Here is a 57671-nt window from a genome sequence, read left to right on the forward strand (position 1 = left end):
GATATACGTCTTGCAACTGGTAAAGAAGTTGCTGAGAGGATAAAGGTATAACAGAGGATGTTGCAAAAAGGAATAGAGCATTGCCTCCGATACCAGATGTAGTGACTTGGCCACCGCCTGGAACGAAATCTGGTATCGGCGGCAATGCGGATTCGACTTTTGCAACACCCTCTTTTTTATTCTCCTGATGCAGGATTGAAATAAAAATTGAAATCATCTGTTCATAAAATGAAATAAAAACATGATTGTAGAAAAATTCAATAAAATCCTATCTTTTATGTCAATAGATATTCAAATTGGTGAAATGTATAATGAATTTATAAAAAAGATGGAAAAAGAAAGGAAAAAATATGAAGAGCGTCACATCACGTTTGGTGGAACAGGTCCCGATTCCAAAAATGTTTAAAGTCAGGCAGCTTTTTTCAGCTGAAAGAATTGAAGCGGGTGATATACCCGCAATTATACGGAACGAACTGGAACAGGAAACGTATTCCTCACAGATACGTCCGGGAATGAAGATCGCCATTACGGTTGGAAGCCGGCAGATTGCCAATCTTGTGATCGTCACAAAAACCATTGTAGACTTCGTAAAAGAAAAAGGGGCCAGTCCTTTTATCGTGGCAGCCATGGGAAGTCACGGAGGAGCTACAGCAGAAGGGCAGAGGGAGATACTGGCAAATTACGGCATTACGGAAGAGTCCATGGAATGTCCCGTGAAATGCGATATGGACGTAGTGAAAATCGGCGTCAACGACGAGGGAATGGATGTGCTGATCGGAAGGAATTCCGCAGAAGCAGACGGAATCATCGTCAACTGCCGTATAAAGCCGCACACCTGTTTCAGGGGGCCCTATGAGAGCGGAATCATGAAAATGATGACGATCGGCCTGGGTAAGCAGGCGGGAGCAGATGTGTGCCATGAGGCCGGATTCGGTCAGATGGCGAAATACGTTCCCATGTTTGGCAGAGCCATCCTGAAACACGCGAATATCCTGTTTGCAGTGGCCGTCCTGGAGAACTCCTATGACGAGACATCTAAAATTGCGGTCATTAACCACGATGAAATCGAAGAAAAAGAACCGGCCCTTCTGGAAGAAGCCAGAAGCCTTATGCCGGGAATCCTTGTTCCGGAGTGCGATGTGCTGATCTGCGACGTCATCGGAAAAAATTTCAGCGGAAGCGGTATGGACCCCAATATAACAGGAACCTTTGTGACGCCGTATGCATCCGGCGGCCTGAAGTCCCAACGGGTGGCCATCCTGGATATGAGCAGGGAAAGCCATCACAGCGGCTGCGGCATGGGCATGGCACATGCGACGACGAGGCGGTTCTACAACAAACTGAATTTTGATCTTACATACCCGAATCTGATCACGTCCACGGTGGTGGAAAACGCCAGAATTCCGATGGTGATGGAGAATGACAAAGAGGCCATACAGGTCTGCATCCGAACGTGTACGGGAGTAGACAAAGATCGGATCAGGATTGTCCGTATTGCCAACAGCCTGAAAATCGAACACATTATGCTGTCTGAAGTCTATTATAAAGAAGCTGAAAAAAATCCGGGGCTTGTAATCGAATCGGAACCGGAAGAACTGGAGTTTGATGAGGCTGGAAACCTGATTGGACTGGGAGAGATCAGCTGATTGAGAGGAGGAGAAGAGAATGGGAATGGCTTTTGCACTTCCAAGAGTACAGATCGTTTATTCCACCAGTCATCTGCTGGTACCGAAGATTATGGCGGTTGTCCTCACCGCGCTGCTGGTGCTGATTCTTTTGACGGAAGGGATTGCAAGAAAGAAAAAGGGGGAAAAGCTGAGTCTCAAAGGGAAACACTTTTTTGCCGAGGGATATGACAGTAAAAAGTTCTGGGGAACGGTGGTATTGTCGGTCGTATATCTGATTCTGCTGGATCTGATCCGTTTCGTACCGGCCAGCTTGATCTGCATTTTCCTGTATGGAGTGATTTTTGAAGGAAAAAAGGAAAAGAAATCCATGGTGGTTTCCGGGGTGCTGTCGGTATGTTTCACCGTATTCGTGTGGTTCATCTTCGGATATGTGTTCAACATTACACTGCCGTAGGAAGAAAGGAGGCATAAAAAATGATTGAAATAGGTATATTCCAGATTCTGATCTGCGGATTCGGCGTTGTTATGGGAATTATTTTCGGAGCCCTTCCCGGTATGACATCCACGATGGCCGTAGCGATTTTTCTTCCGCTTACATATGCCTACGATATGGGAACTGCACTGTATCTGCTTCTGGGCCTGTATGTAGGAGGGATTTCCGGAGGATTGATCCCGGCGATTCTGATTAATATCCCGGGCACTCCGTCCTCGATCACGACGTGTTTTGACGGATATCCCATGGCAAAGCGAGGAGAAGGAGAAAAGGCGCTGAAAATCGGCATTGTATCGTCCCTGTTCGGCGGTATTTTCAGCCTGATCGTGCTCTGGCTGTTTACGCCGGTGCTGGCCTCCATTGCCATCAAGTTTTCCGCGGTAGAAAAGTTTCTGCTGATCGTATTTGCGCTCACGGTTATTGCGGCGCTTTCCAAGGGAAATATGCTCCGCGGCATCTTTGCAGGCTGTCTTGGCGTCATGTTCGCCCTTGTGGGCGTGTTTACGGACAACAACATGGTCCGCATGGTTCCCGGTCCTCTTACCGTCACACTGAGAAATGGTTTTTCACTGCTTCCTGTCATCATCGGATTGTTCGCAGTTTCCCAGATACTGGAAGAGGCAGAAACAGGCATGAAAAAGGCAAAGTATGATGTGAGCGGCGAGACGGGAGGAAAATTCTCCTTGTCGGTATTTAAAGGACAGACCATTAACCTGATCCGGTCCGCCGGAATCGGCACGTTTATGGGAATCCTTCCTGGCGTCGGAGGAAGTGCGGCTTCCATCCTGGCATATTCTCAGGCGAAGAACTTTTCGAAGCAGCCGGAGAAATTCGGGACAGGTTCTGAGGAAGGGCTGATATCCAGCGAATCGTCCAATAACGGACTGACCGGCGGCGCCTGATTCCGCTGCTTTCCCTGGGAATTCCAGGTGATTCCACAACGGCTGTACTGATCGGAGCGTTCATGCTTCAGGGAATTGCGGTAGGGCCTCTTTTTATAAAGCAGAACACGTCTACATGGAATACGGTGCTGGTCGCCCTTTTGATTGCCAATGTCATCATGTTTCTGGTGATGTTCTTCGCGATCAAGTATATTTCCAAAATTATATATATCCCCAAGACCAGGCTGTATCCGGTCATCATCCTGATGTGTGTCGTCGGCGCATACGCTGCGAAAAACGGAATTATGTTTGACATCTGGGCCATGTTCATCTTCGGTGCCCTTGGCTATGTTTTCAACAAGATTAATATTCCTAACGCTCCGTTTCTGATCGGATTTATCCTGGGCGGAGACTTTGAAAAATATTTTATCGATTCTTTAAAGGGAGCGGACGGAATTTGATGATTTTCTTTACGAGAGGGCCGCTTGCATGGGCGCTGTGGGCAATGATTATCGCTTCTGTCGCATATGCTCTGGCAGATAACCATAAAAGCAAAAAACAAAAATAAAAGGAGAAGGAAATTTATGAAAAAGACAATGAAACGAATGATGGCACTCGCATTAGCCGGTCTGATGGCATTTTCCATGGCAGGCTGTGGAAAAAAGGAAGAGAATTCCATTAAGGGAGAACGGGTCCGGTTCATTCTGGGCGCAGGTTCTACCAGCGGCGATACATATCTGGCGGCAAACGTGGCTGTCAATTATCTGAACAATAAGCTGGATTTAAAGGGAAAGATCGATCCCATCGGACAGGCCAATGCTCTGCAGGAGATCACCACGGCGAAATTTGCGGACAACAATACCATGATGATTTTCCATGACAATACATGGCTGAGCGTTGTGCTCGGCGTATACGGAGACGAATACTCCCTGGACAATATGATCGTAGGACCAAGAATTGCAGAAAGCAAAGGTTCCTGTTTCGTTGTGAGTAAAAAAGCGCCTTACTCCAACCTGGTTGAACTGGCAGACTGGATGAAAGATAACCCCAATGAAATCGTGAAGGTGGCATGTGAATCAGGCGGCTCTTCCCACCTGGCATTTATCGGTGTGTATAACTGGATGAAGGAAGATTACGGCGACGACGTAGCCAGCCGCCTGAAAGTATTCGTTGCAGGCTCTACGGAGACCAAATACCAGGCTCTCTGGGACGGCAACTGCCAGATGATTTTCGTGGACCTCTCAACGGCAGAACAGTATACGAAAGACGGCGTTGAGGATCAGATCGCAGTTAAGGTAGCGGGCCTTCTGACCGGCGAGCGAATCGAAGGGAAAGAGTACCCTACGTTTGCAGAGCAGGGTGTGAAGATGGGAGACGAGCCCTTTGACTTTACGAAGGAGTACTGTATCTTCTTTACAAAGGATACGCCGCAGGAAATTGTAGATGAGATCAGCAGCGCCATGATCGAAATCGGCAAAGATGAAAACTATGTGAAGGAACTGAACGATCAGGGCTATGAAGTTCATGTGATTTCCGCAGAAGAGAACAAGAAGCATATGTATGAGAAGAGGGACATATTTGCAGCAGTATTGAAGGATGCCCCGTCGCTTGACACATTGACGGCACAGTAAACAGACATGCGCAGCTGCTGCGGGCAGTAAAAGAAAGGCTTCGCAGCAGTTTTACGTAACCGTTCAGCTGCCGCCTGAACGGTTACTGACTGAAAGGAGATTTTCATGAATGAGTTATACAAAAACAGCGTGAAAAAAAGACTGAAAAATAAGGGAAAGGTATCGGCGGCATGGCTTCATCTGGCCAGCAATGTATCGGCAGAAATTATGGCTAACGCCGGTTTTGACGTGGTGATGATCGATGTGGAGCATTCTCCGGCCGATTATCAGACCGTACTCAGCATGTGTCAGGCAGTGAAAGGCACGGGGTGTCTTCCCTTTGCAAGAGCCCCGTGGAACGATCTGATTGCCTTAAAGAGAATCTGTGACTGCGGAGTAATGGGGATTTCCATACCTTATGTGAATACCAGAGAAGAGGCGGAAGAAGCGGTGGCGCGCTGTAAATATCCGGTGAGGGGAATCCGTGGAATCGCGGGAAGCCCGAGAGCGGCCGGTTATGGAATGAACCGTGGGCAGTATCTGCAGCGGGCCAATGACGAGAACCTGGTTATGGTGGCAATTGAAACGACAGAGGGGATTGATAACCTCCCGGCGATCATGGAAGTAGAGGATCTGGACGGCATTTTCATCGGTCCCATGGATTTGTCCACTTCCATGGGCATGATGGGACAGATCGGAAGTGACGCGGTTCAGGCACAGATTAAGAGGATCGAGGAGATCGTAATCCCGTCGGAGAAGTTTCTGGCTACGGTAGCCAATGATGTGGAACATGCAAAAATGCTGTATGACAAGGGATACAACATGCTCGTCATGATGTCGGATGCAGTAGACCTGGCGAAAATGGCGGGGCGTACAGTCGAGCGCTTTCAATCATACCTGGAACAGAAAAAAAGTTAAAGTGAGGGAAGAAATATGGGAGAAAGACGCAGATATGTAAAAATAAAAGACGAAGATAATGTTGTTGTGGTGGTGGACGACGTTCCGAAAGGGACAGAACTCATGGATGGCCTTGTGACGAACCAGGATATCCCCCAGGCCCATAAAGTCGCTCTGGAGGATATCCCAAAAGGAGGGGCTGTCGTAAGATACGGCGTGATTCTGGGATATGCAGTTGATCAGATTAAAAAGGGTGACTGGATTAATGAATACATGCTGGAACTTCCAGTGTCGCCGGACCTGGATAAAATGGTATTTGCCAGGAACATCGTAACTGATCTTCCAAAGGCGCCGGTTAAGACATTTATGGGATACAGAAATCCCAGAGGCGGATATGCCGGAACCAGGAATATACTGGGAATCAGCACGACTGTGCAGTGCGTAACTGGAGTGTTGAACGTAGCAGTTGAAAAGATGAAAAAAGAACTGCTTCCGAAATACCCAAACGTCGATGACATCGTTGCCGTCAATCACGCATATGGCTGTGGCGTGGCGATACATGCTCCCGAGGCAAAAGTGCCGATTCGCGCCTTGAGAAATATGGCATGGCACCCGAATTTCGGAGGCGAACTGATGGTGGTCAGCCTTGGATGCGAAAAATTTACGGTCGATCAACTGCTGGATGAAGCGTACATAAATCCGGAAAATGTAATCGTGCTGCAGGATATGGAAGGGTTTGACAATATGATCTCCGCTTTAATGGAGATGGCAGATCAGAAGCTGGCAAAGCTGAATGGGAGAAGGAGGGAAGAACTCCCTCTGTCTCAGCTGATGATAGGCATGCAGTGCGGCGGAAGCGATGCTTTCTCCGGCGTCTCGGCCAATCCGGCAGCCGGATATGCGGCCGATATGCTGGTACAGGCTGGTGCTACCGTATTATTTTCTGAAGTTACGGAAGTCAGAGACGGGGTGCACCTGTTGGCAGAACGGTGTATGAACGAACAAGTAGGAAAACGTCTGGCGGAAGAAATGCGCTGGTATGATAATTATCTGAATAGAGGAGAGGTGGACAGGAGTGCCAATCCTTCTCCAGGCAATAAAAAGGGCGGACTCGCCAACATTGTGGAGAAAGCGATGGGTTCCATCGCCAAATCCGGCTCCTCGCCGGTCGTAGAAGTACTGTCTCCGGCAGAAAGGCCGACGAAACATGGCCTGATCTATGCGGCAACACCAGCCAGCGATATCGTCTGCGGGCCGTGTCAGTTGGCTTCCGGTATCGGGGTCCAGGTGTTTATGACAGGAAGAGGAACGCCCTACGGGCTGGCAGCCGCTCCTGTGATAAAAGTATGTTCCAGAAATGAAATGAAACAGAAGTGGCCGGATCTGATCGATGTCAATGCAGGACCGGCAGCTACGGGAGAGGCTTCCATCGAAGAAATCGGAATGGAATTATTCCAGGAGATCATCGACATAGCCGGTGGAAAAAAACAGAGCTTTGCAGAAAAGTACAGACTGTACAACGACTTCTGCGTATTCAATCCAGCTCCTATTACCTGATTTTGCGGGCAGACGGGCAATGCCCGGTTTATATTTTTTCCCTATCTTAAAGCAAAACTGCTGTACCGGCATACGGGTGCAGCAGTTTTGCTTTTTCCATAAAGGGAAGCGTCCGCCAGATATGGAAGCTTCTGCAGCAAAACGCTGAAAAATGCCTTGTAACTTCCCTGCGCTTTTGTTAAACTATAACAAAAGAGATTATGGCCGTGCGCAAGGTGAAGGGAACGCCATGCAGAAACACGACTGATGGATAGAAAGAGGTGTAAAAGGATGCAGACAGGTAAAGCGGTCAAATTAGTACGCACATTTTTCGAGGCCTACCTGGTTCGGCGGGACGTGATTGACACGCTCGCTTGTCTGGCTGAGGACGTGCAGTGGGTAGGCACGGGAAAGTCGGAGCTCACTTATGGACGGGACCGGACGGCAGAGGCGCTGCTCGCAGAGTTTGCAGTGACGCCGGAGCCATTCCGGATCGAGTATGAATATATCCAGGAAAATGAAGTTACGGATACGTCTGCTGCGGTACTGCTGACTGCATCGGTCTGCCCGGCTGCCAAGGAGGCCGGCGGAGTCTGGATCAGGGTATCTGCTATTTGCGTCGAGGACATGGACGGTACCTGTAGAATTGCCTCGATCCACGCTTCTACGCCTGACATCCGGCAGGATGAGGGCGAGTTTTTTCCTGCCAGCCTCTTGACCGTTCCGAACTGGAACGAAATGTTGGGATAAAATCTCTGGATATCATGGGGCAGAATATTCCGGGAGGTATGATGGGGGGATATCTGGAGCCGGGATTTCCTCTCTATTACGTCAATGATTACATGCTGGCTTACCTGGGCTACACTTATGAAGAATTTGTAGACGCTATAGGAGGTCTGGTTATAAACTGTATGCACCCGGACGACATCACGCGGGTGGATGCCAAGGTTGCCGAGGCATTCCGGGTCGGCAGGCCCTATGAGATTCAATATCGCATGAGGAAAAAGGACGGCAGCTATATCTGGGTCAATGACGTGGGAAAGAAGGGCCTGTCTGAGGACGGACGGGAGATCTGTATCAGCGTGATCCGCGATATATCGGCAGAGTGGGAAGCGCGGGAACGGCTGGAAAAGCAGGCCGCCCGTTACGATCATTTGTTCCACTCTGTTCTGACCGGGATTGTCCAGTATTATATATCAGGCAGCGGAGTGAAGTTTAAGGACGCAAACCACGAAGCCATACGGATTTTTGGCTATACACCGGAAGAGTTTTGGGCAAAAGAGAACTGGGACCTTCCCAGCCTGATTGCAGAAGAAGACCGGCCGCGTATTATGGCAGAGATTGCACGGCTTCAGAAGCGGGGGACATCAATCCCTTTGAATACAGGCTGATTCAGAAGGACGGCAGGCTCTGCTGGATTATTGGAAGGGCCGAGGTCATTCTGGATCTGGATGGTGAACTGGTAATCCAGAGCGTGTTCATGGACATTAATGATCGGAAAATGGTGGAGCAGCGCAGCGAGCTTCTGGCCGAACAGGTAGAGGCAAGTAATGAGATTCTCCATGTGGCCCTTGAACATACGACGGCCTGCGAGTTCTACTACTATCCTCAGACGGGAATCTGTACGATACCGGAACGTACCTGCACCATATACAAATGCCAAAACTGTTACACGGATATGCCGGGAAGTTTTGCAGCAGAGCAGGTGGATGAAGAATTTCATGCTTCATTTTATGACGCGTATGAGCGGATTCACCGGGGGGAACACACCGCTGCATGTGAATTTAGGGGAAAGGACGGAACCTTCTGGTGCCGGGAGACGCTGTCCGTCATCCGCAGCAGCGAAGGCGGAGCGCCTCAGCTCGTGATCGGCATTGTGGAAGATATTACGCGTCAGAAAGAGATGGAATTGGCGCTGGAGGAAGCCAGGTCGCGGGACAGACTAACCGGACTTTACAACAAGGAAACGGGCATCCGGATGGTTCAGGACTACCTGGACAGCCGCCCGTCAGGCGAGAACGGCGTAATGATGCTGCTGGATATGGATGATTTTGAACGAATTAACCAAAAAGAGGGCAACGTGTTTGCAGATACCATTCTTCAGGAAGTGGCTGACGTGCTTCTGGCGGAAACAGGACCGGATCAGATTCAAATACGGTTGGGCGGAGACGAATTTATGCTGTTTATCAAGAACTGTGATAAATCTCGTGCTTCGGTCATCGGGCCGAGGATTGCCAGGCTTGTGCAGGATATTCTGGCGGACACGAAATGGGGCGTTCAGGTTTCTGCCAGTATTGGCATGTGCAGCACAGAGGTGACATGGGACTACAATTCGCTTTACCGCTGCGCTGAGAGCACGCTCAAGTATGTCAAGGAAAACGGAAAGGGACAGGCGGCATGTTATCTGAATACATCCAATGCGGTAGGAACGTTTCTGACCCAGCTCTATACCGATGAATATCTGGTCAATGAGATTGAGCCGGAGAATACCCGCGCAGGCGGAGACCTGATTTCATTTGCCCTGGACCTGCTGGGCAAGGCAAAAAATTTGGATGACGCAGTCAACCTTCTGCTTGCCCGCATCGGAAGAACATGCGGCTTTGACCGGGTTTCCATCATTGAAGCTAACAGGGCCTATCTGACGTACCGCTTTTCATATCAGTGGGCGCGCAGGCGCGCAGATATTCAATTGGGGCAGGAATTTTACGTTTCAAATGAAGATTTTGAGCTTTGCTCAGATATGTATGATGAAGACGGGCTGGCGGATCACAACCTGAGAGAGGGGATTTCCGATATTGCCTCCTGCCTTCATGCCGGTATCTGGGACTACGGCGAGTACGTCGGCTCCATGAGCTTTGAGGTGGACCGGGAGGGATTTGAGTGGACGCAGGAATACCGCAAGCTGCTCAAGGAACTGGTGAAGATCGTTCCTTCCTTCATTATGAAGTCCAAAGCAGACGCGGTAAGCCAGGCCAAGACAGACTTCCTTTCCAGGATGTCCCATGAGATCAGGACACCGATGAATGCCATCAGCGGTATGACGACGATTGCCAAAAGTGTGGTAAACGATCCGGTAAAAACCCTGGACTGTCTGGAAAAGATCGAATTGTCGAATGTGTATCTGCTGATCTTGTTAACGATATTCTGGATATGTCCCGCATCGAGAGCGGAAAGCTGGAATTGAATTACGGTGCGCTGGACCTCACACAGCTGTTAGCCAGTCTGGAATCCCTCTTCCATGCCCAGGCACTGGAAAAAGGACTTACCATGCGGGTGGAGGACGGCCGTATCAGGAACCGGATCCTGCATGCGGACAGCCTTCGGCTGAACCAGGTGCTTGTAAATATTATAGGAAACGCGGTTAAATTTACGGATCAGGGAGGAATTACAGTGCGGGTGGAGGAACTGGAGACGGAGCCTCGGGCGGTGCTTCATTTTTCTGTTGCCGACTCCGGAATCGGTATCGACCAGGCGGCCATGTCCCGCATCTTCAATCCGTTTGAACAGGCAGAAGCGAGCACGGCATCCAGCCGGGGCGGTACAGGACTAGGACTGTCGATTTCCTACCGCCTGGTTCAGATGATGGGAGGCGTTCTGGGAGTCCGCAGCGAGGCGGGGAAAGGCTCAGAGTTCTTTTTTACACTGACCTTTGACTACACTTCAGAAGAAATTCCTGAAACAGACCATACGAAAGAGCAGGTACTGCACGCGGACTTTTACGGGCGGCATATCCTGCTGGCGGAGGACAATGAACTCAACCGGGAAATCGCTCAGACGCTTCTGGGAATGCATGGTTTTACGGTGGAATGTGCTGCTGACGGGCAGAAGGCCCTCGAATGCTTCTGCAGCGGAGAGCCAGGCCGGTTTGATGCCGTTTTGATGGATATTAGAATGCCGGTCATGGACGGCCTGGAAGCTGCCAGGCGTATACGTACATCTGGACGGCCGGATGCGCGTACTGTACCGATTATTGCACTTTCTGCCAATGCTTTTGACGAAGATTCCAAAAAATCTCTGGAAAGTGGTATGAACGGGCACATTTCCAAGCCGATCGAAGTGGATAAACTGCTGGAGGTTCTGGAGAAATGTATCGGCTGCGGGGGCGGAGTCTCTTAGACAGCCGGCCGATCCATTCGTTCCCCATATGAGGCTAAATGAAAAACATCAGAATCGGAACGGTGATTAAAGAAAGTATGGTGGTCATAACTACGCAGCGTGAGGCGTAGTCCGCATTGACTCCATACTTTACGGAGAGCAGCACACTGGTGCTTCCGGCCGGCATTCCGGTCAGAATCAGGGATACGCCGGCAAGGAGAGGCGACATGTGCAGAAGCTTTAATACCGCCAGAGCTACGAGCGGAAGGGCAAGAAGACGGACAAAAGAAAGGTAGAAGATGCTCCCTTCAAATAGTGATGGGATAGACACGCCTACCAGCATCGTGCCTATGACGAACATGGAAAGAGGCGTCGTGGTGTTTCCCATTTGGGAAACTGCCGTATCCACGAATGCTGGCAGAGGAATTCCTATGATACGCCGTGCCAGTCCAAGAAACACGGTGATAATGCATGGATTCAGCAGAATGTTCTTCACGTTGGTCTTGAAGTCTGATTTTGTAAAGATGCTGATACCGGCTGTCCACATGGCAATTCTGTTTGGTATGATAAAAATGGAGGCATAGAGCAGTCCGTCCGTACCGTATACGGCGGAAACCATAGGCATACCCAGAAAACCGGAATTGTTTACAAGAGTGGTATACTGCAGAATGCTCTTTTTTTCCCGCGGATAGCGGTTGTACAGTACTTTCCCGCACAGAAAGGAGAGGACGGCAATGACGAGCGCCACAAAGAATACGACGGCTGTTTCCCTTAAAATATCAGGAGTAAGGGGCTTGTTGAATGAATTGAAGATCATACAGGGGAGGGTGACTTTCAGAATCAGGTCCGTCATCTTCTGCTTTGCATGTTCATCGATTATTGACTTTTTGGCACAATAAAATCCGACACAGAGATAGATCAGCAGAATCACCTGCGCGTTCAGCATTTTTAAAAAACTTTCCATGGTAAATCCTTTCTTTCCGCTCTGCGGATATGGTATAGTTACCATTATACGTCTGCCCGGGGCAGATAGCTACTTAAAAAAACTGAAAGGAACGTTTAGTTTTACTTATAGTACAATGGGAAAAATACATTTTAAATCACTGCCGGAGAGAACGGCAGATGTAATCAGTGATATGCTTTACCAAAAAAACTACCGGATTGGAGCAAAGCTTCCCAATGAGATCGAACTGGCCGCGATGCTGGAAGTCAGCCGCAATACGGTAAGACAGGCCATAAAGATACTGGCGGACAGGAATATTCTGGAGGTACAGCGGGGAGCCGGTACCTTTGTTTCTTCAAAGCTGGGTATGAGCGACGATCCACTTGGCCTGTCCATGGTATGCGATAAGAACAAACTGGTTCGTGATCTTCTGGACGTCCGGCTCCTGATCGAGCCGAGAATGGCTTCCCTGGCGGCGGAAAACGGAACGGCGGATGAGATCCGCCGCCTGAGAGAAAACTGTGAGCGGCTGGAAGAGGCATGCAGCAGGGGAGAGAATTATTATGAGATCGATATGGAGTTCCACACCGCCATCGCAGGCTGCAGCAGGAATCTCGTTGTACACAGCCTTTTTCCTGCGATCTGCCAGACGATTATCCTTCAGGAAAATGTGACGCTGGACAGGCTGAAGGAACAGACGGTCAGAGCCCACAAGAGGATTTATGAAGCTGTGGCAGGGCGAAAGGGAAGCGAAGCATACGATGCCATGACAGCTCATCTCATACAGAATAAGGAACGGATACTGAGACAGCAGGAACTGGAGCAAGAGACAAATCAGACAAATTTGTCTGAAAAGTGCAGAAAAAGGCAGAAGTAATTCCTTCTGTGAACATGATATTGAAAGACAGAAAAAGCCATGGTAATAATAGACCATGACTTTTTTATTTTATGGGAAAAAACTTCTATGATATTCTTTTTACATAACAGAGGAGGATGACGATGGAGGCAGACAAAGTGTTTGACGTAGCAGTGATCGGAGCTGGCGTAATCGGATGTGCGGCGGCAAGAGAGATGTCCCGGTACCAGGTGAAGACAGCAGTGTTCGAAAAAGAACTGGATGTGGCATGCGGTAATTCCAGCAGAAATACAGGTATGCTGCATGCAGGCTTTACGTATCAGCCGGGCAGCCTGAAAGCGGAATGTGCCGTCGAAGGAAACCAGGAATTTGACCAGGTAGCCAGAGAGCTGGAAATTCCATTTAAAAGGACGGGAAAAGTGGTGGTCGGTTTTGACAGCCACGATATGGAGAACATTTTAAAATATAAGGCCGTAGGAGAGAAAAACGGCGTAAAAGGTTTGAGGATCATCGGCAAAGAGGAATTAAACAGGCTGGATTCCAGCGCAGGAGGGGAGTTTGCCATGTATGTGCCGGATTCAGGGATTCTGGACCCGATGCAGTATACGATCGCACTGGCTGAAAATGCATGTCAGAATGGAGCAGAATTCTATTTTGGGCGGAACGTAGTATCGATTGTCAGAGAAGGAGACATATATAGGATCCACACGTCGAAAGGATGTTATGCGGCCAGATGGGTGATCAACTGTGCAGGCATGTACGCACCGGAGATTTCAGAGATGCTGGGGTATCCAAACTATCCGACGAAAGGGTTTAAGGGAGAATATTTCGTACTGGACAAAAAGGCGGGAAAATATCTGAATATCCCTGTTTATCCGGCGCCAAATGACAAGGGTGGATTTTCTACACATGCCACTCCCACTGTGGATGGAAATGTACTGGTAGGGCCGGATTCCTATGTGACGGAGGATCGCGAGGACTATCGTGTGACAAAGGAGCACCTGGACGGCCTGATCCGTGACGGACAGAAGATGTTCAGCCAGATGAAACGAGATTATTTTATACGGAATTTTGCAGGCATCCGATGGAAACGATACGACCCTGAGACAGGAGAAATTCTGGATTTCATGCTGGAATCGGATGAAGAACATCCGAATACGGTAAATCTGGTGGGAATTGAGTCTCCCGGAGTTACCTGCGCACTACCGCTGGCGAGACGGGCGGTAAGAATCATTGCGGAAAAAGAAAAGCTGGCCGAAAATCCGGGGTTTAATCCGAGGAGAAAGGGAATTCGGAAATTTTCAGAAATGAGGGCAGAGGAAAAGAAAGCGGCCGTTGCGAATGATCCGAATTACGGAGAGGTGATCTGCCGCTGCGAGAATGTGACGAAAGCAGAGATTCTGCAGGCCATCCACAATCCTCTGGGAGTACATACGGTGACCGGAATCAAGAACAGAACGAGGGCGACGATGGGACGCTGCCAGGGCGGGTACTGCGAGACGAGAATCACGAAAATGATTGAGGAAGAGCTTGGGATTGCCTGCGAGGAAGTGCGATATTCAAAGGAAAACAGCTGGATGTTTACGGGGAAAGTGAGGGAGGAAGTATGAGGCAGGCAGATGCAGTAATCATTGGGGGAGGACCTGCCGGTCTGGCGGCGGCGGCCCAACTTTGGAAAAAGGGAATCAGGGATGTGCTGATTCTGGAAAGGGAACATCAGTTGGGAGGAATTCTACGGCAGTGCATTCACGATGGATTCGGGCTGACCAGATTCGGTGAGACATTAAGCGGGCCGGAATACGCACAGAGGTTTATCGACGAAGTGGAATCCTGTCCGATTCCCTATATTACAGATACGACCGTTATAGACATCACGGAAGATAAAAAAGTGACGGCCGTATCCAGGGATGGAATTATGGAAATTCAGGCCAAAGCGGTGATTCTGACCATGGGCTGCCGTGAGAGAACGCGGGGAGCGATTAGTATACCAGGCCAGAGGCCGGCCGGTGTATATACGGCAGGTGTGGCGCAGAGTTACGTGAATCTGCAGAATAAAATGGTGGGAAAAGAAGCGGTCATTCTGGGATCGGGCGATATCGGAATGATCATGGCCAGACGCATGACTCTGGAAGGCGCCCATGTACAGGCGGTATTTGAAGTACAGCCATATGCCAGCGGCCTGCCGAGGAACATCGAACAGTGTCTGAATGATTACGGCATTCCTTTGTATCTGAGCCATACGGTGACAGAGATCAGGGGAAATGAGAGGCTGGAAGCCGTAGTCGTATCCCAGGTGGATGAGCGCATGCAGCCGGTTCCAGGAACAGAAAAGGAGTATCCCTGTGACACCCTGATCCTTTCCGTAGGGCTGATCCCGGAAAACGAACTTTCTTTGGCGGCCGGAGTCATTCTCGATGAAAGGAGCAAAGGGGCTGTCGTAGATGAAAATTACCAGACGAGCGTTCCGGGAATTTTTGCGGCGGGAAATGTGCTGCAGGTCCATGATCTGGTCGATTTCGTGTCCATGGAAGCAGAGAGCCTGGCTGAGGCCGCAGCGCGCTGGATTAAAGAAGGAGAACTGCCGGAGTGCCCTCTGGAAGTGATGACGGACGAAAATGTCACTCATACGATTCCACAGAGGATCAGCGGGCAGGAAGACTTCAAGCTTTCCATGAGGGTAAGAAAGCCGGTGAAAGACTGCGTGATACGGCTTTCGCAGAGTGGAAAGACGATTTTGGAAAAGAAGATGAAGCGGGCCATTCCGGCAGAAATGATACAGATCACGGTAAAGGCAGAAATGCTGAATCAGAAAGACAGGCTGGAGGTGAGCATTTTATGGTAAGGCAGTTTATATGCATTATGTGCCTATGGGATGTGAAGTTACGGCAGAGGTCATGGAAGGAAAAGAAATTATCACGACAGGCCATACATGCCCCAGAGGCAGGGAATACGTCATTCAGGAAATGACCAACCCGCTGAGAAATATTGCCAGCTCCGTGCTGGTAAAAGGAGGAGAGCTGCCCCTTGCCAGCGTCAGGCTGGACAGACCGGTTCCAAGGGACAGGATATTCGACGTCATGGCAGAGATCAGGAAACAGAAGCTGACAGCTCCCGTGAAGGCCGGTCAAGTAGTAATCGAAAACGTACTGGGCCTTGGCAGCAACGTAATCACCACAAAAAGAGTCGCCGTCGTTGGCGGAGAACAGAGCAGAAGATACAAATAAAGAAGATAAAATAATTGACAATTCCCCTTTTCTGGCATAAGATTTTCTTTTGAAGAAAAGGGGAATTTTACTATGGATAAGATAAAGAGATTTGTGAAGAAAGAGACGGTTCTGAGTATCTCCTTTGTGCTGGCGCTGATCTCTGCTTTTTTCATTCCTCCTGACGGGACGTATATCTCTTACATAGACTTTCGCGTTCTTGCGCTGCTGTTTTCTCTGATGACCATAATGGCAGGGCTTAACAGAGCCGGAGTATTTTATGACATGGGAACGCGTATGCTCTCCAGAACGGAAAACACGCGCCAGCTGACGGCTGTGCTCGTGGCCCTCTGCTTTGTTTCCAGCATGTTCGTGACAAACGATGTAGCCCTGATTACCTTCGTACCGTTTGCGGTCATGGTGCTGGAAATGGCAGGAGAGAGAAAGCATATGATCTTTGTCGTAGTACTTCAGACGGTAGCCGCTAATTTGGGAAGTATGATGACTCCTGTTGGAAATCCACAGAACCTGTATCTGTACAGTGTTTCCAAGATGGCGTTCGGCGATTTTATACAGACCGTATTTCCTTATACGGCATTGTCCTTTTTGCTGCTGTCCATCTGCATACTGGCGATGAAAAAAGAGAAGATTGCAGTTTCTCTGGATAGTGAAACTGCAAAGAGAGAAGGGAAGAAAGGAGATGGAACAGAAGGGCGCCCGGTCATAAAATATGCTCTTTTATTCCTGGTTTGTCTCGGGACGGTACTTCATCTGGTGCCGTATCAGGCGGCATTTCTTCTGACGCTCGTTACCGTTGCAGTCACGGAAAAAGATGTGCTGAGGCGTGTAGATTACAGCCTGCTTCTGACGTTTGTTTTCTTTTTTGTGTTCATTGGGAACATGGGAAGAATTCCGGCAGTAGCCGGATCGCTGGAACAGCTTCTGGCAGAGAGGGAGCTGGAGGCTTCCATTTTGGCCAGCCAGGTTATAAGCAATGTGCCGGCGGCTATTCTTTTGTCAGGATTTACGGACAATTATAGAGAACTGCTTCTGGGAGTGAATATCGGCGGACTTGGAACGCTGATCGCCTCTCTGGCGAGCCTGATCTCCTACCGGTATTACGTTCATGCAGAAGGGAGCAGCAAACCCAAATATATGGCTGTTTTTACAGCGGTCAACGCAGGATTCCTGGCGGTTCTGACCGTTTTTGCAAAGATCATCGGTTAGGTTGTAAGAGATGACTGTGACTAAGAAGATCAATGGTTCCTGAGAGTATCGGAAACATTTCGGCAGCAGCCGGAGAAATGGAGTGTTATGGAACAGAATGAAAAAATGATTTACGTCGCGGGAATCGGTCCGGGGGCGTATGAAAAAATGACGATCGAAACTGCAATGCTTCTGGAGCGCTGCGATGTAATCATCGGATATACGGTCTATGTGGATCTGGTTCGCAGCCATTTTCCGGGAAAGGAGATGCTGACTACGCCTATGAAACAGGAAACGGTCCGCTGCCGCATGGCATTTGAAGAGGCCAAGAAGGGAAAGACGGTCGTTATGATATGTAGCGGAGACGCAGGCGTTTACGGCATGGCCGGGCTCATGATGGAAATAGGACAGGAATATCCGGATATACAGGTGGAGACTGTGGCTGGAGTTACGGCGGCAACGGCAGGGGCGGCCGTTCTGGGCGCTCCTTTAATCCACGACTTTGCCGTTATCAGCCTGAGCGACCTGCTCACACCGTGGGAAACGATTGAGAAGAGGATATTAGGAGCTGCTATGGCTGACTTTGTAATCTGTATCTACAATCCATCCAGCAGAAAGAGAAAAGATTATCTGAAAAAAGCGTGTGACCTGCTGCTGTCCTGCAGGGACGGGGAAACGGTGTGCGGAATCGTCTCCAATATCGGCAGAGAGGGAGAGCATGCCGAAGTTCTTACACTGAATGCTTTGAGGAACAGGGAAGTAGATATGTTTACAACCGTTTTTATAGGAAATAAACAGACGACTGTCATAAACGGAAAAATGGTGACACCGCGGGGATACAGGATAGTTCCGGCCGTTTGACCACGGTATATAAAGAACTGCCGAACACAAAAATATGGAAAGAAAGAGGACGGTAATGGAAGAGCAGAAAAACAGTTATTTTCCATTGTTTGTAGATATGTCAGGTAAAACCGTGCTGTTTGTTGGAGGCGGAAGAGTGGTGCAGCGAAGGATTGAGGCGTTTATGTCTGTTGTAAACGTATCTTCGGAAAAACAGGAACGGCAGAGCGGCGGCCTTCAGATTATCGTTGCTGCGCCGGAGGTGACGGAGCAGATTGACAAATATGTGCGGGACGGCTATATTTGGTGGAAGAGGAAGCCTTTTTCTGAGGACGATGTGGATGGAGCAGACTACGTAATTGCAGCAACGAATGATATGGACGTGAATCAAAGGATTTCTGAATTATGCAGGCAGAGAGGGATACCGGTCAATGACGCGGGGAAAAAGGAAAATTGTGACTTCTATTTCCCGGGCATTGCAGTGAAGGGAGATCTCGTGGCCGGAATTACCGCCTCCGGAAATAGCCACAGCCTGACAAAACAGGTGACGGAGGCCGTCAGGGAGCTGTTTTATCGACTGAAATAAACGGCCCTTTTTTGTGCTGGAAAGGGAGTATAAGGGAATCTATGGAGAATGTAAAAAAGGGGATTCTGGTCGTGAGTTTTGGAACGAGCCATGGAGATACCAGGGTGAAAACCATCGAGGCAATTGAAAAAGATATCGAAAACGTTTATACTGATCGTAGTATCTACAGGGCCTGGACCAGCAATATTCTCATAAATAAACTGAAATGCAGAGATGGTTACCATGTGGATACGGTAAAAGAGGCCCTGGAACGAATGAAAAAAGACGGCATTACCCATGTTGTCGTACAGCCGACTCACGTGATCAACGGAATGGAAAACGACAGGATGAAAGATGACGTTCTGCCCTACATGGAGACGTTTGCTTCCGTCGCATTCGGGACGCCTTTGTTGACGGGAAAGCAGGATTGTGCAGATGTACGGAAGGTACTGACAGAGGAATTCAGGGAAATACCGGAGGATACGGCTGTGATTTTTCTGGGGCACGGAACTGCCCATAAGGCAAATGCCGTATATGCAGCTCTGGACCGGCAGCTGAAAGACATGGGCCGTACAAATTTCTACATGAGAACGATTGAGGCAGATACGCCGTTCGAGCCGCTCCAGATGGAGATTTTGGAAAAAGGTTACCGACGTGTGATTCTTGCTCCCTTCATGATCGTGGCGGGAGAGCATGCAAAGCATGATATGGTAGGAAGGAAAGATTCCTGGAAGAGCCGGCTGGAAGAGATCGGATGCAGAGTCGAGTGCGTGTTTAAGGGACTTGGAGAATATGAGGGAATACGGAGGATATTCCTGGATCACATAAAAGAGGCAGAAACTGTCTGTGAAGGATATGAAGTCTGAACAGGGAGGATGGAACGATTAAAGGAGAGCAGCCATATGGTACATTTTGTAGGAGCCGGGCCTGGAGATCCGGATTTGATTACGGTAAAAGGAAAAAAAAGAATTGAGGAAGCCGACGTGATTATTTACGCCGGCTCCCTTGTTAACCGGGAGCTTCTTGGAGTTGCGAAGGAAGGGGCCGAGATTTACAACAGCGCCGTTATGACTCTGGATGAAGTGGTGCAGGTTATGGAGAAGGCAGAACGGGAAGGAAAGACGACCGTCCGTCTTCATACAGGAGATCCGTCCATATACGGAGCCCACAGGGAGCAGATGGACCGTCTTGATTCAGCGGGAATCGCATATGATGTAGTGCCGGGAGTCAGTTCTTTTCTGGCGGCAGCGGCGGCCATGAAGAGGGAATATACGCTGCCTGGGGTGAGCCAGACGGTGATTTTGACAAGAATGGAAGGCAGAACTCCCGTACCTGAAAAAGAGAGACTGGAATCTCTGGCTGCCCATCAGGCCACCATGCTGATTTTTCTGAGCGCGGGTCAGACGGAGGAAGTGGCAAAACGGCTGATATCCGGGGGATATCCGTCCGATACGCCGGCGGCTGTCGTCTATAGGGCATCCTGGGAGGATGAAAAAATAGTGAAAGGAACGCTGGAGACAATTGGAAAACAGGCGGAGCAGGCAGGGATTAGAAAGACGGCCCTGATTGCCGTGGGCGGTTTCCTTGGAAGCGAGTATGAGCTTTCCAGACTTTACGATAAACATTTTTCCCATGAATTCCGTCAGGGGATTCCGGAGTGAGAGGAAAAGAAAAAGCAGGTAAGAGAATGATAATAAGAATCGGGACGAGAAAAAGCCGGCTCGCCATGGTGCAGACGGAATTAGTAAAAAGAGCAATTGAACAGGCCGCCGGAGAGGGGACAGAAATCGAGATCGTTCCTGTTGTGACACAGGGAGATCAGATTCTGAACCGGTCTTTGACAGCCTCGGTGGAAAAGGCGTATTTACGAAGGAACTGGAAGAACAGCTGCTGGCCGGGAAGATCGATATAGCGGTACACAGTGCCAAAGATATGCCGATGGAATTTCCGGAGGGGCTGTCGGTTGGAGCGGTGCTGCAAAGAGAGGACCCGCGGGATGTACTGGTGACGAAGACGGGAGTGAAGGCGGCTGAACTGCCTCCCGGAAGCGTGATCGGGACCAGCAGTTTAAGGCGGGAACTGCAGATTAAGAACATCAATCCACAGGTGCAGATTCAGCTTTTGAGGGGAAATGTGGAAACCCGTCTGGAAAAACTGAAAAATGGTGAATATGATGGAATCCTTCTGGCGGCAGCCGGTTTAAACCGCCTTAAAATCGAAGAGGGCGGAGGATTCTTCTTTGAATATCTGAATACGGAAGACTTTGTCCCGGCAGCAGGCCAGGGAATCCTCGCCGTAGAAGTCAGAACGGGGGAGATGGCCGGCCTGATGGCGGCTATCCATTCTGAGGGTGCGGCGGAAATTCTGGAAGCAGAGAGGACCTTCCTGACGGTTCTCGGCGGCGGCTGCAACGCGCCGTGCGGAGCTTATTGCGAGAAAACGGAGAACGGCCTACGCATGAAGGTTATGTATGCCAGAGATGGGAAAACCCCTGTTTTTGACGATATGGAGATTATCAAGGATGTGGAAGCGGAGAAAGTATCTGCGCAGGATGGCAGGAGTACGGCGGCGGAACTGGCGGAAAGGCTTGCCAGGCGCGTTTGCGTGGGTACGGTTGTGCTGGCCGGAGCCGGACCGGGGGACGGGGAGCTGCTGAGCCTGAAGGCATGGAAGGCGGTAAAGGAGGCCGACGTCATCGTATATGACAATCTGATTTCGCCGTCTATTCTGAATGAGGCGCGTATGGATGCGGAGCTGATCTATGCCGGAAAACGGAGCGGACGCCATTCCATGAAGCAGGAAGAAATCAATGAAATCCTGGTGAAACAGGCGGAACAGGGAAAATACGTCCTGCGCTTAAAGGGTGGTGACCCTTATATCTTCGGCCGGGGGGGAGAAGAGGCGGCGGAGCTTTCCGCCCGGAGAATTCCGTTTGAAATCATTCCCGGAATATCTTCCTCTTACAGTGTGCCGGCATATGCAGGAATACCGGTTACGGACAGAAACGCGGCGTCCTCATTTCATGTGATTACGGGCCATGAAGGAACACATAAGCATTCGGCAGTTCTGGATTATGAGGTGCTGGCAAAAGAAGAAGGAACGCTCATTTTTCTGATGGGACTTCACAGTCTCAAGCGGATTGCATACGGCTCATGGAACACGGAAAGCCGTCCGTCACGCCTGTGGCGGTGATTGAAAGGGGTACGACGTCCGCTCAGAGAGTAGTGACAGGAAGCCTTTATGATATCGCCGTAAAGGTAAAAGAGGCACAGCTTGGCACACCGGCTGTCATCGTAATCGGCGAAGTAGTAAAGCTGAGGAACAGTCTCGCCTGGTTTGAAAGAGGTCCTCTGTTTGGAAAGCAGATTCTTGTTACAGGGACAAGACAGATGGTCAGACAGATGCAGGAAGTTCTTTCGCCCCTGAAGGCAGAGATCGCCGCGGTCAGCCTGATTGAAACAGAGCCGCTGATCACGGAGAAGATTGCGGATTGTCTCTGCAGCCTTGGGCAGTACAGCTGGATTGTATTTACAAGCAGTAACGGAGTTCTGGGATTTTTCCGTGAACTAAAGGAGCTGGAAGTCGATTTGCGGTCACTTCTTCATGTGAAATTTGCGGCGATTGGGAAAGGAACGGAAAAAACCCTGAGAGAAGCGGGATTTGCGTGTGACTTCCTGCCGTCCGTTTATTCCAGTGAGTGCATGGCAGAAGAACTGGTGCCGAAACTCCTTCGAGAAGATAAGGTTTTGTTTGTAAAGGCGGAAGAGAGCTCTAGAGCTATTCCAGAGGCTTTAGAGGCAGCAGGCATCGCCTGGGACGCTGCTTCCATATATAAGACGGTGCCGGATCTGAGGCGGAAGGAAGAGCTGGAACGGCTTGGAAAAGAAATGGATTATGTGATACTGACAAGCGGTTCCGGTGCAAGGGCATTCGCAGCAATGGCCGGAAATACCAGTGACTATAAGGGGAAAATCGTTTCTATTGGTCCGGTGACTACGAGAGAGGCCAAAAAAGCGGGAATTCCTGTGGACATAACGGCTGCAGTCTATACGGCAGAGGGGATCGTCGACAGCATTTTAAGCGATGTAAAAAAGAAATCGTAAACATCAGGGAGGTAACGGTTATGGCAAAATTTATCATGGTACAGGGGACCATGTCCAATTCAGGAAAATCCTTTGTAGCAGCAGGACTTTGCAGAATTTTCCGACAGGACGGCTATAAGGTAGCCCCATTTAAAGCGCAGAATATGGCGCTGAATTCATTCGTGACGGAGGAAGGCCTGGAAATGGGCAGGGCTCAGGTTGTTCAGGCGGAAGCCGCAGGAATACGGCCAACTGTAGCCATGAATCCAATCCTCCTGAAGCCGAACAGCAATATGGGCAGCCAGGTTATCGTCGAAGGCGAGATTCTGGGCAATTATTCGGCTGCGGAATATTATAAACTGAAAAAGGAACTGGTTCCTGTAGTGGAGAAATCCTTGAAAGAACTGTCGGATCAATATGATGTGATCGTGATTGAAGGCGCAGGAAGCCCGGCTGAAATCAATCTGAAAGAATTCGATATTGTAAATATGGGGATGGCGAAAATGGCAGGAGCGCCCGTTATTCTGGTAGGCGATATCGACCGGGGAGGAGTATTCGCGTCTCTGTATGGCACGGTAAAACTTCTGGACGAAGAAGAGCAGGCAATAATTAAGGGAATTGTCATCAATAAGTTCAGGGGAGACGTAGAGCTTCTGAATCCGGGCCTTAAAATGATTGAGGAAAAGGTGGGAATCCCTGTGATCGGGGTAATTCCCATGGAAGAAATAGATATTGAAGAAGAAGACAGCCTGGCAGACCGGCTGAACCGAAAAGGGAAGGGCAGCGGACTTGATATCGCTGTGATCCATCTCCCGCATATATCCAATTTTACGGATTTTGCCGTACTGGAGAGAATGAACGGAGTATCCGTAAGATATGTGGAGACGGAAGACGGCCTGGGAGTTCCCGATGCCATCATTATTCCAGGCACAAAGAATACGATGTCCGATTTAAAATGGCTGAGGGATTCCGGGCTGGCAGAAAAGATTACGGAATTCGCACGTCTGGATATACCGGTCATCGGCATCTGCGGCGGATTCCAGATGCTTGGAAAACGTCTCAGCGACCCTTACGGCGTTGAGGAAAAGGGCACGATGGAAGGTCTGGGGCTTCTGGACGCCAAAACCGTATTTTCCAGGGAAAAGGTGCGTACCCAGGCAAGGGCGCGCATATTGGAACATATTCCCGGATGGCCGAGGATTTCCGGTATGAATGTGGAGGGATATGAGATTCATATGGGGATCACGAGAAATCTGGCGACTGCCGGGACTTTATTGATATGAGACAGGGAGAAGAAAAGAGAGCGGAACGGTTCCATGAACGGGAGGAAAAGGAAAGGCCGGCGGCTGGGCTGTGCAGCAAGGACGGCAGCGTATGGGGAACCTACCTTCACGCTTTTTTGATGCGCCGGGAGTTGCCGAGGAATTTGTGGCATCGATTGAAGAAAAGAAACTGGCTTCCTTCCGCGGCAGCCAGGAGGAATCGGATAAAAAGCCCTCACAGGAAGTGAGAAGAAAACAGGCGGAGAAAGTTTATCACGGCTGGATGGAATACAAAGAAAAGCAGTATGACAAGCTGGCAGATCTGATCCGGAATTCTCTGGATATGGAACAGGTATACAGGATTCTGGACGACGGTCTGGACAAAGTAAACGGACATGTCTGCTAACGCAGACATCAGCAATCATAAAAGACGGCTGCTCCGCGCCATCGTGCCATGCAACCGCCGCCGTCTGGGACTTTATAGTAAATAGAGAGTGAGGAAAACAGGTGCTGCCACAGGAAATCGAAGCAAAGAGTATGGAGATAATTGAACATGAAATGAAAACGAGGGGGATACCGGCCCGGCCTGAGGAAGAGATGGCCGTTGTAAAACGGTGTATTCATACATCGGCAGACTTCGACTACGGGGAAAATCTGATATTTTCTTCAGATGCGGTGAAAAAAGGTACGGAAGCTTTAAAACAGGGAGTGACGATCGTAACGGACACAAATATGGCGGCCGCAGGCATCAATAAGCAGGCAGCAGGAAAGTTGGGAGTAAAGATCATGTGCTTCATGGCGGATGAAGATGTTGCAGAAGAAGCAAAACGGCGGCAGACGACAAGAGCGGCCATATCCATGGAAAAGGCCGCGGCTCTCGGCGAACCTGTTATCATTGCCTGCGGAAATGCGCCGACTGCGCTGATCTGCATCGATGAAATGAGAAAAAGCGGAAGAATGAGGGATGATTTTCTGCGCCTTGTCATAGGAGTACCTGTAGGATTTGTCAACGTGGTTGAGGCAAAGGAACTGATTTTGGAATCAGGCGTCCCAAGCATCGTTGCCAGAGGACGAAAAGGCGGCAGCACCATTGCTGCCGCCATCTGCAACGCACTGTTATATCAGTGCGTAAAGCGGTAAAGATCAGAACTGTCAGATTATTCCAGCCCATCCCGGAATCGGCACATCATTTCCTGGGTGAGGCTCACATCATTGTCAACGCCGGGCACGTCTTTTCTGTCGATCCATTCTGCGATGGCGAGCTCGGCTTCATCCAGCTTAATATGATCCGGTCCGTCCAGCTCACAGTAAAAACCAAAGAGCAGAGTGTCGCTGAAAGACCACGGCTGGCTCTTATAATAGCGGATATTCTTAACCTTCAAACCGACTTCTTCCATAACTTCTCTGTGAATCGTCTCTTCGATGGTTTCCCCAATTTCAGCGAAACCGGCAATCAGGGAGTATCGCTTGATTTCTCTTCCCGCATATTTGGTAAGCAGCAGGCGCTCGCCGTCTGTGATGGCTACAATAACTGCCGGAGAAATTTTGGGATATTCCATCATATGGCAACTGTCGCAGAACATCATGCGTTCTTTGCCGTGATGGCGCAGAGGTTTTCCGCATCTGCCGCAGAAGCGGCGGCTTTCATACCAGGAACTGAGTTGGATGGCGGTGATGGCTGCAAACGCCAGATGGCGGGGAGCAGCGGAACGCAGATATGCGGGTGGTTCTGCAGCATATCCGGATAAAAAGGAGTAATCTCCTTTTGGAGCGAGATAGAAATGATCTTTGTCGACAGAAAAGAGATAAATACAGGAATCATACAGGTTGTGAACGTGTGATTCCGCTTCAAGAAAACGGGGAAATGCCATTTCGCCGTTCTCTTCCCGTACGAGGATATGCCGTCCATGGCAGACTATGAGATAGCTGGTGGGGGATGGAGGGACGGGAGTGTATTCGTTGTGGTAAATGTGCGGTGCGATATCCTGAATCATTATGTACAGCCTCTTTCTTTTCATTTGGATTTTTGCATCTGCTCGTGGACGCCGGTTATGCAGGAATAAACGGCGTCCGGCACAGAAACGAATTTTTACTTAGTCTACCACAATTACTACGCTGCTACAAGGAATATATGGCCGATTTTATCGGTGATGCAATCGTATGACTGTCTGGCCTGCGGCAACAAAAATTGTCGAATGGGTATCCACAGACGGACAATACTTGTCGTTAGTACTTGAATTTTTATAAGAAAATCATTATAATGGTACAATAATACGCTTGGAAAAGGACGGATTCTATGGCAGGAGAGACGAAACCGGCAAAAATCGAACAGGAATTAGAGGCTCCGGCTGACTTTACAAGCCCGGAAGTTCTTTATGAAGATTTGGTCAGAGCTATACGGAAATATCATCCGTCGGATGATATTACAATGATACAGAAAGCATACCATCTCGCAAACGATGCCCATAAGGAGCAGAAGCGAAAATCGGGTGAACCATATATCATTCACCCTCTTTGTGTTGCTATCATACTGGCGGACTTAGAGATGGATAAGGAAACAATCGCGGCTGCAATTCTCCATGATGTTGTGGAAGATACGGTCATGTCTCTGGATGAACTGAAGAGAGACTTCGGAGAAGAGGTCGCTCTACTGGTAGACGGCGTTACAAAGCTGACTCAGATATCCTGGGATATGGACAAGGTCGAGATTCAGGCGGAGAATCTGAGAAAGATGTTCCTGGCCATGGCCAAGGATATCCGTGTAATCCTGATTAAACTGGCTGACCGTCTGCACAATATGCGGACCCTTCAGTACATGACTCCTGCAAAACAGAAGGAAAAGGCCAGAGAGACGATGGATATTTACTCTCCGATCGCTCACCGTCTCGGTATATCCAAAATTAAAGTTGAACTGGACGATTTGTCATTAAAATATCTGGAACCGGAGGCATATTATGAACTGGCGGAGAAGATTTCTCTCAGGAAGGATGCCAGAGAAGCGTTCGTAAAAGATATTGTGATCGAAGTCCGGTCCCATATGGAGGAAGCCGGGATCAGCGCGAAAGTGGACGGCCGGGCGAAACACTTTTTCAGCATATATAAGAAAATGGTGAACCAGAATAAGACTCTGGATCAGATATATGATTTATTTGCAGTCCGGATTATCGTGGACAGCATCAAAGACTGCTATGCGGCTCTGGGAGTGATTCATGAGCTGTATAAGCCGATACCCGGGCGTTTTAAAGACTACATCGCCATGCCGAAGCCAAATATGTATCAGTCTCTTCATACGACGCTGATCGGCAATAACGGCCAGCCGTTTGAGATACAGATTCGTACCTATGAGATGCACAGGACGGCGGAATTCGGCATCGCAGCCCATTGGAAGTACAAGGAAAGCGGAAGCGGACAGACGGCGGCAGAGAGCGAAGAGGCAAAGCTGAGCTGGCTCAGGCAGATTCTGGAATGGCAGAAGGACATGTCCGACAACAAGGAATTTTTGAGCCTGTTAAAGAGCGATCTGGACCTGTTTTCCGACAGCGTTTACTGCTTTACTCCGACAGGGGATGTCAAGAACCTTCCGAGCGGCTCTACGCCGATCGACTTCGCATATGCCATTCACAGTGCGGTCGGGAATAAGATGGTAGGGGCGAAGGTAAATGGTAAGCTGGTGCCCATCGATTATGTGATTCAGAATGGAGACAGAATCGAGATTGTTACATCCCAGAACTCTAAAGGACCGAGCCGTGACTGGCTGGCTCTCGTGAAGAGTACTCAGGCGAAGAACAAGATCAACCAGTGGTTTAAATCAGAATTAAAAGAGGACAATATTCTCAAGGGCAAGGAGATGGTGAACCAGTACTGTAAGGCTCACAGCATCAATCCTTCCGATATTATAAAGCCGGAATACATGGAGAAGGTCATGCGCCGCTATGCGTTCCGCGACTGGGAATCCGTGTTGGCGTCCATTGGCCACGGCGGCCTGAAGGAAGGCCAGGTCATCAATAAGATGCTGGATGAACGCAGCAAAAAGATCAAGAAGGAAGTGACCGATGCCACGATTCTCGATGAGATCGGCGACGGCAACAAGGTTCCAGTTGCCAAGAAGTCAAAGAGCGGCATTGTGGTCAAGGGAATCCACGATCTGGCCGTACGTTTTTCCAGATGCTGCAACCCCGTACCGGGAGATGAGATTGTGGGATTTGTAACGCGGGGACGTGGGGTGTCCATTCACAGGACGGACTGTGTCAACGTCATCAACCTTCCCAACGATGAAAAGAGCAGGCTGATCGATGCAGAATGGCAGCAGGCCGAAAGCGACGTCGGAGCGGAGAAATATTCAACGGAGATTCAGATATACGCCAATAACCGCAGCGGTATTTTCGTGGATATATCCAAGGTATTTACAGAACGCCAGATTGATATTACATCTATGAATGCGAGGACGAACAAACAGGGAAAGGCTACAATTATCATGACGTTTGATATACACGGAATCGAGGAACTGAACAACCTGACCGATAAACTGCGCCAGATTGAGGGAGTACTGGATATCGAGCGGACAGCAGGTTAAAAATAATAAACAGCAGTAGTTTGGCGAAAAACCAATTACAAGTCGGAAGAGGATGTTGCAAAAAGGAATAGAGCATTGCCGCCGATGCCAGATGTAGTGACTTGGCCACTGCCTGGAACGAAATCTGGTAGCGTTGGCAATGCGGATTCGACTTTTGCAACACCCTCTTTCGTAATATATGAATCAGACAGAAACATACATGGAGGAAGAAGTCATGGGCTCTTATACAGAGGGAGATTTGAGGATTAAAAGCAGTGTTCTCGGTGCGGTGGGAACAAACTGCTATTTCGTATATAATGAAACCACCAAAAAAGCAGTGATCATCGATCCGGCAGATAATGCGACCTACATCGTAAACCAGTGCGTGACTCTGGGAATTACGCCGGAAGCCATACTGCTTACCCACGGCCATGCAGACCACATGCTGGCGACGGAAGAGATCAGGAAACAGTATGGAATTCCTGTTATTGCAGGGGAAAAGGAAGAACGGCTTCTGGCAGATCCGACCCTGAACCTCTCCCCTATGATCGGCGGCAGACAGGTTGGGCTGAGAGCCGACAGAACGGTAAGAGACCGGGAGGAACTGGAGCTGATCGGATTCCGTTTTCAGGTAATTGAGACACCTGGTCACACGGAAGGTTCCGTATGCTACCGGATGAAAGAAGAGGGCGTGCTGTTCGCCGGAGATACGCTGTTTGAAGAATCCTTCGGGAGGACGGATTTCCCTACAGGAAGCATATCCAGCCTTGCAGAATCCATCATAAAAAAACTGTTTACACTCCCTGATGACACGATGGTTTATTCCGGCCATGGCCCGGCGACAGGCATCGGCCATGAAAAGGAATACAATCCGATTTATCAGTACGCGAGGTGACGGAAGAGATGATAGGGCTTTTACTCAATGACAGGTCATATGAACAGGATATCCGGGAACTTTTAATGGCATTTTATCCGGGAGAGACATTTGTATATGAAAAGAATGACGAGGCACAGTTTTATATTCACGGCGACCTCGTACAGGGAGACGATATTCTGGCGGAAACAGGGGATGCCACATATGGAGAAGGCATCTATATCCTATCTCTGGAATGTAAGGATACGAAGACATACCGCACCTTTGAAGTGTGTTACGGACAGCGGTTTGAAACGAAGAATAAGATAAAGCGGGGGCTTTATGATATCCTGAGCAAACGGACGGAACGGGAGCTTCCATGGGGAACGCTGACCGGCATACGGCCTACGAAAATCGCCATGACGAAAATGGAAGAAGGATGGAAAAAGGATGATATCGCCCGCTATATGAGGGACACATACCTGGCCAGCAGAGAAAAGATCGACCTGAGCATGGAAATCGCAGAGCGTGAACGAGAACTGCTGTCAGACGTTTCATGCAATGAAGGCTACAGCCTGTATGTCGGGATACCTTTTTGCCCGACCACGTGCCTTTACTGTTCTTTTACATCATTTCCAATAGGAAAATGGGAAGGCAGAACAGGGCTGTACCTGGAGGCGCTGTTTAAAGAGATGGATTATACGGCCGACAAGATGAAAGGACGCGTACTGGATACGGTCTATTTCGGCGGCGGAACGCCAACCTCTCTATCGGCAGAAGATTTGGACAGAATCCTCAATCAGGTAGAGAAGACGTTCGATCTTTCCAAAGTAAAGGAATACACGGTTGAAGCAGGTAGGCCAGACAGTATCACGAGGGAGAAACTGGAAGTCTTGAGGAAACACGGTATTACCAGAATTTCCATCAATCCTCAGACCATGAAGCAGGCGACACTTGATCTGATCGGAAGACATCACACGGTAGACATGGTGAAGGAAAAGTTCCTTCTGGCCAGAGAGCTTGGTTTCGACAACATCAATATGGACTTGATCATCGGCCTGCCGGAAGAAACTCTGGAAGATGTGAAACATACCATGGAAGAGGTGAAGGCCCTTCAGCCGGACAGCGTAACAGTGCATTCACTGGCTATTAAACGGGCGGCCAGGCTCAACATGTTCAAAGAACAGTATCAGGATCTGAAGATCACAAACACTCAGGAGATGATCGACCTTACGGCAGAATACGCCAGGAATATGGGGATGGAACCGTATTACCTTTACAGGCAGAAGAATATGGCCGGCAACTTTGAAAATGTAGGTTACAGCCTTCCGGGAAAGGCGTGCCTTTACAACATATTGATCATGGAAGAAAAGCAGACAATTGCTGCCTGCGGCGCAGGGACCACGACAAAGGTGACTTTCCCGTCGGAAAACAGGCTGGAACGTGTGGAGAATGTCAAAGATGTAGAGCAGTATATCGGAAGAATTGATGAAATGCTGGAGAGAAAAGGAAAGCTTCTGGATAAAATGGAGACGCCGTAGCGCAGAAGGGATAATATGAAGAGAAAGGTATGCCCGATATGTGATAAAGCCATGAAGGTTCCGTTTTACTGCGGAACATGTAAAAGGATTGTGCTTCACCCGTATGAACAGGATGCTACATATTATCTGAATGAACGCCATCCGTCCTCAGAAGCGGACTGCTCCTACCATAACGGAAGGCAGAACGAAGCGGAATCAGGACGCTGGGACGATATCCTGAAAATACCGGAAAAAGATATCCGGGAATATCAGGAACCGGCAGAGCGGCTGATCCAATGGATGAAATACAAAAACAGATGGGTGCTGGTGCTGATCGGAGCGTATCTCATCTTTGTCGTGGTATCCGGAATATCGGTGATCGGCAGCCTGAAGGACCAGTCTGAGCGAAGCTGGCCGGCGGATTATCTCCAGACAGAGGCTGTTTTGGAGATAGAAGAGGAGACGGAAGAATTCTATCATGAGTGGGAGCTCTCCGATGAGGATGTGATCAGCGCAGGGGAGGCCTGCAGTGCGTACGGACACCTTCCGGTAATGATCGATCAGCTGAAGCCTGTGTTTCTTTATTATCTCATGTCAGAGGAATATAGAGTGAGCAGTGATGATCCGTGGAGTTATAATCTGACATATGATAATTTGACATCCTACAATACGTTAATTAACTGCGCGGTCTATGACGATGAGGACCGCCAGATCGGCAGCATTGGCATTCTCTACGACACAGCCACATCACAGCTGCATGAGATTGATATCTCGGCCAAAGACAGGGAAACGCTCATAAACATCATGAAGGATGCAGTTTTTTCTCTGGAAGATACGGGGGTCATCCCTAAAACCATGGAATTCCCTCAGAAGCTGGAGAATGGATTAGATCCGGAGGCGCCGGAAAATGGCGGCAGTATCCCAGCCGAATATGACCTGGATGCGGAAAATGTGACAATTCAGTGCAGGATCGATAACGAACAGGGTATTTGGAACTACCAGGGAACAATCGCTGCAAAGCCAGGGAACGAAATGTAAGACGCCGCAGAATGGACGCAGCGGCCGGTTTCAGGGCGGAAAACATCGCAATTTGAGGAAAAAGGGCTTGCAAAATTGTATAGTCAATGTAAAATAGAAGAGATTAAAGAAAATGGAGAGTGGACCATGGCATTGAAGAAAAAACCAGTGACCGGTATGAAGGATATTCTGCCGGCAGAGATGCAGATTCGTGATTATGTATTGAACCAGATTAAGGATACTTATAGAAGCTTTGGATTTTCGGCGATTGAGACTCCATGCGTGGAACATATTGAGAACCTGACCAGCAAGCAGGGCGGAGATAATGAAAAGCTGATTTTCAAAATCCTTAAAAGAGGCGAAAAGCTGAGGCTCGAAGAGGCGAAAGAAGAAAATGACCTGGTGGACGGAGGACTTCGTTATGATTTAACACTGCCTCTTTCCCGTTATTATGCGAACAACGCCGCCAATCTGCCGTCTCCTTTTAAAGCACTTCAGGTTGGAAGTGTCTGGAGAGCCGACCGGCCCCAGAAGGGACGTTTCAGACAGTTTGTGCAGTGCGACATCGATATTCTGGGAGATGCCACAAGCCTTGCGGAGATCGAACTGATCCTGGCTACTACTACGGCTCTGGGAAAAATCTGTCCGGAAAATAAATTCACAGTCCGCATCAATGACCGTGAAATTTTAAGAGCCATGGCTCTTTACGCAGGCTTTCCGGAAGAGTCTATGGAACAGGTATTTATTATACTGGACAAGATGGACAAGATCGGCAATGAGGGCGTGGAAGCAGAACTCCTGGAAGCCGGATATACGGAAGAATCCGTGAAGAAGTATCTGAAGCTTTTAAGCGGAGCGGGAACGGACGCCGAAAGTGTAAGAGGACTGGAAGAAATCTTAAAAGGCGTAATCGCAGAAGGCAGGGCAGAAGGCCTGGCCTATATTATGGACACGGTAAAAGAAGTGACGACGGCAGATTTCAGCCTTGCATTCGACCCCACTCTAGTACGTGGTATGTCCTATTATACGGGAACGATTTTTGAGGTGGCTATGGAAGGCTTCGGCGGCTCTGTTGCAGGCGGCGGAAGATACGATAAGATGATTGGCAAATTCACCGGAATGGAAACGCCGGCATGCGGTTTTTCCATCGGTTTTGAGAGAATTGTGACTATATTGATGGACAACGGTTTTACCGTACCGTCGGCAGTCGGAAGGAAAGCATATCTGTTCGAGAAGGGCATGGACAGCGGAAGGCTCAGCGAAGTGATCGGAGAGGCCACGAAAGAGCGAGCCGATGGCGTTCAGGTTCTGGTTGCGCAGATGAATAAAAATAAAAAATTCCAGAAAGAGCAGCTGATGAAGGAAGGCTATACGGAATTCAGAGAATTTTACAAAAACGAGCTGAAGAAATAATCATCAGTCTGACGAAGGGAGATAAATTAAATCATGGCAGAATCAATGGCTGGGCTGAAGAGAACCCACAGATGTACAGAATTATCAACAGCAAATGTCGGTGAGAACGTCACCGTCATGGGCTGGGTGCAGAAGAGCAGAAATAAGGGCGGAATTATTTTCGTCGATCTCAGGGACCGTTCCGGGATCCTGCAGATCATTTTCGAAGAAAATGACTGCGGCGCCGAATATTTCGCAAAGGCAGAGAAGCTGAGAAGCGAATTCGTCATTGCCGTAGAGGGAAAAGTTGAAGCCCGTTCCGGCGCGGTGAATGAAAACCTGGCGACAGGAGCGATTGAAATACGCGCAAAATCGTTAAGAGTATTGGCGGAATCTGAGACGCCGCCGTTCCCGATTGAAGAAAACAGCAAGACGAAGGAAGAACTCCGTCTGAAATACCGTTTCCTTGATCTAAGAAGGCCCGATATCCAGAGAAACCTGATGGTGAGAAGCCGGGTAGCGACCCTGACCCGTGCATTTCTGGCCGAAGAAGGATTTTTGGAGATCGAAACGCCGACTCTGATTAAGAGTACGCCGGAAGGCGCGAGAGATTATCTCGTTCCCAGCCGTGTTCATCCAGGTTCCTTTTATGCCCTTCCTCAGTCCCCGCAGTTGTACAAGCAGCTTTTGATGTGTTCCGGATACGACAGGTACTTCCAGCTGGCAAGGTGCTACCGTGACGAGGATCTGCGTGCAGACAGGCAGCCGGAATTTACACAGATCGATATGGAACTTTCCTTTGTGGACGTGGACGACGTACTGGACGTCAACGAAAGGCTTTTAAAGAAGTTATTTAAGGATATCTGTGATTTCGATCTGGAGCTTCCGATTCCCAGGATGACATGGAGAGAGGCTATGGACCGTTACGGTTCCGATAAGCCTGATCTGCGTTTCGGCATGGAGCTGCACAATGTTTCCGACGTGGTAAGCGGCTGTGAGTTCGCTGTATTTAAGGGCGCCCTTGAAAACGGCGGTTCTGTCCGCGGTATTAATGCAGCTGGACAGGGACATATGCCCCGTAAGAAAATAGATGCCCTTGTAGAGTATGCAAAGGGCTTTGGAGCGAAAGGGCTGGCTTATCTTTCCATTCAGGAGGACGGCAGCTTTAAGTCTTCGTTTGCCAAATTTATGAAAGATGAGGAATTAAAGGCTCTCGTCGAGGCCATGGAAGGAAAGCCGGGCGATCTGCTGCTGTTTGCCGCCGATAAGGACAAAGTCGTTTTCGATGTGCTGGGAAACCTCCGTCTGGAACTGGCAAGGCAGCTCGATCTTCTGAAGAAAGATGACTTTAAATTCCTGTGGGTAACAGAATTCCCGCTGCTCGAGTATTCTGAGGAAGAGGGACGTTACGTAGCGATGCATCATCCATTTACGATGCCGATGGAAGAAGACCTTCCTCTCATTGATACGGATCCAGGCGCGGTCCGCGCAAAAGCATATGATATCGTGCTGAACGGCACAGAGATGGGAGGCGGTTCCGTCCGTATCCATCAGGCCGATATTCAGAGCAAGATGTTTGAGGTTCTCGGATTTACGAAGGAACGTGCACAGAGCCAGTTTGGCTTCCTGCTTGAAGCATTTAAGTATGGAGTTCCGCCTCACGCAGGCCTTGCATATGGCATGGACCGTATGGCCATGCTGATGGTTGGTGCAGACAGCATACGTGATGTGATTGCATTCCCTAAAGTAAAGGATGCCTCCTGCCTGATGACAGAAGCCCCTGCTCCGGTAGATGAAAAACAGCTGGAAGAATTAGGAATCTTTGTAAGCGAAGAGACAGAAGACGGAGAAACAGCTGAATAGACAGGATAAAACAGGGCAGAATCACTCAAATAACAGGCGGTATGGCTGAGAGTGATTCTGCCCTTATGAGTATATTTCGATCAGGAAGCTGAAGCGGCCTGCCGCTTTACTTATAGAAAGTTTTGTAACCTATTCCAAAGGAACAGATACCTTGCGATTGAAAAACGGAGGAGTATGTATTATGAAATTAGAGAGACCTGCAGAACGTTTTGATGAAATTTATGGAATCTACGAGGCGGCATTTCCGGATGATGAAAGGAGGACATACGACAGACAGAAGGAAATTTTACAGGAGGGAAAGTGCAGTTTCCGGGTCATTGAAAAGGACGGAAAGATATTGGCATTTCTGGAATACTGGAATTTAAACAGCTGCATATTTATCGAGTATCTGGCTACTGTTCCGGGAATGAGGAACAAGGGGTATGGAAAACGGCTGGTTGAAGAATGTCTGGAAGAAGCGAGAGAATGTGGAAAACCGGTATTTCTGGAGATCGAACCGGTAACAGAATCAGAACCCATGACAGGCAGGCGGTCCAGATTTTATAAAAGGATCGGATTCTGCCAGAATGCTTTTCCGTATCAGCAGCCGCCTTTAAAAGAGGGCGACAGCTTTAAAAATCTGCTTATAATGAGCTATGGCATACAGCTGGAGGAAAAACAGTTCAGGGGGTACAGACAGGAGATCTACAGCAAGGTATACGGTGTAGAGGAATAGCCGCGTGATATGGAACTTACCGAAAAAAGACAGGATGTAATATACAGATGGTAAAGCTGTTTCTTACAGCAGAATTACATACATGTATAGAATAGGAAAGAGGAGGAAGGAATATGTATTACAAATATGATCCGGCAAACGGCATCCACGTTCCGGAGCCGTTTAAAAGGACAATGACACCACTTTTTATGGGGGATGACGACAAGATTAAGGAAACAAATTTCTCTGTTCATTTTACAGAGTGGGAACCGGGATGTGAGATTGACAGCCACTCCCATCCGGCGGGAATGGAGGCCATGTACTGTATGGCTGGTGAAGGCGTTGCGGAAATCGACGGTGTGGAACATGAATTCGTTCCAGGCTCTATGATCGTGGCTCCTCCGGGGATTCAGCACAAGATAAAAAATACTGGAAAAGAACTGCTGCGCGTTTTCTGTATTTTTTCTCCGCCTGTTACGGGAGAATCCCTGAGACAGCGTGCAATGGAGGCAGTTGAAGCGCAGAGTAAGAAAGAAGAGTAATAAAAAACTAATATTCTTTTGCATCACAGCAGAGAAAAACGGAGTGTTGTGTGATATGAAATCATTTGATTTCTTATCACGCAGCACTCTTTGTTTTATTAGACATTTTTGGGACGGGAGGAGACGGAATTCCTGACTATAAGCTTCGTTCCAATACGGATTTTTCTGGAACGAGATTCCTGTGTAAACTTATCAGGATTTTGAATCATCCGCATCAGTTCGTCTACCGACTCCCATGCAAGGCCATGCTTTGAGACATTGACGGAAGTCAGAGGGGGCGTGGTAACCTCGCAGTTGGGACGGTCGTTGAAACCGATGATGGAGATATCTTCCGGTACTTTATAACCATGTTCGGAGAAGGCTCGGAGGGCTCCGCCGGCCATGGTATCATCATCACAGACAAATGCGTCAGGAATATCATAGGAAGGTTGACTCTGCAATAGCTGCCGGATATCCCGATAACTTCCCTCTTCTGTATAATGAACGTCCAGGATGTGGTCTGAAGAAAATGATAGCCCGAAGTGGGCAAGGGCATCCTCGTAACCGCTCTGGCGTTCCTAAAACTGTTTATCCGAATCAGGCTTTTCATATAGCCGATCCGTCGATGTCCCATCCGGACCAGATATTCTACGGCCTGAAATGTCCCCATCTGGTTGTTGATGGAACACTGTTACAGGATAGGCGGGAAAAGTCATTATCAAGAGCAATCATGGGAATAGGGAGATCCTGAAAAAGTTCCATATCCTCATCCTCCATTTCCGTAGCAAAGATGATAGCGCCCTGACAGTCGAGCTCTTCTAAATGAGCAAGTTGAGGCTCGATTGGTTTACGTTTATCGATATTGCACAGAAGGATATTATAGCCGTAGTAGCGGGCCCGGGTTTCTATGCTTTCCATCAAAAGCAGAAAAAAGGGATGAAGATCCAGAACTTCCCCGTGGCGTTTATAAATGATAAAGCACAGGTTGCTGCTTGGCACAGCCGGTGCTTTTTTTATTAAATATTCACACCCCATTTCCTGGAGTTCGGCAAGCACTCTGTCCCTGGTTGAATCGGATACGCCAGGTTTATGATTGATGATCAGGGACAGGGCAGCGGGCGATATGCCAAGTTTCTGAGCGATTTCCCGATTGGTCATATATAAAGTCTCCTTTGCTTATTTCTACTATAAATTATAGATGAACTAAATTAATAAGTCAATTATTTATTGAATTATTTAGTAAACGAAAACTGAACGATATTTATATCTATGATGATACTGTAATAGGTAAAATGGATAAACGCGAATCGACCTAGAATTTTATGAAGAAAAACACTTTGTTTAGTCAACATACACAAAAATATTGAAGAAAAACACTTTGTTTAGTCAACATACACAAAAATATTGTTGAAAAATGTTAAATATTCAGTATTTACAAACTAAATATTTAGAAGTAAAATCTAAATAGAAATAAACAAATAAAAAATATTTAGGAGGAAACAAAAATGATTCAGTACGAGAAAGTAAACGGGAATTTTGATTTAACGGGAAAGACAGCAATTGTCGTAGGAGGAGCAGGCGGAATCGGAGAAGCTACGGCTCAGATGTATGCAAGGAAGGGAGCCAGAGTCGCTATCGTTGATTGTAAGGATAACTGCCCGGAAGTAGCTGCAAAGATTGCAGAAGAGTTCGGAGTACAGACCATTGGCGTCAAATGCGACGTAACAAGTCAGGAGAGCGTGGATGGCATGATGAAGACAGTGCTGGAAGCCTTTAGAGAAATCAACATTCTGGCCGCTATGCCCGGATTCGTGGATCTCTACCGTGCTGAAGAGATTTCCATTTCTACCATTGAAAAGCACATGTCTATCAACGCGGTCGGTGTGTTCCGGGTATGCCAGGCAGTTGCCAATCAGATGATTCGACAGGGCAAAGGAGGAAAGATGGTCTGCGTTACTTCTCAGGCCGATTTTATCGCCATTAACAAACATGTAGGTTATACCATGAGCAAAGCGGCAGTGGTAGGCATGATCAAAGTCTGCGCACTGGAATGGGCGGAATATGGAATCAATGTCAATGGAGTGGCTCCGACAGTAGTGAACACCTATATGGGTGAAAAAGCATGGCAGGGCAAGGTTAAGACAGATATGATTGAGAAAATTCCGGCACACCGTTTTGCCGAGACAGATGAAATTGCAGCGGCAGTGCTGTTCTTATCCTGCAATGAGTCAAATATGATCACAGGCGAGGATCTTGTTGTAGACGGCGGATTTACGATTTATTAAATTTGTGGTACAGGAATCAGGAGTTAACAGAAGGAGAGGATATAAAATGGATGCGTTGACAAGAAAAGCCTATGAACTGCGCCGCGATATCATTGAGATGGTACATAATTCCGGGGCGGGGCATGTAGGGGGAGATTTGAGTGTAATTGATATATTGACTGTCCTGTATTATAAGGTAATGAACGTTTCACCTGAAAAAGCAGAGGATCAGGACCGCGACCGATTTCTTTTGAGCAAGGGCCATTGTGCAGACGCGCTGTATTGTGTCCTCGGAGAAAAAGGATACTACGATAAAGAGGAAGCAATTAAAACCTTCAGCCAGTTTGGGAGCCGGTTTATCGGCCACCCAAACAAGGAAGTACCTGGCGTTGAAATGAACTCCGGTTCCTAGGCCACGGGATATCAGTAGGCGTGGGTATGGCTTTGGCAGCCAGAATGAACCGTCAGGCTTATCGTACTTATGTGGTGTTGGGTGATGGAGAGATGGCGGAGGGTTCCAATTACGAAGGCATGATGGCCGCAGGCCATTATAAGCTTGACAACCTCTGCGTCACTGTGGATTTAAATCGTCTTCAGATCAGCGGCACTACGGCGCAGGTGATGGACAGCGCCAGTCTGGCAGACAAATTCCGCGATTTCGGCTGGAATGTCATCGAGGTCCTGGATGGAAATGACTGTACCCAGCTGGTCGTTGCTTATGAGCAGGCGGCCGCCTGTAAAGGGAAGCCAACAGTAGTGATTGCCAATACGGTGAAGGGAAAGGGGATTTCTTTTATGGAGAACCAGATTTCCTGGCACCATGGAGTGATGACAGAGGAACAGTATGGACAGGCGGTAAAAGAACTAAAGGAGGTACTGCAATGAATAAAATAACGAACAGACAGGCTATCTGTGACACATTATTGGAAGCAGCGAAGAGAGACCGGGATATTGTTGTACTTTGTTCGGATTCCAGAGGTTCAGCGTCCATGACGCCTTTTGCAAAGGCTTATGCGGAACAGTTCGTGGAGGTGGGGATAGCGGAACAGGATCTGGTATCCGTATCCGCCGGACTGGCGGCCTGCGGAAAAAAAGCCTTCGCTGTTTCTCCGGCGTGTTTTTTATCGACCAGAAGCTATGAGCAGGCAAAAATCGACGTGGCATATTCCAATACCAATGTTACCCTGGTTGGGATCAGCGGGGGAATCAGTTACGGCGCTCTGGGAATGAGCCACCATTCCTGCCAGGATATTGCCGCAATGTGTGCGCTTCCGGAAATGCGGGTTTATCTGCCCAGCGATCGGTTTCAGACAGGAAAACTGATTGAGGCGCTGCTTCAGGATGAAAGGCCTGCCTATGTTAGAGTCAGCCGTTCGGCCACGGAAGATATCTATGATGATCAGATGAAATTTGAACTGAATAAGGCCCATGTATTGTCTGAAGGCGCAGATGCCATGATTATCGCCTGCGGCGAAATGGTTCCATATGCCATGGAAGCTGCAAAAATACTAGAGAAGATTGGTATCCGGGCAGGAGTCATGGATATGTACTGTTTAAAACCTTTGGATGAGGAAACGGTTCTGAAATACGCCGGCAAGGTGAAGTGCCTGGTAACGGTAGAAGAACATTCGGTTTATGGTGGTCTTGGCAGTATGGTGGCGGCAGTGACGGCGGAGAGACACCCGGTAAAAGTAAAGAAAATAGCCCTGCCTGACGGCCATCTGATACCAGGTTCCAACACAGAAGTATTTGCCTACTACGGAATGGATGGAGCCGGAATTGCTGAAACTGTTAAAAAAGCACTGATAGAGGGATAAAAGATGGGGTACATATTGGGGTTAGACCAGAGCACACAGGGGACGAAGGCAATCCTTGTGGATGAGAAAGGAAGATTATGGGGCCGTGCGGATCAAAGCCACAGGCAGATTGTGAATAAACAGGGTTGGATTTCCCATGATCTGGAAGAAATATATAGGAACACATGCAGTGTGATACGGAATGTGATTGAACAAACGGGGATTGCAAAGAACGAGATTGCAGCGATTGGGATCAGTAACCAGAGAGAGACAACAGCAATCTGGGACAGAGATGGAAAACCGTTAAATGAAGCGATTGTATGGCAGTGCTCCAGAGCCAGGGAGATTGCTCAGAACCTGGCTCCCTATGGAGAGCAGATAAAAAATAAAACAGGACTTATGCTGTCGCCCTTTTTTCCGGCGGCTAAGATGGCCTGGCTGCTGTCAAACACAGAAAGCGCAAAACAAATGGCGCCGGAAAATCTGTGTCTGGGTACGATAGACAGCTGGCTGATATACAGGATGACAGGAGGAAAGTCATTTAAGACCGATTATTCCAATGCCTCAAGAACCCAGTTGTTCAATATCCATACCCTGTCCTGGGATGGGGAATTGTGCAGGCTTTTCGGGATTTCTGAAATGTCACTGGCTCAGGTTTGCGACAGCAACAGCCTGTTCGGGATGACTGATCTGGATGGATACTTTGAACATGAGATTCCGATCCATAGCGCGGTCGGAGATTCTCACGGAGCTTTATTCGGCCAGGGCTGCCACAGCAAGGGGATGATTAAGACAACTTATGGAACCGGTTCCTCCATCATGATGAATACAGGAACAGAGTGCGTATCCAGCAGCCACGGCCTGGTGACTTCTCTTGCATGGGGGATAGACGGGCAGGTGAATTATGTGCTGGAAGGGAATATCAACTATACAGGCGCAGTGATCACATGGCTAAAAGATGAACTTCACCTGGTCAGTTCTCCGGATGAAAGCGAAGCTCTTGCCAGAGCTGCCAATCCTATGGATAAAACAGTGCTGATTCCTGCCTTTTCCGGATTGTCCGCACCATATTGGAGTGATACGGCGAAAGCTATGATATATGGAATGAGTCGTACAACAGGAAAAAATGAAATTGTAAAGGCGGCCCTGGAAAGTATTGCCTTGCAGATCCAGGCAGTACTGGGGGCAATGGAGAAGGACAGCGGTATCAATATAAAAGAACTGCGTGTTGACGGCGGACCTACGAGAAATTCCTATCTAATGCAGCTTCAGAGCGATCTCTCTAAATTAAATGTGGCCGTAGCCAAAATCGAGGAATTGTCCGCAATGGGGGCTGCCTGTCTGGCCGGAATCGGGGCTGGAATCTTTAAACAATCTGAACTGTTTTCGGAAGAAGGCAGAATGATATACAGTCCGCAGATGACGGAAGAGGAACGAGAGGAAAAAGCTGGAAATTGGAATGAGGCCATCAGACTTGTATGTACTGCGGCCGTCCGGTAGGAGGGGGAGTGATGGAGAGGATGAATAAAAGGTATCGGTCTGATGAGGATTTAACTACTTTCCGCCTGACGCCTATGAAACGAATGTATTACGCTTTGGGGGATTTTGGTTACAATTTTATGTACTACTGGCTCAGTACATATCTGATGATTTATTATACGGATACAATTGGAATTCCGGCAGCTACGGTATCCGTGATGATGCTGGTGGTGAGGATTTTTGACGCATTTAATGATCCGATTATCGGTTCGCTGGCGGATCGCACCAAAAGCCGGTGGGGAAGATATCGTCCATGGTTTATGCTTGGCTCTATTGCCATGGCATGTTTTATCGTGCTGATCTTTGCAGCCAGTCCCCAATGGGAAATGACAAGCAGGCTTCTGTGGATGTGGATTGTATATTTACTCCTTACAGTAGCCTCCACTTGCAGTAATATGCCTTATGGCGCATTGAACGGCTGCATTACACCGGATTCAGAGGACAGAGCAAAGGTTTCCGGTCTTAGGATGATGTTTGCCAATGTGAGTTCCATGGTGACGGTTATTATTGCCGTACCTCTGATGGTTGCATTTTCCTCTGATGGTTCCGCAAACAGCGCCAGAGGGTATTTCTGGGCGGTGCTCATTACCTGTATTCTGGGACTTCCTACTATGATTGTGAGTTGCTGTAAAACGAAAGAGGTGCTGACGCCGCCTCCCACCCAAAACCAGATTCCTCTGAATCTGCAGATGAAATCGCTGGTTAAAAACAGAGCTGTAATTATCCTGATCCTGGGGCAATTTATCCTGGGCTGCGTGATTTATGGAAGAGCAACGATGTTAGCCTATTACTGGCAGTATAATGCGGGAAATGCAGGGTATGCAACGACATATGGAGTGATAGGACTGGTAGCTACGATTGTCGGTACAGGGTGGTTCGGCAATTTCTTATTTAAACGGATGTGCCACAAGGGCAGAGTGTGCGCCGCCTTGAATCTGATAACTGCCGGTGCGTATTTTTGGATGTATTTTACTACGGCGCCATCTGTAATGTTCTGGATTTTAACCTTTGTAAGCAGCATGAGTTTTTATGCCTATATGGGGATTCATTTTGGGGCGATCGGCGATGCGGTAGACTTTGGAGAATTTATTTCAGGCGTGAGATGTGATGGCTTTTTATCATCCTTTGTGTCTGTAGCCAATAAGGCCGGAGGAGCGGTAATGCCGGCTGTCGGAGCAGCTGTGCTGGCTGCCATGAATTACGTAGCGGGCGGGGAACAGCCGGCGCAGATTTTGGATGCAGTTAACTGGTTTATAACGTTGATTCCGGCAATCCTCAGCTTGATTAATGCCATGTTCTATCTGATGTATCCTATCAGTACGAAGAAACACAGGGAGATTATGGAAGAGCTGATCCGGCGCAGGCAATAGTTTAGACGGAAAAGATAACCTGGCGAAGCCAGTCGTCTGCCATATAATAATTATTCCTATTACATATAAATCCTGTAGAGAAGCAATCAGCTTTCCTGCAGGATTTTTGGTTGAATCTATTGAATTTGGTTTTTACAGATGAAATCAGAAATATAATTACCGATTTAATCGATTCCTTCAGCGATTTCGTAAAGAAGCCTTTCAGAATCATCCCACCCAAGGCAGGGATCGGTAATCGATTTTCCATAGCAGTGTTCGGAAATGCTCTGGCTGCCTGGTTCCAGATAGCTTTCAATCATTACGCCTTTGACCAGGCTGTGAATGGAGCTGTCATGCCTGCGGCTGTGAAGAACTTCCTTTACTATACGGATCTGCTCCATATACAGCTTGTTGGAATTGGAATGGTTGGCATCTACGATGCAGGCCGGATTCATAAGACCGCGCTCTTCGTAGAGGTTGTTGAGCATAACAAGATCCTCAAAATGATAATTTGGAATACACTGGCCGTGTTTATTGACGGCACCTCTTAAAATCGTATGGGTCAGGGGATTGCCGTGTGTCTTTACTTCCCATTCCCGCATGATGAATTCATGGCCTGTCTGAGCAGCCACGACGGAGTTCATCATGACGGACAGATCACCGCTGGTCGGATTCTTCATTCCTACGGGAACATCGCAGCCGCTGCAAACGAGGCGGTGCTGCTGGTTTTCAACGGAACGGGCGCCTACGGCAATGTAAGACATGATGTCATTTAAATAGCTTACATTTTCGGGATAGAGCATCTCATCCGCGGTGCTGAAGCCGGTCTCTTCCAGAACCCTCATGTGAAGATGGCGGATTGCATGAAGGCCTTCTGACATGCTGGGCTCTTTCTCGGGATCGGGCTGGTGGAGCATGCCTTTATAGCCCATGCCTGTCGTACGAGGTTTATTCGTATAAACACGCGGAATTAAAACGAGTTTATCCGCAACCTTTTCCTGAACCTTTGCGAGGCGGCTGGTATAGTCCAGAACCGCATCCTCGTGGTCAGCGGAACAGGGACCGATAATAACGAGGAATTTATCGCTTTCCCCAGTAATGATTTTTTTCACTTCCTCATCCTTCTGCGCTTTTACAACTGCGAATTCTGCCGGAAGAGGGAACTGCTCCTTGATCTCAGCGGGCGTCGGCAGTTTCTGTATAAATTCAAATCCCATTTGGTGTACCTCCTGTTAGGAATAAAGGGGCTGCGGATCATTCCATCGTGCAGCACTCGCATTATTTCTTATGTAAAATGTAATCAATTCGTAAATTGACTGATTTGTGATTTGTCCATTATAATATAAAAACAATAAGCAGACAAGTCAAGTTTTTTCTGCTTTTTGTATAAATCGCAGAACAGGAGAAAAAAGATGAAGAAAAGGAATGTTAAAAAAGCTGTGTATGCCGTTTGTGCAGCGGCTTTGCTTATGAATACAGCAGCCTGTGCAAAAGGAGCGGCAGAGGAAACAAAGGTAGAGAGCAGTGCTGAGACAGAAAGCCGGGAGGAGAGCAGTACAGGCCTGCCGGATGAAAGTGCAGATGAGGGCACAAAAGAGGACAGCACGGAGGAAACGCAGTCAGGCGCAGATGAAAGCCAGGGCACAGGCAGCGAGACAGAGTCCGCACAGGAGGGAACTCTGGAGTACGTCTATCAGGCTGTAAAAAAAGCTTATGGGGACGAGTATATTCCCAGTATGGCTCTCGATTCAGCCATGCTGGAATCCATGTATGGGATTACGGAAGACATGTATGACGGCTTCATTGGAGAGGTCCCCATGATCAGCGCGCAGATCGATTCCTTTATCGCTGTGAGGGCGAAGGAAGGCAGGGGAAAGGATGTGGAAGCGATTCTGGAAGAATACAGGAAAAATCTTCTGGAAAATACGCTGATGTATCCGATGAATATGCCGGTTGCAAAATCCTCCCGGATTATAAGAGAGGGTGACGATGTGTTCTTTATTATGATGGGCACGGGCAGCGCACTGGATCAGGCGGAGACGGAGGAAGACATGCTGAAGGCAGCCGAGCAGCAGACGAATATCGCGTGGAGGCCATTAAAAGCTGTTATGGAGCAGTTTAAAAAAACCGGCAAATAGGTGTTGATTTTTACAAAGAGACCTGCTATGCTGAATACGCAGCAGTTATAAAAACTGTGCAAAGAAAGGAGACGACGAACGTGGAAAGCCGAAGTTATACGTTGGAAGCAGACAGCTGTCATGAGCGTGTGGCAGTGGAGACATCACGGTCGTCTTCATTGCCGTTCTTGAAAGCGGTGATCTGTGCATGGAGCGGGCAGGTTATCGTTACAGGCGGTGATCTGTGTGCAGAGCGCACGGTTGTCGCTTGAGTGAGTAAAATCAGAGAATCTATGCTTATGAGAGCCATTTTCTGCGGAAGCAGGGAGTGGCTTTTCCTGTTTTGCATAAGCAGAGCAGAAAAACTGAAGCGATTTTTATTTTTTAACGCAGGATACCCATGTTGATGTATATGAGTGTTCTGCGTCAAAGGATAAAGCCTCCGGCGTTCTTGAAACATATGGAAAAGAAAGAGAGTAATTTCAGAGATTTTCCATATCATATTCTGTGTAACGGCTTTTCCGGTAGAAGAAATTTCGAGGGAAAAGGAGGAACCTGAACATGCAGGAATTCAACATGGAAGAGCTGCTGAAGCTGGCAGAAGAAAAACAGTTCCGCAGGCTGAAAGAAATACTGGCTGAGATGAATGAGATGGATATCGCCACATTTCTGGAGGAACTGGATTCGGAAAAAAAGGTGGCGGTATTCCGCATGCTGCCCAAAGAACTGAGCACGGAAGTATTTGCCTGCCTGTCCGTGGAGACCCAGCGGCACATCATTAACAGCATTACGGATTTTGAACTAAAGTATATCATTGACGACCTCTATGTGGACGACGCCGTGGATATGCTGGAAGAACTTCCGGCTGTAGTGGTTAAGAGAGTTTTAAAAAATGCGGGGCCGGACACCCGCCACCTCATCAATGAATTTTTAAAGTATCCTGAGAACAGCGCGGGCAGCATTATGACGGCGGAATACGTGGGATTGCGCAAAAACATGACGGTGGAAGAGGCGTTTGCCTATATTCGGAAGCACGGTGTGGATAAGGAAACAATTTATACGTGTTATGTCATGGATGAGAAGCGCTTTCTGGAAGGCGTTGTGACCGTAAAAGATCTGCTTATGAATCCGTATGATACCGTAATTGGCGACATCATGGATACACATGTAATCAAAGCGACTACGACGGACGACCAGGAGGAAGTTGCCGATGATTTCAATAAGTACGATCTTCTGAGCCTGCCTATAGTCGACCATGAAAACCGCCTGGTGGGCATCGTAACCGTAGATGATATTGTGGACGTTATAGAACAGGAAGCTACAGAGGATTTTGAGAAGATGGCGGCCATCCTTCCAAGCGAGAAGCCGTATCTGAAAACGGGCGTAGCTGAGCTTGCGAAGAACCGTATCCTGTGGCTGCTGATCCTGATGGTAAGCAGCATGCTGACGGGAGGAATACTTGGAAAATACGAGAATGCGTTCTCCGTTCTGCCCCTGCTCGTGACCTTTATTCCCATGCTGACGGACACGGGAGGAAATGCAGGCAGCCAGAGCAGCACGCTGATTATCCGAGGCATGGCGGTAGGTGAGATTGAACCGAAAGATGTATTTGCCGTATTCTGGAAGGAACTCCGGGTCGGAGCCGTCGTAGGCGTAATTCTGGGGCTTGTTAATTATATTCGTCTGATTATTATGTATCCTGGGAATGAAATGGTCTGTCTTACGGTTGTACTGAGCCTGTTTGCCACCGTTGTACTGGCAAAGACGATCGGCTGTATCCTCCCAATCGGTGCCAAGATGCTGAAAATGGATCCGGCGATTATGGCGGCGCCCCTGATTACGACGATTGTCGATGCGTTCAGCCTGGTCATATATTTTCAGCTGGCCTGCAGATTTCTGAATCTGTCATAAGCAGCTGGAGATCAGAAAGAAATTTATTTCGGATAAAATCCGGCCGGCTGCACTTGACATCAGGAAATTCCGGTGATAAACTTAAAACGCAATAGGGAGCTCGTATGGCGGGCTGAGAGGAAGTAATCGAACTTCGACCTGAATAACCTGATTTGGGTAATGCCAACGTAGGGATCATAAGAGACATCAGTCGAATACGAGCCTGTACCTGTTGGTACAGGCTTATTTTGTATCATAAGAAAGCGCTGTCTTATCATACGAAAATGTTCCGTGCAGAAGCCTGCTCTGCAGGATGTTCTGTTTATGGAAAAGGGCCCTTTCCATGAAGGAACAGATCCGTGATCCCTCCAGAAAAAGGAGGAAAAATGAATTATACGACACAGATGGATGCGGCAAGAAAAGGCATCCTGACAAGGGAAATGGAAGTGGTTGCCGGGAAGGAGCAGTTTAACCCAGAAGAGCTCATGAAGCTGGTGGCTGAAGGAAGAATTGCCATTCCTGCCAATAAGGTACATAGATGCGTGGAACCAAATGGAATCGGCTCCATGCTGAAGACGAAAATCAATGTAAATCTGGGAACGTCCAGAGACTGCAAAGATCTGGATATGGAGCTTCAGAAGGTGAACGATGCAGTGGCTATGGGGGCCGAGTCCATTATGGACCTGAGCTCTTTCGGCGATACGCAGAAGTTCAGGAGGAAACTGACGGCCGAATGTCCTGCCATTATAGGAACCGTGCCGATCTACGATGCGGTTGTGTATTATCACAAGCCGCTGAAAGAAATAACGTCGGAAGAATGGATCAAAATTGTGGAGATGCATGCGGAAGACGGCGTAGATTTTATGACGATCCATGTGGGAATCAACAGGAATACGGCGGACCGGTTCAAGGCGGCGAAACGTCTGACCAATATCGTTTCACGGGGCGGTTCCATTATTTTTGCATGGATGGAAATGACGGGACAGGAAAATCCGTTTTATGAACATTATGACAGAATTCTGGACATCTGTCAGGAATACGACGTAACGCTGAGCCTTGGGGATGCGTGCAGGCCGGGATGTATTGCGGATGCGACGGATATTTCCCAGATCGAGGAACTGATTACGCTTGGTGAACTTACGAGAAGGGCGTGGGAAAAGAACGTCCAGGTAATGATTGAGGGGCCGGGACATATGCCTCTGGATCAGATCGCGGCGAACATGAAAGTCCAGGAAACCATCTGCAAAGGTGCGCCGTTTTACGTACTGGGGCCGCTTGTTACGGATGTGGCTCCGGGATATGACCATATTACGGCAGCCATCGGAGGAGCCATCGCCGCGGCTTCGGGAGCGTCTTTCCTCTGTTACGTGACACCTGCCGAGCATTTGAAGCTTCCGGACGTGGATGACGTGAAGGAAGGCATTATCGCTTCCAAGATTGCCGCCCATGCAGCAGACATTGCGAAGGGAATCAAAGGTGCAAAAGAATGGGATCATAAGATGAGCGAAGCAAGAAAACGCCTGGACTGGGAGGAAATGTTCAATCTGGCAATTGATCCGGACAAGGCCAGGAGATACCGTGCAATGGCGAAGCCTGAAAAAGAAGATACATGCTCCATGTGCGGTAATTTCTGCGCGGTGAAAAATATGAACAGAATTTTAGACGGAGAAATCGTAAACATTTATGACGAATAAAAAATAGTGACGCGCCGAGAAAGCGCGGAACTATTTGCTACGGCTTGACCGCAAGGTCAAGGCGTTTCCCGTCCGTTTTTATGGAGCGAAGTATGAGCGGAATAAAAAATAATGACGCTAGAGGCAGCGTACCGCATGATGTGGTATGCTTCTGCACAGGAGGGAAAGTTATGGAGACGAATGTAAAAAAAGTGGTGGTAAGCGGCATGCTGACAGCGGTAACGGTTGCCCTGTCAGGATTTTCAATTCCAATTGGCGCATCACGGTGTTTTCCTGCACAGCATCTGATCAATGTGATTGCAGGTGTCTTCCTTGGCCCCGCCTGCGGTGTCGGAATGGCCTTCTGTACCTCGCTGATCCGGAATCTCATGGGCACCGGCAGCCTTCTCGCGTTTCCGGGCAGTATGGTGGGAGCATTCCTGTGTGGCTATCTGTATAAGAAGACTGGAAAACTGTCTGCTGCTTATGCTGGGGAGGTAGTTGGTACGGGACTGATCGGCGGAGTACTCTGCTATCCTGTGGCAGCATGGCTGATGGGAAAAGAGGTGGCTGTCTTCTTTTATATTCTTCCGTTTCTGATGAGCACCATATGCGGCACGGTGATGGCGGCCGTTTTGGTAGGAATTCTGCTGCGTTCCGGTACATTTTCCTATCTGAATCATCTGCTTGCAAAAAATCAGTAGCGTATTTTAACAGAGGGCTTTTGTGAAGCGGCTGAAGGCTGCGGAGCAAAGGCCCTTTCAGGCTGGCATTTAGGATTTCAAAGGAAGTTTTTGCTGAATTAAAAGATTGAAGATGAGGAGACGAGAGATGAAAACAGAGTATGAGATCATTGATGAAATACGGAGAAAACGGCCTTTAATCCACTGCATTACGAATTATGTTACGGCAAACGACGTGGCGAATATGATCCTGGCTGCGGGCGGCTCTCCCGTTATGGCAGATGGTGCAAAAGAGGCGGCAGATGTGACTTCAATATGCAGCGGCCTTGTCCTCAATATGGGAACCCTTAAGGAAGAAACGATTCCGGCCATGATCGACGCAGGAAATATGGCAGCGGCTCAGGGACATCCAATCGTCTTTGACCCGGTAGGCGCCGGAGCATCCGGATTCCGCACGGCAGCATGCCGTCGGGTCTTTGAGGAGGTTCCGGTCAGCCTTGTAAGGGGAAATGTGTCTGAAATCAAAGCGCTGGCGGGTATGGGGAACCTAGGGAGTACTCAGGGGGTCGACGTGTCAGGAAAGGACCGCGTAACGGAAGAAAATCTGGAGGAAAATATTACATTTGCAAAAGAATTTGCGAAAAAGTATGGTATAATGGTCCTGATGACCGGCAGTATCGATATCATTTCCGACGGAGAAAAGACGTTTCTCGTGCGGAACGGAACGCCGATGATGGCCAGGATTACGGGAGCCGGCTGTATGCTGGATGGACTGGCGGCTGTATTTCTGGCGGCCTCGCCATATAAAAAGGATTTGTTTGCTGTGGTTCTTGCTGCGGCAGCGGAAGGGTACTGCGGTGAAAAAGCAGAGCAGAAGGTCAGAAAAATGGGAGCAGGAACAGCCAGTTTCCGGACGTATCTGATCGATTCGGTCAGCCTGCTGGACGATAAAGAACTGAAAGAAGGAATGAACATTGAAGTTTGCTAAAGAAAAATTGTTATTATATGCCGTAACGGACAGAGCGTGGACGGGAAAGAAGACACTGGGACAGCAGATCGAAGAAACTCTTCAGGCAGGAGCGACGTTCCTGCAGCTGAGAGAAAAGAATTTGACGGAAGAGGAATTCCTGGACGAAGCCGTGAAGGTAAAAAAGATTACAGAGAAATACGGTGTTCCGCTGATTATTAATGACAACGTAGACGTGTCTATAAAAAGCGGCGCTGATGGCGTACACGTAGGGCAGAGTGATATGGAAGCCGGAAATGTCAGGGCATTGCTGGGAGATGATAAGATCCTGGGTGTTACTGCCAAAACGGTGGAACAGGCAAAGCTGGCAGAAAAAAGAGGCGCGGATTATCTGGGGGTGGGAACTGTTTTCCCGACGTCCACAAAACCGGATGCCCTTGCGATTACGATGGATACGCTCCGCGATATCTGCAGCGCCGTATCGATACCAGTCGTTGCAATCGGCGGTATTACGAAGGAAAATATCTCCATGTTTGAAGGTACGGGAGTGGATGGAGTCGCGCTTGTGTCTGCAATTTTCGGTCAGGAGGATATTGAGGCGGCGACAATGGATATGAAGGAAAGAGCTGTAAGGGTTGTCGAAAGCGGCCGATCATAAATCATCTTGCCACTCTGTCCATTCTGTGATATAAACATATGGACATAAAGAGAAAAAGGATGGCTTGAATCATGATGCACAGGAGAAACAAAAGAAAAAATTTCGGCTATATGATGACCCTGGCCGGCGGGGCATGTTGGGGGCTTTCCGGCTGCTGCGGACAGTTTCTGTTTGAACAGAAAGGGGCGACAGCGGAGTGGCTCGTGGCTCTGCGGCTTATCATTGCAGGCGTTATATTGGCGGGAATCGGATTTGTACGGGATGGAAAGGCTAATGTCAGGATATTTAAGAATAAGAAGGACACGATCCATTTGATGATCTTTGCCTTTGCAGGCATATGGGCGTGTCAGTATACTTACTTTGCTGCGATTGAGCATTCCAATGCAGGGACGGCAACCGTGCTTCAATACCTGTTCCCGGTACTGATTCTGATTCTGGTATGCCTGGAAGAGATGCGCGGACCGGTAGGAATTGAGATCTTTGCGATTCTGCTTTCCATTGCGGGGACGGTTGTACTTGGCACGCATGGAGATCTGACCACCCTTCACATGACGCCGGCCGCCCTGTTTTACGGACTGGCAGCTGCAGTCGGTGCGGTTCTTTACAATATGCTGCCGGGAAATCTCATCCGAAAATACGGTCTGTTTCAGATTGCCGGATTCGGAATGTTTCTGGCCGGAGCAGTATTCTGCATTCTCATCAGACCCTGGAGATATTCGGTCATATGGGACGCAGGCACGGTAATGGCAATGATCGGCGTTGTGATCGTCGGCACGACGATCGGATTTGGACTGTATCTTTGGGGGGTATCCATTATTGGTCCTTTGGAAGGGAGCTTGCTGGCCAGCATTGAGCCGGTGGTAGCAGTAATCCTTTCTGCATTCTGGCTTCACACCTCATTCACATGGATGGACCTGGCAGGGTTCGCAATGATTATGTGTACTGTTATCATTTTGACCCGCCATTCATCCGTTTAACAGGAGAGATTAAAAACGAACAAAATAAAGGGAGGTATTCACTATGGCGGATCAGGAAAATACAGGTATTGTCTGGAAGGACAGGAAGCATTTCATGTGGTTTCCGTGGACGTTCACAAAATATTATATCGAAAATGACAGGCTGATGGTTCAGGAAGGTCTTTTAAAAACCACTCTGGAAGAAACGCTGCTGTACAGAATTGTGGATATAACCATGGTGCAGACCCTTGGCGGGAAGATATTTGGAACAGGGAGCCTGATCGTAAAAGCAAAGGTGGATGCCACGCCGGAAATTGTGCTGAGAAATATTGCCCGTCCGAAAGAGATCAGGACGCTGCTGTCTAATCTGGTGGAAGAAAGCAGACGAGACCGAAATGTCATCGGAAAAGAATTTTACGGAGGCGCAGGCCGCGGTCCTGTACCGACGGAAATGGATATGGATGGAGACGGCGTTCCTGATTTTATGGAAGAGGAGAATTAAAAAGGTCAAAAGGGTAAAAGAGTTTAAAAAAATAAAAGAGATATAAGAGAATGCCCCCGGTACCAGAAGCGGTGATTCGGCCGCTGCGTCGGAACGCTGTCTGGCAGAGGGGCATGATAATCATCGTGCCAACAAAATTTGATTAATCCTGTTTTTTCCATATACACAGCAAGGGTGTTACAAAATTGATAAAACAGATAATTTTGTAACACCCTCTTTAAAACTTTTTGTCGTGGGCTTGACAAAGTATGCTTTAATATTGTGAGCCTGTCTCTTATCCGGAAATCAGCACATGTGCTGATTAAAAAAATGAATAAATGACAGGGATGATAATGGCCGGAAGCAGATTTCCGACCTTTATTTTATTGTCAAATGCAATATTAATGCCAACGCAGAAGATAAGTACGGAACCGATACAGGAGAGATTTTTAATCAAGGCATCGTCAAAAAATGACGCGATCAGAGAAGCAAAGAGTGTAATCAGTCCCTGATAGATACCGAGAGGTAGCGCAGAAAATGCAACGCCGATCCCAAAGGTGGAGGCAAATACCATGACGATAATGAAATCCAGAATCGCCTTGGAAAAAAGCATGGTATAATCCCCCGTAAGGCCGTCCTGAATGGAACCGACGATAGCCATAGCGCCTACGCATATGACGAGTGAGGAAGTTACAAATCCATCTACAAAACGGCTGTCTGAGCTGTTTCCGGAGCCGATTAGTCCTTTCAGAGTAATACCCATCTGCTCCATCTTCTGCTCAATATTGAAGAATTCTCCGATCAGACCACCCAGCACCATGGAGAAAATAAGGAGCATGGTATTGTGCGTTTCCAGCTGCCCGGAAGGGGTTACGGAGAGAAGCCCGCAGAGCGCTCCGCCGGCGCCGATAAAAATAGTGGCGATTCCGCAGGCCTGCATAAGGATATCCTGAAAACGTTGTTTCATTCCATTTTTTATAATAATTCCTATGCCGCTTCCGACGATAACGGCAAGGACATTTACAATCGTACCGAGTCCTTTCATAATATGCCTCTTTTCATTTTGATGGAAGGCGATGACTTGAACGCGGATCGTGCATGCCATCGTTTCTGAATATTTACTATACTACATAGAACAAAAATTTTCCATATGGAATCATTCTATATGGAAGAAATTCGGAAAATTTAAGGGGTTGACAAAAAGCCGGCCGTTGCCTATAATATGCTTAATTTCAAGTGACTGTTACGGACAGCGGGAATGCGCGTCCGGAACAATTAAAAAGAAAAGCGATGAAAGGAAGAAGTAGTATCCGACAAAAGCACACAGAAAGCAGCCGGCTGATGAGAGGCGCGTGGAAAGTCTGATATGAATACATCCCGGAGCTTCACCCTGAACGATATGAACTTGTCCTGTAGGAGGTGACGCAGTGGCGCGCGTTAATAACGCCGGAGTATAGGATGAGCACTTTGCTGGGTCTTGCCAGGCTTAGTGCGGAACATACGATTGTATGCGGTGAGGTTATTCCATGAGCCTGATACAACGTGTATGCATGTACTCACAGAGGCAGACGGCGCGAGCTGTCTGTGAATAAAGGTGGTAACACGAGCGGCAGCCTCGTCCTTTTGGGATGTGGCTGCCTTTCTATTTTGAAAGATAAGGAGAGCTGAAAATGACAGTTTATGACGAATTAGTTGCCCGCGGACTGATTGCGCAGGTAACAAATGAAGAAGAAATTAAGAACATGGTGAACAACGGAAAGGCAACGTTTTATATTGGATTTGATCCAACGGCAGACAGTCTTCACGTAGGCCATTTTATGGCGCTCTGCCTGATGAAGAGACTTCAGATGGCAGGAAATAGACCGATCGCCCTGATCGGCGGAGGAACCGCTATGGTAGGCGACCCGTCGGGAAGAAGTGACATGCGCCAGATGATGACAGTGGAAACAATCCAGCATAACTGTGACTGCTTCAAAAAGCAGATGAGCCGTTTTATCGATTTTTCAGAAGGCAAGGCCATGATGGTGAATAATGCGGACTGGCTCCTGAAACTGAACTATATTGAACTCCTCCGGGAGGTAGGCGCCTGCTTCAGCGTAAACCGTATGCTCACGGCAGAGTGCTATAAGCAGAGAATGGAAAAAGGTTTAAGTTTCCTGGAATTCAACTACATGATTATGCAGAGCTATGACTTCTACGAGCTGTTCCAGAAATATGGCTGCAACATGCAGTTCGGTGGTGACGACCAGTGGAGTAATATGCTGGGCGGTACAGAGCTGATCAGAAGAAAACTGGGCAAGGACGCCCACGCTATGACCATTACCCTTCTCTTGAATTCCGAAGGAAAGAAAATGGGAAAGACACAGTCGGGAGCAGTATGGCTGGATCCAGAAAAGACGAGTCCTTTCGAGTTCTATCAGTACTGGAGAAATGTTGCAGATGCAGACGTATTGAAATGCCTGCGTATGCTCACATTCCTCCCGATTGAACAGATCGATGAGATGGATCAATGGGAAGGCAGCCAGTTAAATAAGGCAAAAGAAATTCTGGCATTTGAGCTGACCAGCCTGGTCCATGGTGAGGAAGAGGCGAACAAGGCCCAGGAAGCTTCCAAAGCCCTGTTTGGAGGCGGAGGAGATTCTGCCAATATGCCTTCCTTTGAGCTGACAGACGATGATTTTGAAGACGGCAAGATCGGAATTCTTGCAATGCTTCAGAAGTGCGGTCTTGCTCCATCCCGTTCCGAAGCTAGACGTAACGTGGAACAGGGCGGCGTATCCGTAGAAGGAATCCAGATCAAAGATATCAAGGCGGAGTTTACAAAGGATCAGATCGGCGCAGACGGAATAATCGTTAAGCGCGGCAAAAAGAATTTTATGAAAATAATGGTATAATGTCTGTTAGATGGACATTATACATGCGCATGTACGGTTTCTGCGCCTGGCGTAGAAATCCGCACGCTAAATTCCGCCGGAGGCTGCCATAACCGCAAGCGGCTATGGAAAAATAAAAACTGCCGGATGAATGAAAAAAGTCCCATATCTGTTGCACGGCTTTGGCCGCGTCGGATATGGGACTTTTTTATTTAACAGACTCAGGGAAGCTCTCCTAATGGTTATTTACATAAAAAGGCAGCACGTCATCAGTGCAGAACACCGTTTTCATCAGGTGTAAAGGTTCTGGGAGAAGTCATCATTCTTCCGTCATCATTTAAATAATAGGTATTTCCGTCAATGGTCAGAAAACCTGTCTCCATAATGCCTGTCTCCGGATTCAGGTAATACCACGATCCCTCGTCAGAAAGCCAGCCCTTTGCAGTCGTTCCGTCACTGTTATAGTAATACCAGGAGTTGTTTTCTTTCTGCCATCCGTAATTCCCGGTGCCGGCAACCGGCTGATTAAAGAGTACGATTTTATTGGCGTTGTTGGAGGAATCGGACCAGACCAGGCACGTACGGCCTTTTGTAAGGCTTTCCAGAGTGACCATCTGCCTTGTAAGGTAAGGTATGATCGTACAGTCTGACGGAATATGGAAGACAGTGCCGTCGGCCGCTTGTAAGGTATACCCTTCGGACGTAGAAATAAGAGACTCCACCATGAGGTAATCAGGAACCTTGAAATCTGCAGGTATGTTGGCGAGAATCATATCGGCAGAGGACTGTGGCGGAAGACTCAGCGCCATAGCAGGGCTGATATAGGCATATGCGTTTTCTCCGTCCTGTATATCATCCAGAGCCATAGGAAATCCTGTTACGGAGTCCAGAATTCTGGTTTCATCGGATACATGAATAACGATGTCTCCCAGAGATGAGCTGCTGCTTTGGTTGTCAATAATAAAGCGGCTTCCCTCTCTGCTGACCGGACCGAAAATACGAACCGGCTGTCTGAAATCTGTTTGAGCAGAGGATACCAGAGCACCTCCAATACTGAGAAGTGCAGTACAGCACAGGGCTGCAAAGGCAGTACGGCGAAATTTTTTCATAGAATGAATTCTCCTTTTTGTTTTTTTGCGCTCCTTCCCCGCTCCAAAAATACGGGCGAAGAAACCGCTTATGCGCAGATATAATGTCCGCTTTGCGGACATTATAGCATAGTTGCTACGCAGCTATGCTAGCCTCCGGCGGATTTTAGGCGCACGGATTTCTGCGGCAGGCGCAGAAACCGCTTATGCGCAGATATAATGTCCGCTTTGCGGACATTATATCATAGAGATCGGGGAAGGGGAATCGTGTAATTGAAAATGGGAATGATAATTTATGCAGTTTTATGCCAGGTTTAAAAAAAATTATGAAAAGGTCTTGCGTAATTGAGAAAATTGGTAGATAATGTAACCATTATCAAAAAGGGGATAGGTATTCCGATGGATAACAAGGGTGTGCAGGATGAGGAGAATGAAAATGAAACCATATGCTGAAATGACTAAAGAAGAGTTGAAGGAACTGAGGAAACAGCTGGCTGCTCAGTACAGAGAGATGCAGGGTAAGGACTTAAAGCTTGATATGTCCAGAGGAAAACCAAGCCTGGATCAGCTTGATTTATCCATGGGAATGATGGACGTCCTCAGCAGCAGCGATGACCTGACATGTGAAGACGGAACGGACTGCCGTAACTACGGCGTTGTTGACGGCATTAAAGAGGCGAAGGAACTGATTGCCGACATGATGGAAGTCAACCCTGACAATGTTATTATTTACGGAAATTCCAGTCTGAATGTAATGTATGACTCAGTTGCCCGCTCTATTACAAACGGCGTTATGGGCAATACACCATGGGGCAAGCTGGACAAGGT

General features: G+C 48.3%; 54 protein-coding genes, 4 pseudogenes, 1 riboswitch and 1 other annotated feature (1 of these 60 running past the window's edge). Of the genes and pseudogenes, 50 read left to right on the plus strand and 8 right to left on the minus strand.

Annotated elements, in window-relative coordinates; translation table 11 throughout:
• A partial coding sequence (locus tag DXA13_RS21260) for a hypothetical protein (protein ID WP_207662158.1) occupies window positions 1-217 on the minus strand: 217 nt, incomplete at its 3' end.
• 133 nt (window positions 218-350) lie between these two features.
• Here DXA13_RS21260 and DXA13_RS08835 point away from each other — a divergent pair.
• The 10 genes and pseudogenes from DXA13_RS08835 to DXA13_RS21645 all read left to right on the plus strand — a co-directional run bounded on the left by DXA13_RS08835 (window position 351) and on the right by DXA13_RS21645 (window position 11161).
• A complete protein-coding gene (locus DXA13_RS08835) occupies window positions 351-1646 on the plus strand; it encodes a lactate racemase domain-containing protein (protein ID WP_118243543.1) in 1296 nt (431 codons plus the stop codon).
• Between the two features lie 19 nt (window positions 1647-1665).
• Window positions 1666-2082 (plus strand): tripartite tricarboxylate transporter TctB family protein, encoded by a 417-nt coding sequence (locus DXA13_RS08840; protein ID WP_118243545.1) that lies wholly within the window; start codon window positions 1666-1668, stop codon window positions 2080-2082.
• A 101-nt stretch (window positions 2083-2183) separates the two neighbouring features.
• Window positions 2184-3463, plus strand: a pseudogene (locus tag DXA13_RS08845) (tripartite tricarboxylate transporter permease).
• Between the two features lie 123 nt (window positions 3464-3586).
• Entirely contained in the window at window positions 3587-4633 is a 1047-nt protein-coding gene (locus DXA13_RS08850) for a tripartite tricarboxylate transporter substrate-binding protein (RefSeq protein ID WP_181995584.1), read from the plus strand.
• Window positions 4634-4738: 105 nt separating this feature from the next.
• Window positions 4739-5530, plus strand: a complete 792-nt coding sequence (locus DXA13_RS08855; RefSeq protein WP_118243549.1) for an aldolase/citrate lyase family protein — start codon at window positions 4739-4741, stop codon at window positions 5528-5530.
• Window positions 5531-5545: 15 nt separating this feature from the next.
• The gene (gene garD / locus DXA13_RS08860) at window positions 5546-7066 is read left to right on the plus strand and encodes a galactarate dehydratase (protein WP_118243552.1); all 1521 of its coding nucleotides are present in this window, start codon (window positions 5546-5548) and stop codon (window positions 7064-7066) included.
• A gap of 270 nt (window positions 7067-7336) precedes the next feature.
• Window positions 7337-7795, plus strand: coding sequence for a nuclear transport factor 2 family protein (locus tag DXA13_RS21630; RefSeq protein WP_243009032.1), 459 nt, complete (start codon window positions 7337-7339; stop codon window positions 7793-7795).
• Between the two features lie 38 nt (window positions 7796-7833).
• On the plus strand, window positions 7834-8436 hold the full coding sequence (locus DXA13_RS21635) for a PAS domain-containing protein (RefSeq protein ID WP_243009033.1): 603 nt from the start codon (window positions 7834-7836) through the stop codon (window positions 8434-8436).
• Between the two features lie 587 nt (window positions 8437-9023).
• A complete protein-coding gene (locus tag DXA13_RS21640) occupies window positions 9024-10229 on the plus strand; it encodes a diguanylate cyclase (RefSeq protein ID WP_243009042.1) in 1206 nt (401 codons plus the stop codon).
• Window positions 10196-11161 carry an ATP-binding protein gene (locus DXA13_RS21645; RefSeq protein ID WP_243009034.1) on the plus strand — a complete coding sequence of 322 codons (966 nt, stop codon included), beginning with the start codon at window positions 10196-10198 and terminating at the stop codon, window positions 11159-11161. The genes DXA13_RS21640 and DXA13_RS21645 overlap by 34 nt, the downstream gene beginning before the upstream one ends.
• Before the next feature lie 34 nt (window positions 11162-11195).
• On the opposite strand, the gene DXA13_RS08870 is transcribed toward DXA13_RS21645, so the two are convergent.
• Window positions 11196-12149 (minus strand): AEC family transporter, encoded by a 954-nt coding sequence (locus DXA13_RS08870; RefSeq protein ID WP_347559787.1) that lies wholly within the window; start codon window positions 12147-12149, stop codon window positions 11196-11198.
• 70 nt (window positions 12150-12219) lie between these two features.
• Between DXA13_RS08870 and DXA13_RS08875 the strand changes: the two genes are divergently transcribed.
• From DXA13_RS08875 to DXA13_RS08945, 15 genes and pseudogenes are all read left to right on the plus strand, one after another.
• Window positions 12220-12960, plus strand: a complete 741-nt coding sequence (locus DXA13_RS08875) for a FadR/GntR family transcriptional regulator (protein ID WP_278287036.1) — start codon at window positions 12220-12222, stop codon at window positions 12958-12960.
• 122 nt (window positions 12961-13082) lie between these two features.
• A complete protein-coding gene (locus DXA13_RS08880; RefSeq protein WP_118243558.1) occupies window positions 13083-14549 on the plus strand; it encodes an NAD(P)/FAD-dependent oxidoreductase in 1467 nt (488 codons plus the stop codon).
• Window positions 14546-15781, plus strand: coding sequence for an FAD-dependent oxidoreductase (locus DXA13_RS08885; RefSeq protein ID WP_118243560.1), 1236 nt, complete (start codon window positions 14546-14548; stop codon window positions 15779-15781). Before DXA13_RS08880 ends, DXA13_RS08885 begins: the two co-directional genes overlap by 4 nt.
• Before the next feature lie 10 nt (window positions 15782-15791).
• Window positions 15792-16163: a DUF1667 domain-containing protein gene (locus DXA13_RS08890; protein WP_347559788.1), complete on the plus strand. Its 372-nt coding sequence runs from the start codon at window positions 15792-15794 to the stop codon at window positions 16161-16163.
• Window positions 16164-16235: 72 nt separating this feature from the next.
• Entirely contained in the window at window positions 16236-17369 is a 1134-nt protein-coding gene (locus tag DXA13_RS08895) for an SLC13 family permease (protein ID WP_118243563.1), read from the plus strand.
• 87 nt (window positions 17370-17456) lie between these two features.
• Entirely contained in the window at window positions 17457-18209 is a 753-nt protein-coding gene (cobJ, locus tag DXA13_RS08900; protein WP_118243566.1) for a precorrin-3B C(17)-methyltransferase, read from the plus strand.
• Window positions 18210-18264: 55 nt separating this feature from the next.
• A complete protein-coding gene (locus DXA13_RS08905; RefSeq protein WP_181995586.1) occupies window positions 18265-18774 on the plus strand; it encodes a bifunctional precorrin-2 dehydrogenase/sirohydrochlorin ferrochelatase in 510 nt (169 codons plus the stop codon).
• A 41-nt stretch (window positions 18775-18815) separates the two neighbouring features.
• The gene (locus DXA13_RS08910; protein ID WP_118243572.1) at window positions 18816-19619 is read left to right on the plus strand and encodes a sirohydrochlorin cobaltochelatase; all 804 of its coding nucleotides are present in this window, start codon (window positions 18816-18818) and stop codon (window positions 19617-19619) included.
• Window positions 19620-19655: 36 nt separating this feature from the next.
• Window positions 19656-20414: a precorrin-4 C(11)-methyltransferase gene (cobM, locus tag DXA13_RS08915; protein ID WP_118243574.1), complete on the plus strand. Its 759-nt coding sequence runs from the start codon at window positions 19656-19658 to the stop codon at window positions 20412-20414.
• Window positions 20415-20479: 65 nt separating this feature from the next.
• Window positions 20480-21318: pseudogene (gene hemC, locus DXA13_RS21650) on the plus strand (hydroxymethylbilane synthase); the annotation flags it as partial.
• Between the two features lie 51 nt (window positions 21319-21369).
• Window positions 21370-21945 (plus strand): uroporphyrinogen-III C-methyltransferase, encoded by a 576-nt coding sequence (gene cobA / locus DXA13_RS21655; RefSeq protein WP_278287039.1) that lies wholly within the window; start codon window positions 21370-21372, stop codon window positions 21943-21945.
• Complete coding sequence (locus DXA13_RS08930) at window positions 21906-22856, plus strand: uroporphyrinogen-III synthase (RefSeq protein ID WP_207662160.1); 951 nt, start codon at window positions 21906-21908, stop codon at window positions 22854-22856. Before cobA ends, DXA13_RS08930 begins: the two co-directional genes overlap by 40 nt.
• A gap of 20 nt (window positions 22857-22876) precedes the next feature.
• Window positions 22877-24082: pseudogene (locus DXA13_RS08935) on the plus strand (cobyric acid synthase); the annotation flags it as partial.
• A gap of 127 nt (window positions 24083-24209) precedes the next feature.
• Complete coding sequence (locus DXA13_RS08940; protein WP_118243581.1) at window positions 24210-24503, plus strand: hypothetical protein; 294 nt, start codon at window positions 24210-24212, stop codon at window positions 24501-24503.
• Window positions 24504-24604: 101 nt separating this feature from the next.
• Window positions 24605-25237 carry a precorrin-8X methylmutase gene (locus DXA13_RS08945; RefSeq protein WP_278287037.1) on the plus strand — a complete coding sequence of 211 codons (633 nt, stop codon included), beginning with the start codon at window positions 24605-24607 and terminating at the stop codon, window positions 25235-25237.
• 17 nt (window positions 25238-25254) lie between these two features.
• Here DXA13_RS08945 and nudC read toward each other — a convergent pair whose 3' ends face one another.
• Complete coding sequence (gene nudC, locus DXA13_RS08950; RefSeq protein ID WP_118243583.1) at window positions 25255-26091, minus strand: NAD(+) diphosphatase; 837 nt, start codon at window positions 26089-26091, stop codon at window positions 25255-25257.
• Between the two features lie 302 nt (window positions 26092-26393).
• Here nudC and DXA13_RS08955 point away from each other — a divergent pair, with 302 nt between their 5' ends.
• The 8 genes from DXA13_RS08955 (at window position 26394) to DXA13_RS08990 (ending at window position 36530) form a co-directional block, all read left to right on the plus strand.
• Window positions 26394-28670: a bifunctional (p)ppGpp synthetase/guanosine-3',5'-bis(diphosphate) 3'-pyrophosphohydrolase gene (locus DXA13_RS08955; RefSeq protein WP_118243585.1), complete on the plus strand. Its 2277-nt coding sequence runs from the start codon at window positions 26394-26396 to the stop codon at window positions 28668-28670.
• Between the two features lie 214 nt (window positions 28671-28884).
• Window positions 28885-29544 (plus strand): MBL fold metallo-hydrolase, encoded by a 660-nt coding sequence (locus DXA13_RS08960; RefSeq protein WP_118243587.1) that lies wholly within the window; start codon window positions 28885-28887, stop codon window positions 29542-29544.
• Between the two features lie 8 nt (window positions 29545-29552).
• Window positions 29553-31043: a coproporphyrinogen dehydrogenase HemZ gene (gene hemZ, locus DXA13_RS08965; RefSeq protein ID WP_118243749.1), complete on the plus strand. Its 1491-nt coding sequence runs from the start codon at window positions 29553-29555 to the stop codon at window positions 31041-31043.
• Between the two features lie 15 nt (window positions 31044-31058).
• Window positions 31059-32060 carry a hypothetical protein gene (locus tag DXA13_RS08970; RefSeq protein ID WP_118243589.1) on the plus strand — a complete coding sequence of 334 codons (1002 nt, stop codon included), beginning with the start codon at window positions 31059-31061 and terminating at the stop codon, window positions 32058-32060.
• A 126-nt stretch (window positions 32061-32186) separates the two neighbouring features.
• Window positions 32187-33452 (plus strand): histidine--tRNA ligase, encoded by a 1266-nt coding sequence (hisS, locus tag DXA13_RS08975; RefSeq protein ID WP_118243591.1) that lies wholly within the window; start codon window positions 32187-32189, stop codon window positions 33450-33452.
• A gap of 33 nt (window positions 33453-33485) precedes the next feature.
• Window positions 33486-35294, plus strand: coding sequence for an aspartate--tRNA ligase (gene aspS / locus DXA13_RS08980; protein ID WP_118243593.1), 1809 nt, complete (start codon window positions 33486-33488; stop codon window positions 35292-35294).
• 181 nt (window positions 35295-35475) lie between these two features.
• Entirely contained in the window at window positions 35476-36009 is a 534-nt protein-coding gene (locus DXA13_RS08985) for a GNAT family N-acetyltransferase (RefSeq protein WP_118243596.1), read from the plus strand.
• Window positions 36010-36122: 113 nt separating this feature from the next.
• A complete protein-coding gene (locus DXA13_RS08990) occupies window positions 36123-36530 on the plus strand; it encodes a cupin domain-containing protein (RefSeq protein ID WP_118243598.1) in 408 nt (135 codons plus the stop codon).
• Window positions 36531-36628: 98 nt separating this feature from the next.
• On the opposite strand, the pseudogene DXA13_RS22390 reads toward DXA13_RS08990, so the two are convergent.
• Window positions 36629-37075: pseudogene (locus DXA13_RS22390) on the minus strand (LacI family DNA-binding transcriptional regulator); the annotation flags it as partial.
• A gap of 82 nt (window positions 37076-37157) precedes the next feature.
• Window positions 37158-37667: a LacI family DNA-binding transcriptional regulator gene (locus tag DXA13_RS22395; RefSeq protein ID WP_278287038.1), complete on the minus strand. Its 510-nt coding sequence runs from the start codon at window positions 37665-37667 to the stop codon at window positions 37158-37160.
• A 347-nt stretch (window positions 37668-38014) separates the two neighbouring features.
• Between DXA13_RS22395 and DXA13_RS09000 the strand changes: the two genes are divergently transcribed.
• The 6 genes from DXA13_RS09000 to DXA13_RS09020 are packed head-to-tail and all read left to right on the plus strand — an operon-like array spanning window position 38015 to window position 43478.
• Entirely contained in the window at window positions 38015-38794 is a 780-nt protein-coding gene (locus DXA13_RS09000) for an SDR family oxidoreductase (RefSeq protein WP_118243600.1), read from the plus strand.
• Between the two features lie 46 nt (window positions 38795-38840).
• On the plus strand, window positions 38841-39185 hold the full coding sequence (locus tag DXA13_RS22985; RefSeq protein WP_347559789.1) for a hypothetical protein: 345 nt from the start codon (window positions 38841-38843) through the stop codon (window positions 39183-39185).
• Window positions 39186-39211: 26 nt separating this feature from the next.
• Window positions 39212-39658, plus strand: coding sequence for a thiamine pyrophosphate-dependent enzyme (locus tag DXA13_RS22990; protein ID WP_347559797.1), 447 nt, complete (start codon window positions 39212-39214; stop codon window positions 39656-39658).
• Window positions 39655-40590 (plus strand): transketolase C-terminal domain-containing protein, encoded by a 936-nt coding sequence (locus tag DXA13_RS09010; RefSeq protein WP_118243602.1) that lies wholly within the window; start codon window positions 39655-39657, stop codon window positions 40588-40590. The genes DXA13_RS22990 and DXA13_RS09010 overlap by 4 nt, the downstream gene beginning before the upstream one ends.
• Window positions 40591-40593: 3 nt before the next feature.
• A complete protein-coding gene (locus tag DXA13_RS09015) occupies window positions 40594-42069 on the plus strand; it encodes a glycerol kinase (protein WP_118243604.1) in 1476 nt (491 codons plus the stop codon).
• An 11-nt stretch (window positions 42070-42080) separates the two neighbouring features.
• Window positions 42081-43478, plus strand: coding sequence for a glycoside-pentoside-hexuronide (GPH):cation symporter (locus DXA13_RS09020; protein WP_243009035.1), 1398 nt, complete (start codon window positions 42081-42083; stop codon window positions 43476-43478).
• 164 nt (window positions 43479-43642) lie between these two features.
• Here DXA13_RS09020 and DXA13_RS09025 read toward each other — a convergent pair whose 3' ends face one another.
• Complete coding sequence (locus DXA13_RS09025) at window positions 43643-44674, minus strand: 3-deoxy-7-phosphoheptulonate synthase (protein WP_118243608.1); 1032 nt, start codon at window positions 44672-44674, stop codon at window positions 43643-43645.
• A gap of 195 nt (window positions 44675-44869) precedes the next feature.
• Between DXA13_RS09025 and DXA13_RS09030 the strand changes: the two genes are divergently transcribed.
• From DXA13_RS09030 to DXA13_RS09065, 9 genes are all read left to right on the plus strand, one after another.
• Entirely contained in the window at window positions 44870-45595 is a 726-nt protein-coding gene (locus DXA13_RS09030; protein WP_118243610.1) for a DUF4358 domain-containing protein, read from the plus strand.
• An 80-nt stretch (window positions 45596-45675) separates the two neighbouring features.
• Window positions 45676-45846: a hypothetical protein gene (locus tag DXA13_RS20980; RefSeq protein WP_181995588.1), complete on the plus strand. Its 171-nt coding sequence runs from the start codon at window positions 45676-45678 to the stop codon at window positions 45844-45846.
• 289 nt (window positions 45847-46135) lie between these two features.
• On the plus strand, window positions 46136-47485 hold the full coding sequence (gene mgtE, locus DXA13_RS09035; RefSeq protein WP_118243612.1) for a magnesium transporter: 1350 nt from the start codon (window positions 46136-46138) through the stop codon (window positions 47483-47485).
• A gap of 82 nt (window positions 47486-47567) precedes the next feature.
• Window positions 47568-47676: riboswitch (TPP riboswitch) on the plus strand.
• Between the two features lie 174 nt (window positions 47677-47850).
• Window positions 47851-49158 carry a phosphomethylpyrimidine synthase ThiC gene (thiC, locus tag DXA13_RS09040; RefSeq protein ID WP_118243614.1) on the plus strand — a complete coding sequence of 436 codons (1308 nt, stop codon included), beginning with the start codon at window positions 47851-47853 and terminating at the stop codon, window positions 49156-49158.
• A 170-nt stretch (window positions 49159-49328) separates the two neighbouring features.
• On the plus strand, window positions 49329-49841 hold the full coding sequence (gene thiW, locus DXA13_RS09045; RefSeq protein ID WP_118243617.1) for an energy coupling factor transporter S component ThiW: 513 nt from the start codon (window positions 49329-49331) through the stop codon (window positions 49839-49841).
• A 127-nt stretch (window positions 49842-49968) separates the two neighbouring features.
• On the plus strand, window positions 49969-50808 hold the full coding sequence (gene thiM / locus DXA13_RS09050; protein WP_118243619.1) for a hydroxyethylthiazole kinase: 840 nt from the start codon (window positions 49969-49971) through the stop codon (window positions 50806-50808).
• Window positions 50795-51445: a thiamine phosphate synthase gene (gene thiE / locus DXA13_RS09055; RefSeq protein WP_118243621.1), complete on the plus strand. Its 651-nt coding sequence runs from the start codon at window positions 50795-50797 to the stop codon at window positions 51443-51445. The genes thiM and thiE overlap by 14 nt, the downstream gene beginning before the upstream one ends.
• Before the next feature lie 71 nt (window positions 51446-51516).
• Window positions 51517-52422, plus strand: coding sequence for an EamA family transporter (locus DXA13_RS09060; protein WP_243009036.1), 906 nt, complete (start codon window positions 51517-51519; stop codon window positions 52420-52422).
• Between the two features lie 43 nt (window positions 52423-52465).
• Entirely contained in the window at window positions 52466-52903 is a 438-nt protein-coding gene (locus DXA13_RS09065) for a PH domain-containing protein (RefSeq protein ID WP_118243623.1), read from the plus strand.
• Between the two features lie 301 nt (window positions 52904-53204).
• Here the strand turns inward: DXA13_RS09065 and DXA13_RS09070 are convergent, their stop codons facing one another.
• Window positions 53205-53927, minus strand: a complete 723-nt coding sequence (locus DXA13_RS09070; RefSeq protein WP_118243625.1) for a DUF554 domain-containing protein — start codon at window positions 53925-53927, stop codon at window positions 53205-53207.
• A 236-nt stretch (window positions 53928-54163) separates the two neighbouring features.
• Window positions 54164-54508 (plus strand) — a binding site (T-box leader).
• A gap of 44 nt (window positions 54509-54552) precedes the next feature.
• Here DXA13_RS09070 and tyrS point away from each other — a divergent pair.
• Window positions 54553-55776 carry a tyrosine--tRNA ligase gene (tyrS, locus tag DXA13_RS09075; RefSeq protein ID WP_118243628.1) on the plus strand — a complete coding sequence of 408 codons (1224 nt, stop codon included), beginning with the start codon at window positions 54553-54555 and terminating at the stop codon, window positions 55774-55776.
• A gap of 248 nt (window positions 55777-56024) precedes the next feature.
• On the opposite strand, the gene DXA13_RS21660 is transcribed toward tyrS, so the two are convergent.
• Window positions 56025-56864 (minus strand): hypothetical protein, encoded by an 840-nt coding sequence (locus tag DXA13_RS21660; RefSeq protein WP_147348011.1) that lies wholly within the window; start codon window positions 56862-56864, stop codon window positions 56025-56027.
• Window positions 56865-57279: 415 nt separating this feature from the next.
• Between DXA13_RS21660 and DXA13_RS09085 the strand changes: the two genes are divergently transcribed.
• Window positions 57280-57671 carry the 5' end (the start) of an aminotransferase class I/II-fold pyridoxal phosphate-dependent enzyme gene (locus DXA13_RS09085; RefSeq protein ID WP_118243632.1) on the plus strand. 946 nt of this gene lie beyond the right edge of the window, so the window shows 392 of its 1338 coding nt (coding positions 1-392); it begins with the start codon at window positions 57280-57282; the stop codon falls past the right edge of the window.

The sequence above is a fragment of the Clostridium sp. AM58-1XD genome (assembly GCF_003464085.1).
Taxonomy (GTDB): domain Bacteria; phylum Bacillota; class Clostridia; order Lachnospirales; family Lachnospiraceae; genus Lachnoclostridium_A.

What these genes read in the sequence shown, in the direction of transcription:
- DXA13_RS09020 (WP_243009035.1), top strand. Translation starts at nt 42,081, where the DNA reads ATGGAGAGGATGAATAAAAGGTATCGGTCTGATGAGGATTTAACTACT.
- DXA13_RS08940 (WP_118243581.1), top strand. Translation starts at nt 24,210, where the DNA reads ATGGGGAACCTACCTTCACGCTTTTTTGATGCGCCGGGAGTTGCCGAG.
- DXA13_RS08930 (WP_207662160.1), top strand. Translation starts at nt 21,906, where the DNA reads ATGGAACACGGAAAGCCGTCCGTCACGCCTGTGGCGGTGATTGAAAGG.
- DXA13_RS08875 (WP_278287036.1), top strand. Translation starts at nt 12,220, where the DNA reads ATGGGAAAAATACATTTTAAATCACTGCCGGAGAGAACGGCAGATGTA.
- DXA13_RS21635 (WP_243009033.1), top strand. Translation starts at nt 7,834, where the DNA reads ATGATGGGGGGATATCTGGAGCCGGGATTTCCTCTCTATTACGTCAAT.
- DXA13_RS21630 (WP_243009032.1), top strand. Translation starts at nt 7,337, where the DNA reads ATGCAGACAGGTAAAGCGGTCAAATTAGTACGCACATTTTTCGAGGCC.
- DXA13_RS09015 (WP_118243604.1), top strand. Translation starts at nt 40,594, where the DNA reads ATGGGGTACATATTGGGGTTAGACCAGAGCACACAGGGGACGAAGGCA.
- DXA13_RS08885 (WP_118243560.1), top strand. Translation starts at nt 14,546, where the DNA reads ATGAGGCAGGCAGATGCAGTAATCATTGGGGGAGGACCTGCCGGTCTG.
- mgtE (WP_118243612.1), top strand. Translation starts at nt 46,136, where the DNA reads ATGCAGGAATTCAACATGGAAGAGCTGCTGAAGCTGGCAGAAGAAAAA.
- DXA13_RS09010 (WP_118243602.1), top strand. Translation starts at nt 39,655, where the DNA reads ATGAATAAAATAACGAACAGACAGGCTATCTGTGACACATTATTGGAA.
- DXA13_RS08880 (WP_118243558.1), top strand. Translation starts at nt 13,083, where the DNA reads ATGGAGGCAGACAAAGTGTTTGACGTAGCAGTGATCGGAGCTGGCGTA.
- DXA13_RS09065 (WP_118243623.1), top strand. Translation starts at nt 52,466, where the DNA reads ATGGCGGATCAGGAAAATACAGGTATTGTCTGGAAGGACAGGAAGCAT.
- DXA13_RS08870 (WP_347559787.1), bottom strand. Translation starts at nt 12,149, where the DNA reads ATGGTAACTATACCATATCCGCAGAGCGGAAAGAAAGGATTTACCATG.
- DXA13_RS22395 (WP_278287038.1), bottom strand. Translation starts at nt 37,667, where the DNA reads ATGACCAATCGGGAAATCGCTCAGAAACTTGGCATATCGCCCGCTGCC.
- DXA13_RS09030 (WP_118243610.1), top strand. Translation starts at nt 44,870, where the DNA reads ATGAAGAAAAGGAATGTTAAAAAAGCTGTGTATGCCGTTTGTGCAGCG.
- DXA13_RS08890 (WP_347559788.1), top strand. Translation starts at nt 15,792, where the DNA reads ATGCATTATGTGCCTATGGGATGTGAAGTTACGGCAGAGGTCATGGAA.
- DXA13_RS08850 (WP_181995584.1), top strand. Translation starts at nt 3,587, where the DNA reads ATGAAAAAGACAATGAAACGAATGATGGCACTCGCATTAGCCGGTCTG.
- DXA13_RS08960 (WP_118243587.1), top strand. Translation starts at nt 28,885, where the DNA reads ATGGGCTCTTATACAGAGGGAGATTTGAGGATTAAAAGCAGTGTTCTC.
- aspS (WP_118243593.1), top strand. Translation starts at nt 33,486, where the DNA reads ATGGCAGAATCAATGGCTGGGCTGAAGAGAACCCACAGATGTACAGAA.
- nudC (WP_118243583.1), bottom strand. Translation starts at nt 26,091, where the DNA reads ATGATTCAGGATATCGCACCGCACATTTACCACAACGAATACACTCCC.
- hemZ (WP_118243749.1), top strand. Translation starts at nt 29,553, where the DNA reads ATGATAGGGCTTTTACTCAATGACAGGTCATATGAACAGGATATCCGG.
- DXA13_RS09070 (WP_118243625.1), bottom strand. Translation starts at nt 53,927, where the DNA reads ATGAAAGGACTCGGTACGATTGTAAATGTCCTTGCCGTTATCGTCGGA.
- garD (WP_118243552.1), top strand. Translation starts at nt 5,546, where the DNA reads ATGGGAGAAAGACGCAGATATGTAAAAATAAAAGACGAAGATAATGTT.
- cobJ (WP_118243566.1), top strand. Translation starts at nt 17,457, where the DNA reads ATGGAACAGAATGAAAAAATGATTTACGTCGCGGGAATCGGTCCGGGG.
- DXA13_RS08895 (WP_118243563.1), top strand. Translation starts at nt 16,236, where the DNA reads ATGGATAAGATAAAGAGATTTGTGAAGAAAGAGACGGTTCTGAGTATC.
- thiM (WP_118243619.1), top strand. Translation starts at nt 49,969, where the DNA reads ATGAAAACAGAGTATGAGATCATTGATGAAATACGGAGAAAACGGCCT.
- DXA13_RS08955 (WP_118243585.1), top strand. Translation starts at nt 26,394, where the DNA reads ATGGCAGGAGAGACGAAACCGGCAAAAATCGAACAGGAATTAGAGGCT.
- DXA13_RS08840 (WP_118243545.1), top strand. Translation starts at nt 1,666, where the DNA reads ATGGGAATGGCTTTTGCACTTCCAAGAGTACAGATCGTTTATTCCACC.
- thiW (WP_118243617.1), top strand. Translation starts at nt 49,329, where the DNA reads ATGGAGACGAATGTAAAAAAAGTGGTGGTAAGCGGCATGCTGACAGCG.
- DXA13_RS22985 (WP_347559789.1), top strand. Translation starts at nt 38,841, where the DNA reads ATGGATGCGTTGACAAGAAAAGCCTATGAACTGCGCCGCGATATCATT.
- cobM (WP_118243574.1), top strand. Translation starts at nt 19,656, where the DNA reads ATGGTACATTTTGTAGGAGCCGGGCCTGGAGATCCGGATTTGATTACG.
- DXA13_RS08855 (WP_118243549.1), top strand. Translation starts at nt 4,739, where the DNA reads ATGAATGAGTTATACAAAAACAGCGTGAAAAAAAGACTGAAAAATAAG.
- hisS (WP_118243591.1), top strand. Translation starts at nt 32,187, where the DNA reads ATGGCATTGAAGAAAAAACCAGTGACCGGTATGAAGGATATTCTGCCG.
- DXA13_RS09060 (WP_243009036.1), top strand. Translation starts at nt 51,517, where the DNA reads ATGATGCACAGGAGAAACAAAAGAAAAAATTTCGGCTATATGATGACC.
- thiC (WP_118243614.1), top strand. Translation starts at nt 47,851, where the DNA reads ATGAATTATACGACACAGATGGATGCGGCAAGAAAAGGCATCCTGACA.
- DXA13_RS22990 (WP_347559797.1), top strand. Translation starts at nt 39,212, where the DNA reads ATGGCTTTGGCAGCCAGAATGAACCGTCAGGCTTATCGTACTTATGTG.
- DXA13_RS08905 (WP_181995586.1), top strand. Translation starts at nt 18,265, where the DNA reads ATGGAAGAGCAGAAAAACAGTTATTTTCCATTGTTTGTAGATATGTCA.
- DXA13_RS09000 (WP_118243600.1), top strand. Translation starts at nt 38,015, where the DNA reads ATGATTCAGTACGAGAAAGTAAACGGGAATTTTGATTTAACGGGAAAG.
- DXA13_RS09025 (WP_118243608.1), bottom strand. Translation starts at nt 44,674, where the DNA reads ATGGGATTTGAATTTATACAGAAACTGCCGACGCCCGCTGAGATCAAG.
- DXA13_RS08990 (WP_118243598.1), top strand. Translation starts at nt 36,123, where the DNA reads ATGTATTACAAATATGATCCGGCAAACGGCATCCACGTTCCGGAGCCG.
- DXA13_RS08835 (WP_118243543.1), top strand. Translation starts at nt 351, where the DNA reads ATGAAGAGCGTCACATCACGTTTGGTGGAACAGGTCCCGATTCCAAAA.
- DXA13_RS08910 (WP_118243572.1), top strand. Translation starts at nt 18,816, where the DNA reads ATGGAGAATGTAAAAAAGGGGATTCTGGTCGTGAGTTTTGGAACGAGC.
- DXA13_RS08970 (WP_118243589.1), top strand. Translation starts at nt 31,059, where the DNA reads ATGAAGAGAAAGGTATGCCCGATATGTGATAAAGCCATGAAGGTTCCG.
- DXA13_RS21640 (WP_243009042.1), top strand. Translation starts at nt 9,024, where the DNA reads ATGGTTCAGGACTACCTGGACAGCCGCCCGTCAGGCGAGAACGGCGTA.
- DXA13_RS21645 (WP_243009034.1), top strand. Translation starts at nt 10,196, where the DNA reads ATGTCCCGCATCGAGAGCGGAAAGCTGGAATTGAATTACGGTGCGCTG.
- DXA13_RS08985 (WP_118243596.1), top strand. Translation starts at nt 35,476, where the DNA reads ATGAAATTAGAGAGACCTGCAGAACGTTTTGATGAAATTTATGGAATC.
- DXA13_RS21660 (WP_147348011.1), bottom strand. Translation starts at nt 56,864, where the DNA reads ATGAAAAAATTTCGCCGTACTGCCTTTGCAGCCCTGTGCTGTACTGCA.
- tyrS (WP_118243628.1), top strand. Translation starts at nt 54,553, where the DNA reads ATGACAGTTTATGACGAATTAGTTGCCCGCGGACTGATTGCGCAGGTA.